Below are 55,959 nucleotides of genomic sequence, written 5' to 3' on the forward strand. Positions count from 1 at the left end.
CGAGTCATCCCGCCGGGACCCTCGAGACGCTAGGTCGCGGGCCTGCGTCCCTACCCGGAGACAAACATGAGGGCGTTTTGTACGGGTCGTCGGGTTAACCGGGGGTTCGTCTCGTAGGCGCTGCCACGGTGGCGGATGGCGACAACGCGCACGGTGAGGTCGTCACGGAGTTCGTAGATGATCCGGTAGACGCCGACGCGGTAGGACCGAAGCCCCGTGAGCCGTCCCCGGAGCTCGCGACCGACGTACGGGTCACGTTCGAGTTCACCGAGCGCACCCAGGACAGCGTCTGCTCGCAGGAGGTCGAGCGCGGCCAGGGCCTCCCGCGCCGTGCGGGTGAGGAAGACCCGCGCCACTACGAGCGGGTGCGGGCGGCGTGCTCGGCGCGGACCTCGTCGAACGGGACGAGCTCGCCGGCCGCCGGAGCGGGCCTTCCCGCAAGGTCCGCGCTCGGGTGAATCCCCCGCCAGCGAACCGGGCCACCACATCCGGCGTGAGTTGTCCTGCGCGGTCGGACCCGCGAAAGCCCTCAACCGAGGAGGTCGTCCAGGAAGGGGTTGCGGAAGCGGTGGTCGGGGTCGAAGCGCTCAGCGAGTCCGGTGAAGTCGTCGAGGCGGTCGTAGCGCGACGCATACACGTCGCGGTCGGCATGTGAGACCTTGCCCCAGTGAGGCACCGGGTCGAACGGAGCCAAGGCGTCCTCGACCCGTTCGACAGCCCGGTCGACGACCGGCTGGTCCAGGGTCCAGGTGAAGTGCAGCCCGAGGACGTCACGTTCGTGCATCGGGCTGAGCCACAGGTCGTCGGCGGCAATCGTGCGGATTTCGCTGACCTGCAACGCCTCGTCGAGGTCCGGGCCAGCTTCCCAGACCGCCTCGAGGGCATCGGCGGCGTCACGTCGGTCGACGAACCACTCCGACTGGATCTCCTTGCCCGCGCTCGGTGTGTGACCCAGACGGAAATGCGGCAACCGCTCGTGCCACGGACCGGGGCAGCCGAGTTGCTGCGTGACGGACTCGGTCGACATGCCGAGGATCGGGTGACGCGGCCGGGTCGCGCGGGCGGCACCGAACAGCTCGGTCGGGTCGTCGGCAGGGTCACGCATGTCCTTGTGCAGCACGGTCTCGATCACGTCGTCCTGCCAGCGGGTGAAACAGCTCACGCTGTCGGCACCGGCCAAGATCTCGGCGAGGTTGGCGGCAAGTGCGGACCGGGAGAGGTTCACGTAGGCGCGCTGATGTACCGGCTGTGCCGGCACCAGGTCCAGCGTGAGGGCCGTGACGACCCCGAGTGCACCGAGGTGCACGACACAACCCGGGAAGATGTCGGGATCGTTGGCCCGGCTGACGGTCACCAGCTCGCCGGTCCCGTCCACGAACTCCATCGCCGACACGGCAGCGGCAAGGTTGCGATGACGCACCCCGGACCCGTGGGTAGCCGTGGCACAGGCGCCAGCAACGCTGATGTGCGGCAACGAGGCCAAGTTCGGCAGGGCGAGCCCGTGGTCATGAAGCACGGGCGCGATGTGGCCATAGGTCGACCCCCCCGACACCCGGGCGGTCGCCGAAACGTCGTCAACCTCTACGAACTGCTCCATCGCTTCCAGCGTCACCTGGACCGCCGAGGTGTCCGCCAGGCCGTTGAAGCTGTGACGAGTCCCCAATGGACGCAGCCTCGGTGTGGTGGCGACCACCTCCTGCAACGCTTCGAGCCCGGTCGGCAACCGCACCTCCCGCACCCCATAGGTGAGATTGCCACCCCAGTTCGTCCCCCGCTGGCTCACGCATCGACCCTTCAGGGCGGGAAATCGGCGTCCAACGCCAGACTGACGCGTCACCCTAGCTAGGCAGGTCCGCCGCGGCCGCCCGCAACGTCGTGTCGGCCACCGGCTGCTGCGCAACCGGTGGGGAACCGCATGTCGCGCGACAACGTCGCCGCTGCGGTGGCGCGCCCCGCTCGCGAGGCAGGCATCACCTGGAGGATGATCCCACACACGCTGGCGCATGCCGCGATCACCGCCGCGTTGAACGCCGGCGCGCACTGTGACGTGCAGGACCTCGCACGCCATACCGACCCCAAGACGGCCGCAATCGCCACAGCCTCGACCGGCACGCCACGCACGCCATCGCCCAGTACATCGCCAGCCAGGAGTAGAAAGGCCGGGCGTTGTCACCCGGTTGCTGCGTGGATCGCGTGTCGGCCTGGGATCGGGTCGGCGGTGGCTGCGGCTGGGTGGCGTTGACCTGCTCGCTGTGCGGCCGCCCCGGCGGTGATGACGAGCAGGATGCCGTCGAACCGGTCGCCGATGCGCTGGGTGAGCAGGATGTAGGCGGCCCAACCGACCGCGGCCACGGCGGCGTAGCCGACCCCGGCCGGGTCGATGCACCCTGCCAGGGCTGGGTGAGCAGCACGACGCCGATCAGAGCGAGCGCCGGCCAGCGAAGCGCTCGGATCTCGTGGCTGCGGAGAGCGGCGACGGTGAGGGGGCCGAGGAACTCGACGGCCACGGCGGTGCCGAGCGGGATACGGACGATGGATGCGAGGAACGCGATGGTGACGATCCCGGTGCTGATGCCGAGGCCGATCAGGACGGGCACGTCAGCGCGTCGGACTGGCGCAGCGGCGGTCGGGCCGGGGTCGAGGGCGCCGGCGGCAGCGCGCGGGTCGACCTGCGCCCGAGCGACGCGCTCGAGCTCGCTCTCGCCGCCGGGTCACCGATTCGCGCGTCCGCCCGCGCTCGCGGAGGGCTGAATCAGAGCAGGCTCATGCCACCAGGCTCGAGGACTTCCCCGACGACGCTGCGTCCATCGCGGTGGACATCCGGCGACAGTGGGAAGTCCAGCTGGAGCACGCCGCGGAGCCCGAGGGTGGGGTGAGCGCAGACGAGTCACGTCAAGCCGGAACTCGCGAGGGCCGGTATCGCAGGGCGACCGCCCCCAACCGGAACTCACGGCGATCTACGAGCTCGAGCTGGATGCGCTCGCGCAGACCGGCGAGCAACGTCGGCCCGTGTCCGGCAAGGACCGGCTGCACAAGGAACTCGTACTCGTCGATCAGTCCCAGATCTGCCAGCGCCAGGGGGAGCGTCACGCCACCCAGGAACAAGCGCTCACCTGGTTCGTGCTTGAGCCGCTGAACCGCTTGTTCCAAGTCGCCTCGCACCAGCTCGGCATTCCAATCGACCCCGCTCAGTGTGCTCGACACGACGTACTTCTTCGCCCGGTCGATGGTCTCGGCGAACGGGACCTCCCACGCTTCCATCCAGTCAGGCCACGTGCCCGTGGCCGGCTGCCGCCACGCTGACTCCATCATCTCGTAGGTCACCCGGCCGAACAGCAGGGCATCGGCTCGTTCCATCTCCGCGGCCCAGTAGCGCATCGACTCCTCGTCCGGGGGGAGCCCTGCCTCGTGATGGCAGCAGCCGTCGAGCGTGACGTTGATCGAGTATCGAAGTGCTCTCATCCCGTTGCTCTCCATTGATGCGCGCGGCGCGTTCACCGGACCGGATACAGACGACTGCCGGCGCCGGGTTTCATCGGCGGCCGAGGGCACCTGCGCACACCGCCGCAGACCTGGCGATTCCAGCCGTTGTCTTCAGTCGCGACACCATCGCCTCAGTGCGGCTGCGGCTCGCTGAACAAGACGTCCGGCATCGGCTCATCCATCTGTTCGATGCACACGTCGTCCGCCCAGCCCGAGCGGTCGCCTCCGAGCTGCTCGAGGTACACGCACACGGCGCTCTCGAGGTCGAGCCGCACGAGGTGCGCGTCCGCGAACTCGAAGGAGGGCTCCTGCGCGCGAACCGCGGGTCCGCCCTCCTCGGCGAGTCGACGCTCGCTGACCTCAGACAGCAGCAGCGCACAGCACGAGCAGCGCGGCGCGTACGCCGAGGTGGGACGGATGATTGCCTCCCACGCCTCCCGTCCGTGATGCTCGACGGACCGCAGGTGCTCGAGCGTCGCGCCCGGGCGGCCGCCGTCGCCGTCGGCGAGCTCGACCGGATCGAGCATCGCCACCCACGCGTAGTCCTGAAACATGGGATCGTCGTAGTCGAGGTCCCCGTCAGACGGACGCCGGCGAACCAGCCCGTCCGGCCGCAAAGCCGGTGCCACCGAGGATGCCGGACGCAGCGGCAGCTCGCGCCCTCCGTCGGGCGTGAAGAGCGCGACGGTCCGCGGTACAGACCCGATCTCGGTGTGCAGGAGGTGGCCCTCGAGGTCCTCGACCCGCAGCGCGTCGGGGCGGCGCAGCCACGCCCGCACGTCTGCGCCGAACTGGTCGCGCCCGTGCCGGCGCGTGCGCACGAACTGCAAGCTGGACCAGCGCCACGGTGAAGAGCGCGCCAGTGCCCGGAAGCGTTCCTCGGTGACCCCCATCGACGACAACCGTAGCCATGGCCATCCCGCCGAGCCGGCAGACTCAGCAACCTCGGGCCACCGGGCGTTCTGTAGCGCTCTCACTGATGCGGAGATCGGTTCCGGACGTCAGGCCTGACTCGGTGTGGCACGTCCGGCGGGCACGGCGTGGTCAGCTTGCGCGAGGGAGCTGCGGGGCCAGGTCCAGGCGGAGCGCAGGATGGCGGCCAGGAGCAGCACCTCGAGTCCGATGGAGAGCCCGTAGAAGAAGGTCCAGGACTCACCGACCGCGTTGAACATCGAGAAGGGGATGTATAGCGATGCCACGACGAGGTTGATCACCCGGTTCGCACGCGCAGGCAGGATCACGGAGAGGAAGATCATCAGGCTCGGGACCGCCACCGCCGCGAGAAAGGCGGTGAGAAGGGCCTGGCTGATCTCGAACTCCCAGACGACACCGGCCAGGATGTCGTCGATGACCCCTGGCTTGTACAGGTGGAAGTAGTCCACGTAGATGTACAGGAACATGAAGCTGGTCCAAGCTGCCGCGAGCTGCGCCTGCACCGGCATCCGCGTGTCCTCGTAGGTGATCTCAGCGTTCACTCGCCTCGTCATGGTCTGCTCTTTCGTTCTCTGGCGGGCCCGGCCCACAGCCGATCTGACTGGGTGGGAGCGAGCCGGGTGGAGGGCGTTGCGCCGCCACGGCACTCGTACACCGTACGTCGTACGCTGTACTATACGCGTACGCTGTACGGTTCGTCAGTGCCAAGCGCGAAGATGAGGAGCCCGTGGCCACGGACGAACCCGAACAGCGGCCTGCAGCTGCCGCTTCGTTGAGCAAGCAGCGGGTGGTGACCGAAGCCATCAGGCTCGCCGACACCGGAGGCGTCGGCCAGCTCAGCATGCGCCGCCTCGCTGGCGAGCTCGACGCAGGTGCGATGTCGCTCTACCACTACGTCGCCAACAAAGAAGAGCTGCTCGACGCCATGATCGACCTCGTGTTCGACGAGATCGACCTGCCCGCGGGCGATGGTGACTGGAAGGCCGAGATGCGGCAGCGAGCGGTCTCAGCCCGCCAGGTCCTCGGACGCCACCCGTGGGCGATCAGCCTCATGGAATCTCGAACCAACCCGGGGCCAGCCAACCTGCGCCACCGTGAGGCCGTCACCGCCTGCCTGCGCAAGGCCGGGTTCTCCGTGGAGATGGCGATCCACGCCAACTGGGTGCTCGACAGCTACGTCTACGGGTTCGTCCTCCAGGAAGCCAGCCTGCCCTTCGAGACGGCCGAAGAGCTCGCAGACATGATCGAGGACACGTTCGTCCCACAACTCCCCCCCGACCAGTACCCGTACCTGAACGAGGCAGCCGCGACCCTCGCCGCCGCGGGATACGACCCCGCCGACGAGTTCACGTTCGGACTCGACTTCATCCTCGACGGCTTCGCGCGCCTCGAAGGGCAGGCGCGAGACTGACGACGAGCCCGACGCCAGGTTCGAGCCCCCGCGCCCGTCCGCAGCGTCGTGATGCCTCGACGCGGTGGGGTTGCCAGGGCGGGGCCAGCCACGGGTCTGCGGCACCACCGCGCCGACACATCGCTGGTGGTCGACCTCAGAGCCGCCCGGGACCGTCCGCAACGAGGTGATGCCTCGACGCGGGGGTGTTGCCAGGGCGGGGCCCGCCACGGGTCTGCCGCACCACCGCGCCGACGCATCGCTGGTGGTCGATCTGCCAGCCGCCCGCGCGGGTCTGCGGCGTGGTGATGCCTCGACGCGGTGGTGCTGTCAAGGCGGGGCCTACCCCGGGACGGCCGCACCACCGCGCGGAGCAGGTCCCATCGCCGCACCGCGGGTTCCGCCAACCGGGGGCGCAGACGTCGACGCCAGCACCTCGGTGAGTGCCCGCTGGGTGTCGACCGACGGCCGGGCACCCAGTTCCTCGTCCAGCAGGACCCGGAGCCGGTGGAAGACCCGCACGGCCTCGGCCAGGTCCCCGCGTGCCGCCTCCGCCCGGATCAGGTGCCGGTACCCCGTCTCGCGGAACGGCGCCAGGTCGATGAGGCTGCGCGCGGCCTCCGCGGCGAGGTGGTGATCGCCGCAGGCGAGGTTGACCTCGGCGAGGATGTCCAGCGCGCGCACGGCCCGGTGTTCGAGCACGTCGCGGAGGGTGGCGATCCAGGGCAGGTCCTCGCCCGCCAGCAACGGACGTCGCGTGATGGACGCCCCCACCGTGGCGTCGCCCCACGCGGCGGCGAGGTCGCCACGACGGCGGGCTCCCTCGGCACGGTCGACGGCGTTCGCGGACTCCTCGAGGTCCACCCATGCCGAGCCGAGCAGCGCCTGGTAGCACCCACCGCTGCGGGTGAGGCGACCTGCGCCGGCGTACTCGAGGTTGGCGCGCAGCTTGCTGACGAGGGCACGCAACGAGGCCTGCCAGCTCGGCGGGAGGTCGTCACCCCACAGCGCCGCCGCCAACTCGTCGACCGACACCGGGCGATGGCGGTTGGCGACGAGGTAGACCAGCGCGAGGCGACCCTGGCGACCGGGTAGGTCCGCCTCGTCGAGACGTCGGCGCCCCTCGACCGTGACGCGCGCCGTCAGGTGGAAGCGCACGCTGGGGGACGCCAACTTCACGCCAACACCACGCCAACCTCGCTCGTGCAGGGTGCAAGGATTGTGACACGACGGAGGAATCGATGAGCGAGACTGCGAAGGTCATTCAGTGCCCGTGCGGGGCGACGTTGCACGGCGCGGACGACGACGAGGTCGTCACCGCGGCACAGACCCACGCCCGGGACACCCACGACCAGGAACTGAGCCGGGACCAGGCCCTGTCGATGGCCCGCCCGGCCGACTGAGCAACGTGGCGTCGGCTTCGGCCAGCTCGAGAAGGTCGGCGACCCCGACCGTCACGGCAGGCGGGTGCCGAGGCGGTCGCGCGAGAGTGCCCGCGCGGCCGCCCGGAGGAGTGCCGCGGCGATGGCCAGGGCGACCATCCCGGCGATGATCAGCAGCCACGCCGACAGCAGCAGGGCGCCGCTGGCCTGGCTGACGAGCATCAGCACCACCGGGATGACGACCACCCCGCCGATCTGGAACGCCTCCTGGGTCGTCTTGGACCGGGCCGAGACCAGCGACACGGCCGCCATCGCAGCGGCCGCGAAGGTCGGTCCCACCCACAACGCCATCAGCGTGAACTCGGTGGTCGGCAGCACCAGGCGTCCGACCTGCGTGCCGACCGAGAGGTTCGCGACCGTCGCGTACAGCACGGCGCCGCCGATGCCCAGGATCGCGGCGGGGATCCAGGCCGCGAACAGCTTGGCCACGGCCAGGTCGCGGTCGCTCAGCGGGGTGAGCAGCAGCCCCTCGAGGGTGCCGCGCTCCTTCTCTCCGGCGATGCCGTCGGCGGCGATGACGGCGGCGAACATCACCGGCACCAGCAGCACGAGCGGCGCGAGGAGCCAGGTCACCACGACCTCGGCGACCATGAGCCCCGGATCGGACGAGAGCCCGGCCACGGCGCGGTCCGGAAGTGCGGCCAGCAGGGCGTCGAGGTCGCCGGCGCCGGCGAAGTCCACGAAGCGTGGGACGACGCCGGCCAGGGCGGGCAGCACGATCAGCAGCAGTGCCGGAACGACGATCGACGGGATGACGACCGACTTGCTGCCCCACACCAGCCGGAGGTCCCGGCGGACCACGGCGGCGATGCCACGCCGGTTCATGCGTGTCCTCCCGGGTCGGCGTCGCGTTCGTGCAGTGCGAGGTAGACCTCCTCGAGCGTGGGGTCGAGCCGCCGCACCTCGTAGACGGCCAGTTCGGCCGACGACAGCGCCCAGACGAGTCCGGGGATCTCGTCGCGCGGCACCCCCCGCGCCCGGACCCGACCGGCGGCGTCCACCTCGACGTCGCGGACCGCGGCGAGGCGTGACAGGCGTCGGCGGACGGTCTCGACCTGGTCGGGGGCGACCTCGAGCAGTAACCCACCGGTGCCGTGCTCAGCGGCCAACTCCGCCGGGCTGCCGTCGACGACGATCCGCCCCTGCTCGAGGACGACGACCCGGTCGCACAGCAACTCCGCCTCGGCGAGGTCGTGCGTGGCAACCACCACGGTGCGCCCGTCCTCGGCCGCCAGTGACGCCAGTTCGCGTCGGACCTGGCGCGCCGCGATCGGGTCGAGCGCGGAGGTCGGCTCGTCCAGCAGCAGCACGTCCGGATCGGGCAGCAGCACCCGGGCGAGCGACAGGCGTTGTCGCATGCCGGTGGAGAAGTCCTCGACCTTGTCGGCACCGCGACCGGACAGTCCGAACCGGGCGAGCGAGCTGTCGATGCGCTCGTCGAGGCCGTCGTGGCTGACACCGAACACCTCGGCGGCGAAGCGCAGGTTCTGGGTCGCCGTCATGCGTCGGTCCACCACCGGATCGGCGGGCAGCACCCCCAACCGCCGGCGCACGGCGGGACCGTCGACGGTCGGGTCCAGGCCCCCGACGAGCACCCGGCCCTGGTCCGCGGACAGCAGCCCGGCGAGCAGACGTACCGTCGTGGTCTTGCCGGCCCCGTTGTGGCCGAGCAGACCGACGACCTCGCCCTTCCCGATGCTCAGGTGCAGCCCGTCGATGGCGGTGACCTCACCGAACCGACGCGTGACGCCACGGAGCTCGAGCTCGAGCTCGGGGTCGCGGGTCACGGGCATGGGGTGTCTGATCCGGTCGAGGGGCGAGCGGACTCTACCGGCGGGCGTTCCCGCGACAGCCCGCACGGCGCGCATGCCCCGCCGCCGCCCGGGTGCCGGTGGGGCGCCCCGGTAGGCTGCCTCGGATCGCCCATTGCCGTCGTTGCGAGCGCCCGATGTCCTCCTCCCTCGTCCTTCCCGGCGACGACACCGACCTGCGCGAGGTCACGGCCTCCGAGTCGGCACTGCGCCGCTTCCTGCACGGGCTGCCGGGCGTCGACCAGGTGGGCGTCGAGAAGCGGGTCGCACAGCTCGGGACGCGCTCGATCAAGAAGGACACCAAGACCTTCGCGCTGGACCTGGCCATCCGTGCCGTCGACCTCACCACCCTCGAGGGTGCCGACACGCCCGGCAAGGTGCGTTCGCTGTGCGCCAAGGCCCGCCAGCCCGACCCCGCCGACCCCGACTGCCCCCCGGTCGCCGCGGTCTGCGTCTATCCCGACCTGGTCGGCACCGCCGTCGAGGCGCTGCGGGGCACCGGCATCCACGTCGCCTCGGTGGCGACGGCCTTCCCGTCGGGACGCTCCAGCCTCGACATCAAGCTGCGGGACGTCGCCGACGCCGTCGAGGCCGGCGCCGACGAGATCGACATGGTCATCGACCGGGGCGCGTTCCTCGCTGGCAACTACGGCTTGGTGCTCGAGGAGATCGTCGCCGTCAAGGAGGCGTGCGGGGAGGCCCACCTCAAGGTGATCCTGGAGACCGGCGAGCTCGCCACCTACGACAACGTGCGCCGCGCGTCGTGGCTCGCGCTCGCCGGCGGCGGCGACTTCATCAAGACCTCGACGGGCAAGGTCTCTCCCGCGTCGACGCTGCCCGTGACGCTGGTCATGCTGCAGGCGGTGCGCGACTTCCAGTCGATCAGCGGCGAGTACCGCGGCGTGAAGTCCGCCGGCGGCATCCGCACGGCGAAGGACGCGCTGAAGTACCTCGTGCTGGTCAACGAGACCGCCGGCCCGGAGTGGTTGCACCCCGACCGGTTCCGCTTCGGCGCGTCGAGCCTGCTCAACGACCTGCTCATGCAGCGCAACAAGCAGCGCACCGGCAACTACTGGACCGCGGACCGCGTCACCATCGACTAAGCGTCCGCGCGAGCGAGTCGGGTCGTGACGTCGGTCGTCCACGTGCGTCTCGGGTCACCCCCGCGCGTTCCAGGGGGCGGCCTTGGCGACACCGACGGTCTGGCAGCCGTCGCCCTGGAAGAACTCGGCGTAGGCATCGCAGGAGCCGTCGAGTCGGAGCTCCAGGCTCGTGACGTCCGCGAACTGGAACACCGTCCCGAACAGCATCCGGTGCCAGACCAGGCTGTTGTGGGCCGAGTTCAGGCCGTCGACCCCGTCGGCGAAGCTCACGTCGACCACCGCCCGTCCGGTATCGTCCACCGCTGCCGAACGCAATCGAACGCCGCGACCGTCCACCGGTGAGTGATACCCCCGCTCGGCCTGCTCCGGCGTCGGCGCCTCCTCGAGCAGGACCTCGAGTGCGGCCGTGAGGTCGTCGACGAGGTCGCCCGTCAGCGCGACCTGGGCGGACAGTCGATGCACGTCCTGTGGCTCGTCCCAGTCGGTGCACGGCAGGTAGACGAACGAGGTCTTCCACAAGGATTCACCGCCGGGCGCGGCGTTGACCAGCGACTGGTCCTCGGTGTAGCAGGCCGCGAATTCCTGACGGGCGTCGGCGCCTGCGGCCGGGGCGAGGAAGGCACGCCCGGTGACGAGGCCGCCGTCCCGGTGTTCGAGGAGCGACCACGTCCCGCTTCCCACGTCGAGCACCACCGGCGGCAGCCACGCCCCATCGGCCCGTCGGTTCACCAGCACGTGGTCACCCCGGACGGAGAGGTCCCCGGCCTGCGGAAGCAGCTCTTCCATCGCGCCGTCGGCCAGGCCGAGCGCGATCGGGACCTCCAGCTCGTCGACGACCTCGGCGACCGCCGGATCGATGATCAACAACCGGACCGATGGCGTCTCGCCGAAGACCGGACCGCGCTCGACGAGCGCCACGGCCTGACCGGTGGACTCGACGAAGCCGACACCGCGGGGATACTCGCCGTTGAGTTCACCACCCTCGAACACCACGACGGGGGCTCCGTCCGGTGGATCGATGACGATGTTGTGCATCGCTTCGACGTACTGGGCGTAGATGGCCGTCTCCAGGACAGCCGCGTGCGAGACGCCCATCTCCCAGGCGCCGACGCCCTCGCGGACGACCTCCGCGTCACCACCATCGAAAGGCACCGCCAGCAGGTCTGCGGTGGTGTCCTGGAACCCGCTGCCCGAGCGCTCGGTGACCAACGGCCGCACGAGGCCCAGATCCCAGCCGACGAGTTGGATCTCACCAGGCCCCTCGGCGGCGGCCAAGGTCGTCGTCTCACCGCCGGCATCGCGGTGCAGGACCGGTGCCGCATCCATGCTCTCGGAGTCCGGCTGCCACGCAACGCCCCCATCGCCATCAGGCACCAGCCCGGCGGCGTTCGGCACGCCGGCTTCGAGTTCGAACTCCTCCAGGCTGCCGTCAGCGGCGAGTCGGGTGACGGCAGACGTGCCGCTGTCGGCCTCGATCACCAGCACGTCGGCCGCCATGCCGCTCGGCTCCACCCAACCCGACGCGTCGGCGGCCTCGGGCGGTTCGCCGCGCTCCCCCGGCGGCGGCTCGGCCGACTCCGTCGAATCCACCGATGGCGTGGGCGCGGGGTCCGGGCTCTCGGCCACCGGTGGTGGCGGGTCGATGATCAGGCCGCTCGGGCCATCGCCGGCGAGCACCATGCCCGCCACGACCGCAGCGACGGCGAGAGGTGCCCCGACGGTCGCGACCCGGGCCGCCGACCGACGACGACGTCCGCGCCGCACGATGGTGTCGATGGGCGCGGGCCCGTCGGCGCCGCACGCCGCCCGGTCGAGCAGGTCGGAGATGTCAGGCATGGTGCGAGCCCTCCTCGATCGCCGTGACGTCGCCCAGTCGCCGGCGCAGGTTCTCGATCGCCTTGAACGTGGCCGACTTCACCGCGTTGTCGCTGATCCCGACGGTGTCGGCGGTCTCCGCCACGGAGTCGCCGAGGAAGTAGCGGTGGATGAGCACCTGGCGCTGGCGGTCCGGGAGTTCGAGGACCGCGTCGCGGACGGCCATGGCCTCCGCCTGCTCCGCCGACTGCGTCGCTGTCGGCGCGGCGCCGTGCCGGGCATACGCGCGCCGTTCGGCCCCCTTGCGGCGGAAGCCGGAGCGCGCCAGGTTGAACGCGACGGTTCGCACCCAGGCGCCGGGACGCTGCATCTGCGACACCTTGTTCCAGCGCTGGTAGGCACGGGCGAAGGCGTCCTGCGCCAGTTCCTCGGCGACCTCGCGTCCCCCGCAGTACAGCGACAGCGCGCGTACGAGCGCCGCGTACTCGCGGTCGACGAAGTCGCGGAACTCGCCCTCGTCCGTTGCCAACCCTGCCCCTTCCCGGTCTCGTCACCACCACCGACGCACGGGCCGCCCCAGGGGTTACCCCGGCCCCGCAAGCGACGGTCGGCGCCCGCACCACGAGCGGTTCGATTCCCACGGCGACACTATGCTTGACCGGCTCGCCTCCCGTGCGGGCGCGCCGCTGCAAACCCACCGAAGGACCGCGTCGTGGCCAGTGCCACCGTTCCCGACCTGATCACCCCGACCTGGGAGTACGCGCCCGCGCCCGAGGCGCGCGACCTCGCCACGATCCGGGCGTCCTACGGACTGTTCGTGGGTGGCGAGTTCGTCGATCCCGTCGACGGCGGCAGCTTCGCGACCATCTCGCCCGCCACCGAAGAGCACCTCGCCGAGGTCGCCCTGGCCACCTCGGCCGACGTCGACCGGGCCGTGGCCGCCGCCCGCAAGGCGTTCGGCACGTGGTCGAAACTGCCCGGCGCCGAGCGCGGGAAGTACCTGTTCCGCATCGCCCGGCTGCTGCAGGAACGCGCCCGCGAGTTCGCCGTGCTGGAGACGATCGACAACGGCAAGCCGATCCGCGAGACCCGCGACGTCGACGTCCCGACGGCAGCCGCCCACTTCTTCTACCACGCCGGATGGGCCGACAAGCTCGACTGGGCCGGCCTCGGTTCCGACCCCGCCCCGGTCGGCGTCTGCGGCCAGGTCATCCCGTGGAACTTCCCGCTGCTGATGCTGGCCTGGAAGATCGCGCCGGCGCTCGCGTGCGGCAACACGGTCGTCCTCAAGCCGGCCGAGACGACCCCGCTGACGGCGTTGCTGTTCGCCGAGGTGTGCCAACAGGCCGACCTGCCGCCCGGCGTGGTCAACATCGTCACGGGTGCCGGCGAGACCGGCGCGGCGCTGGTGGCACACGAAGGCGTCGACAAGATCGCCTTCACCGGCTCGACGGGGGTCGGCAAGGCGATCCAGCGGCAGCTGGCCGGGACGGGAAAACGCCTCACCCTGGAACTCGGCGGCAAGGCAGCCAACATCGTCTTCGACGACGCCCCGATCGACCAGGCCGTCGAGGGCATCGTCGACGGCATCTTCTTCAACCAGGGGCACGTCTGCTGCGCCGGGTCGCGCCTGCTGGTGCAGGAATCGGTGCACGACCTGGTGATCGACAAGCTGCAACGCCGCCTTGGCACCCTGCGCCTGGGCGACCCGCTGGACAAGAACACCGACATCGGCGCGGTCAATTCGCGCGAGCAGCTCGAGCGCATCACCACGCTCGTCGACGCTGGCGAAGCCGAGGGCGGCCAGCGCTGGTCCCCCGCCTGCGAGCTGCCGGACCGCGGATTCTGGTTCGCACCAACGGTGTTCACCGAGGTGTCGCAGTCGTCGCGGATCGCGCAGGAGGAGATCTTCGGGCCGGTGCTGTCCGTCCTGACCTTCCGCACCGCCGAGGAGGCCGTCGCCAAGGCCAACAACACCCCCTACGGCCTGTCGGCGGGTGTGTGGAGCGAGAAGGGCTCGCGGATCCTGTGGATGGCCGACCAGCTGCGCGCCGGCGTGGTGTGGGCCAACACGTTCAACCGCTTCGACCCGACGAGCCCGTTCGGTGGCTACAAGGAGTCGGGCTTCGGCCGCGAGGGCGGCATGCACGGACTGGCTGCCTACCTCGAGCACGAGCTGTGACCCGGCCAGACACCGCGACCGACTCCCGGCACGACGCACGAAAGCAGGCCCGATGAGCCGCCTCGACGTCCGCAAGACCTACAAGCTCTACGTCGGTGGCGCGTTCCCGCGCTCGGAGTCGGGCCGCGTCTACGAGGTCACCGACGCCAAGGGGCGCTTCCTGGCCAACGCCGCCCGGGCCTCGCGCAAGGACGTCCGCGACGCGGTCGTCGCCGCACGAAAGGCACAGCCGGGCTGGGCCGCCGCCACGGCCTACAACCGCGGCCAGGTGCTGTACCGCGTCGCCGAGATCCTCGAGGGGCGCCGCGACCAGTTCACCGCCGAGGTCGCCGACGCCGAGGGCATCAGCGAGCGAAAGGCCGCCGCACAGGTCGACGCAGCCATCGACCGCTGGGTCTGGTACGCCGGGTGGTCGGACAAGTTCCAGGCGGTGCACGGCACGGCCAACCCGGTGGCCGGCCCCTACTTCGACATCTCCGTTCCCGAGCCGACCGGCGTCGTGGCCGCCATCGCGCCGCAACAGTCGTCGCTGCTGGGATTCGCCTCGGTCGTGGCGCCCATCGTCGTCAGCGGCAACACGGTCGTCGTCGTCGCCAGTGCGTCACGACCGCTGCCGGCCGTCACGCTGGCCGAGGTCCTGGCGACGTCAGACGTCCCCGGTGGCGTCATCAACATCCTGACCGGGCATCCCGACGAGCTGGCCCCGGTCCTGGCGGGTCACCTCGACGTCAACGCGCTCGATCTCAGTGGCATGGCCGGCCGCGACACCGCAGAACTGCAGGCCGCGGCCGCCGAGAACGTCAAGCGGGTCCTGAAGGTGCCGACCACGGAACCCGACTGGACCCGGACGCCGGCCGGTCCACGCCGCATCGTCGCGTTCTGCGAGACCAAGACCGTCTGGCACCCCAAGGGACGCTGACGCCGAAAGCCCCTACGAGAACACCCGACGTCGACGTCCACACCGCAGGATCGGGTCAGGACGGCGAAGGTTCGGCGGTCGGTTCCCCGGTCCTGGCCCGTGCCCAGCGTCGGATGCGCTCACCCAGGGCGTCGGACGGCAGCAGCAGCGCGGCATCGTGACGGTCGCGCGTCACGATGCGTGCGACGTCGGCGACCAGCAGCGTCGTGTCGGGCCGCTCGAGCACCTCGATCGTGTCGCCGGCCTGCATCGGTCCCTCGACGAGGACGCGCAGGTAGGCCCCCGGCCGTCCGGCGGCGAGAAAACGCGGCACCAGGTCCGGCACGTCCCAGAACGCCGCGAACGTGCGGCACGGGAGGCGAGGTCCGGTGACCTGCACGGTGCAGGCACCGACCCGCCACACCTCGCCGATCCGTGCGCGGGACACCTCGAGGCCGCTCGTGCGCAGGTTCTCGCCGAACGACCCGGCCGCGACGACCCGTCCGAGGTCGGCGCTCCAGGCGTCGGCGTCCTCCTGCGCATACACGTACAGGGCCTGGTCGGGACCGCCGTGGTGGCGCAGGTCGGCCTGCTCGTCGCCGGCGAGTCCGTCATCGCCGGCGACGACGGGACCCTCGACGGGACGCTTGTCGATCGCGGTCCGACCGACGGCACGGTCGCCGAAGGGGCGGCTGCGTCCGACGCAGATCGCCAGGACGGAGGGCGGCGTGCTCACGCCGGTCCCCGGTCACGGCGGACGGGCCGCGGCCCCTGGGCGCCGGGGTCGCGGTACAGCCGTGCTGCGGACGGCAGGCCACCGAGCCGCTTGTGGGTGCGGTGCCAACGCGGTTCGCCGGCGAACACGTCACCACCCGAGGTGGCCTGGGCGGGAACGGGCTCGCCGGGCCGGCCGGTGATCAGCAGCACGACGGACCCGAGGATGACTGCCCCCGCGACCAGCGTGCGACCGCTCACGAGTTCGCCCGCGAACGCCCAGCCGAGGAGCACCGCGACCACCGGGTTGACGTAGGCGTAGGTGCCCACCAGCGTCGTCGACGCATTGCGCAGCAGCCAGCTGTAGGCGGTGAACGCCACCAGGGAGCCCGCCGTGGTGAGATAGACCAGCGCCAGCACACCGCTGGTGTCGATCTGCGACCACACGATGCCGGCGACCTCACCGGAACCGACCGCGATCACGGTGAACAGCAGCGCGGCGCCGAGCATCTCCATCGAGGCGGCCACCAGGGGGCGTGCTGGCGCGTCCGCCAGGCGGCTGCGCATCGAACCGGCCGCCCACGCCAGCGTCGCGATCAGCACCAGCAGCATGGCGCCGAGCTGCCCGCCGCCGCGGGGATCGACGAGTGCGGCGACGCCGAGGAAGCCGACGAGCAGTCCGATCCACGCGCGCCGCGAGAGCTTCTCGCCGAGCATGCCGCGTCCAAGCAGGGCCATCCACAGCGGCACCGTGGCACACAGCAGGGCGGCGGTGCCCGAGGAGATACGCGTCTGTGCCAGCGACACCAGGCCCGTGCCACCGACCAGCAGCAGCGCACCGGACTGGATCGCGTGTCCCCACTGACGCAGGGTTACCCGGTCGCCACCACGATCGCCGCGACGCACGGCCCAGGCGAACAGCAGCGCCCCGGCGATCGCGAAACGGATCGCCATCATCGTGAACGGTGGAATGGTCTCGATCGCGACCTTGATCGCGAGGAAGGTCGAGCCCCAGATCACGTACACGCACAGCAGCGCCAGGGCGACCATCACGCTTCGGGGCGCCGGAGCACGCCGCTCGGGCGGCGGCGGGGGTGTCGGTCGCGGGGTCGCCTCGACCGGGACGACGCTCGGCAGGGCCCCGGCCCGCCGCAGGCGCGCGGCGACGGCGCGGTTGACCGTGCGCGTCATGGCCGCCCCACGGCGGCGATGGACGCCGGGGCACCCGTCACGGCGGACGTCGGCGAGGCCGACACGCGCGACACCGAGACCGGCGGCGTGAGACCCTCGGCGAGGCCGGGTGCCTCGACCGGCTGGCCGTACTGCGTGGACACCGGCACGACGCCGGCCCAGACGGGCAGGTCGAGGTCGGCCTCGTCGTCGCCGACACCGCCCGCCCGCACCTTTGCGACGGCATGGTCGAGCGGGAGCCGCAACACGGTGGTCGCGCGAAGCTCCTGGGGCGTGGGCCAACGCACCTCGGCCCAGCGTCCGGGGGTGACGTGCTCGGTCAGCGTCCGCAGCGCGGCCACCTTGTCGTCGGGATGCTCGATCGCCTGTGCGTCGCCGTGCACCACGACCGAGCGGTAGTTCGCGGAGTGGTGGAACGCCGAGCGGGCGAGGACCAGCCCGTCGAGGAGCATCACGGTCGCGCACACGGGCAGCCCGCGGGCTCCCGCGCGCATCGCCCGCGAGGCCGCGGACCCGTGCAGGATCAACGCGTCGCCGTCGCGCCCGTAGAGCGTCGGGACGACGACGGGGCGGTCACCGTGGAGGTAGCCGAGGTGGCACACCACGCCGGCGTCGAGGATGGCGTGGACGACCTCTCGTGACGTCGTTCCGCGTTCGGGCAGACGCCGCACACGCACGAGGTCGTCGTCGGGAGCAGGGGCGGACAACGGGGTGCCTCGATTCGGCGGACGCGGGTGGTGGCCCCCGCGACCGCACGGAAGATCTGTTACATTACAGTCATGAACACTGAGCCGGTACAGTATGCCATCGCGGGGAACAGCGCGGCAAGCATCGTCCGCTCGGTCGAGCGCGGCGTGTCGGTCGGGGCGTTGACCCCCGGGGAAGCCGTGCCGTCGGTCCGCGCGCTCGCCCGCGATCTGGGGATCTCCCCGACCACGGTCGCCACCGCGTACCGCGACCTGCGGCAGCGGGGGATCCTGGTCTCGCACGATCGTTCCAGGACCGTGGTCGGCCATCGTCCGGCGCTCGCAAGCAGACTCGCGCCCGAACTTCCCCTCGGCGTCCGTGACCTCGCGTCGGGCAACCCCGATCCCCAACTGCTCCCCGACCTCGGCCCGGCGTTGCAGGCGGTCGGCCCCGTCCACCGCCTCTACGGCGAGGAGCCGGGGGTCGAACAGCTCCTGTCGCTGGCGCGCGCAGCCTTCGCCGCGGACGGCGTGGCCGACGACCAGCTGGCGGTCGTGGGTGGCGGCCTCGACGGCATCGAGCGGGTCCTCGAGGTCCATCTGCGCATCGGCGACCGGATCGGGCTGGAGGATCCCGGGTACGCCGGCTCGCTGGACCTGGCACGGGCGCTCGGACTCGAACCGGTCGGCATCGAGGTCGACGACGAGGGTCCGCTGCCGGATGCCCTCGCCGAGGCGCTCGACCGCGGCATCGCGGCGCTGCTGCTCGTTCCGCGGGCACAGAACCCGTACGGCGCCGCACTCAGCGCCAGCCGGGCGGCCGAGCTGCGACCGCTGCTCGACGACCACCCGGACGTGCTGCTCATCGAGGACGACCATGCCGGCCCCGTCGCCGGCGCGGCCCTGATCACGCTGAGCGCCGGGCGCGAGCGGTGGGCGGTGGTGCGCTCCGCCGCCAAATCGCTCGGGCCCGACCTGCGGGTGGCCGTGCTGGCCGGCGACGAGGAGACGGTCGGACGGGTGCTCGGGCGCCAGCGGCTGGGCACCGGATGGGTGAGCCACCTGCTGCAGCACCTCACCGCCGAGGTGTGGCAGCGCGCGGACGCCGAGGGCACCCTCGCGTCAGCCACGGCCATCTACGCGCAGCGGCGTCAGGCCCTGCGCGACGCGCTCGCTCCGCACGACCTCGTCTGTCACGGCGCCAGCGGCCTCAACGTCTGGATCCCGGTGTCGGAGGAGGTCCCGGTCGTGCAGGGGCTGCTGGCGCGTGGTTGGGCCGTGCAGGCCGGCGAGCCGTACCGGCTCGCGGCCGACCCGGCGATCCGGGTCACGGTCGCATCACTGCACCCCGACGAGGCGGACCGGCTCGCCGGCGACCTCGCCGACGTCCTCGCCAACCGGCTCGGGACGCGTCGCGGGTGAGCGGACGCGCCCGACTACCCTGGGTGCCGTGAGCCATCCCGCCCCGAACCCGTCTGCCGACGTGCCGCGTGCACGGGTCGTGCTGCTGTCGGGCCCGTCCGGCTCGGGCAAGTCGTCGCTGGCGGCGCGGGTCGGCCTGCCGACGGTCTGCCTCGACGACTTCTACCGCGACGGCGACGACCCCGCGTTGCCGGTGGGCGAACTCGGCATCGTCGACTGGGACGACCCGGCGTCGTGGGACGCCGAGCGCGCCGTGGCGACGTTGAGGGAGCTGGCCGCCACGGGACGGGCGGAGCTGCCGGTCTACGACATCCCCAGCAACCGTGCCGTCCGCAGCCACACCGTCGAACTGGGTGACGCGCACCTGGTCGTCGCCGAGGGCATCTTCGCCGCCGAACTGGTGGAGCGGTGCCGCGAAGCCGGCATCCTCGCCGACGCCCTGTGCCTGACCCACCGTCCCGTCGTGACGTTCTGGCGCCGGCTGGTGCGTGACCTGCGGGAGGGCCGCAAGCCACCCTCGACCCTGCTGCGCCGCGGCCTGTACCTACTTCGGCAGGAGCCGCGCATCGTCGCCCGCCAGATCGCCCGCGGCGCCGTGCCGGTCACGGCCCACGACGCGACCCTGCGCCTGCAGCGGCTGCTGACCGCGCCTGTCGGGCACCCCCGACTCGACGAGGACGCGGCATGAGCGGGGTGCACGAGACCGCGACCGGGTTCGACGGCGTGGCCGCCGAGTACGAGTCCGCCCGCCCCGGCTACGAGGCCTCGATCGTGGGCAGGATGGTGGACCTGCTCGGCCTCCGAGCCGGCCGCCGCGTCGCCGACGTCGGCGCCGGAACCGGCAAGCTGACCCGGTCGCTGCTGACGACGGGCGCCGAGGTGGTCGCCGTCGAGCCCATGGCGGGGATGCGCGAACAACTGCGGCGCAGCATCCCGGCACCCGAACTCGACATCGTGGCCGGCACCGCCGAGGACCTGCCGTTCCCGGACGGCAGCCTCCACGCGGTCACGGCGGCGCAGGCGTTCCACTGGTTCGCCGGTCCCGAAGCGCTGGCCGAGTTCCATCGCGTGTTGCGACCCGACGGCCACCTGGGGGTCATCTTCAACCGCCGTGACCTGTCCACGCCGGTCCAGGGGGCGCTGGACGAACTGCTCCTGCCCCACCGTGGGGACACGCCGTCGTGGGCACGTCACGAATGGGTCGAGTGGCTCACCGAGAGTCCGCACTTCGCGGCGCCGGTCACCGACTCGGCACCGTGGGTGCAGCACCTCGACGCCGAAGGGCTCGTGGCGAGGATCGCTTCGGTGTCGTTCGTGGCCCGTCTCGACGATCGGACCCGTGCACGCGTCCTGGCTGCCGTGCGCGACCTCTACGACGGCAGCCGCAAGGATCCCGACGGCCGGGTGCCACTGCACTACACGACCGAGCTGTGGGTCCTGGCCCGGCGCGACGCCGACTCGTGAGCTTCGGTGCGGTTCCGGTCCCGGCGGACGACCTCCCCGACCTCGACCGCATCCGCGACGCGCTCGCCCGATACGTCCCGCGGGCCGCCGCCGAGCACGAAATCGTCGACACCTGGCAGGCGGCGACGGCACTGGTCGTGGCGCCGGGCGAGCACGGCCCGGAGCTGGTGCTGATCGAGCGGGTGCGACGTGGCGGGGACCCGTGGTCGGGCGACATGGCGTTGCCGGGCGGCAAGCGCGAGCCCGACGATCCCGATCTCGCGGCGACGGCGGTGCGCGAGACCCGCGAGGAGGTCGGGATCGCCCTGGGTCACCCGGTCGGCCGCCTCGACGACCACGAGGGACGCCGTCACGCGGGTCGCGTCGCCACCTACGCGTTCGTCCTCGACGAGCGACCGGCGATGACGCCCCATCCCGACGAGGTCGCCGACGCGCTGTGGGTGCCGCTCGCGGCCCTGCTGGATCCGGCGGCGGCGGTGCCCCACCACCTCCCCGGCTACGACGAGGTCTTCCCGGCCATCGATCTGGGTGGGCGGGTGGTGTGGGGCCTCACCCACCGCACCCTCGCGACCTTCCTCGCCGCGCTCGGCCTGCGTCTGCCGCCGTTGCCATGAGCGGGGCGCTCCGCGTCGTGACCGTCGCGGCCACCAGCGTCGCGGCGCTCTGGCTCGTGCTCGCGGCGGCGGCCTTCGTCTTCCAGCGCCAGCTGATCTATCTCCCCGATCGGAACGCCCCACCCGCCCCGCCTGGCGTCGAGGAGGTGACCCTGACCACGCAGGACGGACTGGCGCTGACCGCATGGTTCGTCGCCTCGCCGGAGCCTGCCGTGTCGACCGTGCTGGTGACCCCCGGCAACGCCGGCAGCCGGTCGTTGCGCCTCCCCCTCGCGCACGGCCTCGCCGAACGGGGCCACGCCGTGCTGCTGCTCGACTACCGCGGATACGGCGGCAACCCGGGCCGCCCGGACGCGCAGGGCCTGCTGGCGGACGCCGCGGCCGCCCGTCGACATCTCCAGGGCCGCCCGGACGTTGCGCCGGACCGCATCGTGCACCTCGGCGAGTCCATCGGCACCGGCGTCGCCGCCGCCCTCACGGCGCAGGAGCCGCCCGCCGCCCTGGTGCTGCGGTCACCGTTCCCCTCGCTGGCCGAGGTCGCCGCGCGGCACTATCCCTTCCTGCCGGTACGGAGCCTGCTCCGCGAGCGCTTCCCGGTCACGGACGACCTGGCGGCGTGGGAGGGCCCGACGCTCGTCGTCGCGGGAACCGGTGACCGGATCGTCCCGCCAGGCCTCTCCGGTGCGGTCGCTGACGCGACCGGGGCCGAAGTGCTGTGGCTGGAGGGCGTCGACCACAACGACCGCGAGTTGCTGGACGGCGCGACCTACCTCGACGGGGTGGACGCCTTCATCCGCACCGCACTCGACGGCGCCCCGACGACCGCACCGTGATCCCGCTCCTCGTGCAGCACGGCCGTTGACCGACAGCCGCGCCGCTACCCGCAGCGACGCGGCCCGTCAGTCCCACTTCTCCCACGTTCCCCAGTCCTCGTCGTCCTCACGGCGCCGACGGTCCTGCTCGTCGAGGTCGAAGGGGCCCTCGTTGAGCCGGTCGGCGTGCGCCTGGGCGGCCGCACGGTCCGGGAAGCTGGCCACGGCCTTGCCGCCCCGCGTGTCCACGACCTCGTAGGTCTGCGCCCGCGGGTCGAAACGCTTGGGGTTGATCTGCTGGACCTCGAAGCGGGCCACGTCGTCCTCCTCGTCGCCCGACCCTCACCCGGGGCCGGCGTCTGGCGCGGTCGGTGCGGTCGGACGGTCGATCGCCCCGCCGAAGCGTCGGTCCCGTCGTTGGTAGTCACGGACGGCCCGGCGCAACGCATACCGGTCGAAGTCGGGCCACAGCAGGTCGGTGAACACCAACTCGGCGTACGCGGCCTGCCACAGCAGGTAGTTGGACAGCCGCTGCTCCCCGGATGTGCGGATGAGCAGGTCGACGTCGGGCATCTCGGCGTCGTAGAGCCGCTCGGCGATCGCGCGCTCGTCGACCTTGCGGACCCGGCCGGCGCCGGCGTCGTCGACCAACCGCTGCGCCGCGTCGATCAACTCGGTCCGTCCGCCGTAGTTGAAGGCGATGCGCAGGGTCATACGACGATTGGCCGCCGTGAGCGACTCGGTGTCCTCGATGAGACGCACCAGCCGCTTCGGAACGGGACGGTTGCGTCTGCCGATGAAGCGAACCCGGACCCGACGGTCGTGCAGCTCGTCCGCCCGACGGACCAGCAGCGACTCGTTGAATCCCATCAGGAACCGCACCTCGTCGGGCGGCCGCTTCCAGTTCTCGGTCGAGAACGCGTAGACGGTCAGGTCGCGCACGCCCAGTTCGAGTGCGCCCTCGACGGTGTCGAACAGGGCCCGCTCCCCGGCCTCGTGCCCCTCGTTGCGCCGGCGTCCCTGCCGGTTCGCCCAACGTCCGTTGCCGTCCATGATGATGGCGACGTGACCGGGGATGCGGTCGGGCGCGAGGTCGAGCTCCTCGAGGTCCACGCGTCTCCTGAGCTGTCGGGCGCGGACCGGGCAGCCTACTGCCGGGGCACCAGCTCGTAGCTGCGCAGCCGCCGGTCGAGATGGTGTTCGACGAAGGCGCGGACATAGGAGGCCGCCGTGCGCTGGGCGTCGGGCCGGTCGCGTGCGAGCGCGGGCAGCGCGGCCCACTCCCCCGGCGCCCCCAGCAGTCGCACGGCCTCGATGACGTCCTGGTCGACCGCGCGGGTCCCCGTCGGCGCACACGCGGCGCACAGCGTGCCGCCGGCCTTCACGCTGAGGAAGGCGTGCCGACCCGGGGTGCGGCAGACCGCACACGCCTCGGTGAACGCGTGGAATCCGACGATGGAGGCCAGCCGGAGCAGGAACGCGTCGACGAACACGGCCGGCTCGGGAGGCGCCGCGTCGAGCGCCTGTAGTCCGGCACGCAGCAGCAGGAACAGGGCATTGTCGCGCTCGCCCTCCTGCGCGACGAGGTCGGCGAGCTCGGTCATGGTCGAGGCGCAGGCCGAGAGGGCGAAGTCCTCGCGGACACGGGCATGGGGGGCGATGAGCTCGGCCTGGTTCACCACGTCGAGGTTGCGGCCTTCGTAGAGCTGCAGATCGACGTGGCTGAAGGCCTCGAGCCGGCCACCGAACCGCGACCCCGGCCGGCGCACGCCCTTGGCGACCGCACGGACCTTGCCGCGGCCCTGCGTGCACAGGTGCACGATGCGGTCGGTCTCGCCGAGCTTGTAGCTGCGCAGGACGATGCCCTGGTCGCGGTAGGTGGCCACGTCAGCAACCGGGGTCGGCGGCGTCACACGGCCCGTCGGACGCCGCGCCATCGAGGTCGCGCGAGAACATCACGACGTCGGCGAACTCGCGGTAGCCGGCCCGCCGCCAGAACTGCCGTCCTGCGCCGTTGCCGTCGAAGACCAGCAGGCTGACCCGCCGGCAACCACGGGCATGCAGCCGGTCCTCGACCTCCTTCACCAGCGCTTGGGCGACCCCACGACGGCGTGCCGAGGGATCCACCGCCAGCCGGCTGATCGAACCGCGCCGGCCGTCCCAGGCGCCGATGACGACACCGAGGAGCCGGCCGTCGTCGTCGCGCGCGCCGACCACCAGCCCGGCGTCGTGGCGACGGACCCGGTCCAGCTCGGCCGCGGGCACGGGGCCCAGGTGCTCGGTGCGGGCCCACAGCGCCAGGGCGTCGTCGACCTGGCCGTCGGTGAGGGTGTCGATCAGCATGCCGACCGTTGTACCCGACGACGGGGACCGGACGACGCTTCGGCCACGGGTCAGAGCAGTGGCCAGGGAAACGGACGCTCCCCGTGCGGTTGGGGGAACGCCTCGAGGTCGCCCAGACGACGGAGGCGGTCGGCCAGCACCGCCACCTCCGGTGCGCTGAGCAGCCCGACCAGCCGCGGCAGCAGTCGCTCCTCGAGTTGCTCCGCCAACGCGGCCACCGCGGCGGTGAGGGCTGCGGGGACCGGCTCGCCGGCGAAGTGCCACCCGACGGTACGCAGCTTGAACTCGGTGGACAGCGAGACCCCGTGGTCGACCAGGCGGACCCTGGGTGCCACCGCGTCCGGCGGCGTGGGACTGGTTGGCTGCTCGAGCAGCACGTGTCCGCCCTTGCGGTCGGCGTTGTCGATGACGAGGTCGAACACGACCATCGTCATCAGCTGCCCGATCACGGCCGGTTCACCGTGCTCGAGCAACCAGAAGTAGTGCTGCTGCGGGTCGTGCGGGACGAACCGCTGGAGGCTGCCGATCCCGAACGGGCCGTCCTCGCGGCGGACGGTCGTCGGGACCAGGTCCCAGCCGAGCGCGTCGGAGATCTCGAAGGCGGCCACCTCGCGCGCATGGAGGGTCCCCGTCGGGAAGTCCCAGAGGGGCCGCTCGCCGCGTTGCGGCTTGTACACCGCCAGGTCGTCGGGGGCGAGGTCCTCGACGGCCGGCTCCCGCCCGAGGTCGGCGGCGATGGTCGCCAGATCGCGCGGGTCGCGGTCCCGCAGACGGACCAGGAGCGTGGCATTGGAGGCGTCGGCGAACTGCCCCACGGGCTCGAGCGGCGCCTCGAGCAGCCGGCGCCGCACCTCGTCGACAGGCGCGGGCGACTCGCACGCGGGGGCGTCGCCGTGGGGGTCCACGTCAGCGGGCGAGGCGCCCGTGACCGTTGGTCGACGGGCAGACGTGGGTGCCGTCGGCGGCCATCGGTCGGCCACACAGCTGACAACGGGGCCGGCCCTGCCCGACCAGTTCGTCGGCGTGGGCGGCCAACCGGCGCGCCTGGTCCTGGTTGCACCAGATGCGGACCTCGCGCGGTTCGGGCAGGTCGGTGAGCTCGGACTCGTCCTCGACGACCAGCAGCTCGGTGAACTCGAGGACGAAGGCGCCACCCTCGTCGTCGACGCCGACCCCCAGCTCACCTGCACGCCAGCGCGGATCGATCGGCTCGCGCAACGCCATGGCCGCCCGGTCCCAGTCCGTCGCCGGGCGGTCGTCGACGCGGGCGAGCAGTTGGGCGAGCAGGTCGCCGATGCCCGCGACCTGCTGCTTCTCGAGCACCAACGTCACGAGTTCCCGCTCGTCCTGCGCCTGCACGAAGAAGGTGCGGTTACCCGGTTCGCCGATGGTGCCGACGGTGACGTGATGCGGATCGGTGAGCTCGACGTCGATCACGGCCGACCCCCCTGCAGCGGACCAGCGGTGAGGTTGCAGGCGGCGACCACCGGTGCGTGCCCGTCCGCGAGGTGCAGCACGCTGGCGGACGCGGGTGAGACGACCAGCCGCTGGAAGGCGTCCAGCGGCATGCCGAGGAAGTGCGCGAGCAGGGCCTTGATCACGTCGGCGTGGCTGACGGCGACGACGGTCTCGTCGGCATGGTCGGCCGCCAGCGACTCGACGGCCTCGACGGCCCGCGCCTGCATCGCACGGATCGACTCGCCACCCGGGAAGGTCACGCGGGACGGGGTGTGCTGGATGACCGGCCACAGCTTGCGACGGCGCAACTGCCCGAGCGGCTTGTCCGTCCAGTCGCCGTAGTCGACCTCGCCGAGGTCGCGACGGGTGCGCACCCGGAGCCCGTGGGGACGTGCCACGAGCTTGGCGGTCTCCTGCGTGCGTTCGAGCGGCGAGGCGTACACGGCCGCGACGGGCAGCTCCGCGAGCAGCGCCGCCGTACGTTCCGCCTGGCCGACCCCGGCCGCGTCGAGGTGGACGCCGGGCGTCCAGCCGCCGAGGCGCTTCCCCGTCGCGGCGGTGGTGGCGTGCCGGACCAGGACGATCGTTGCCACGTGGTCTCCTCGGTGGTCACGTGGCAGCCGACGCTACTCGACCGGCCGGCGACGTCGGTGGGCCGGCCCGGTCGGGCGTCCGGCGGCGGGGGAAATCGATCGGCTGCAGGATGCAGAACACGTTGCCGCCGACCGGGGCGGTCAGCCGCCGCGCGGGCGGCGCGGTTCGGTGGCCGCACCGACGTGCGACTCGAGCCAGTCCGCGATCGGTCGGGCCGCACGCCACAGTCCGGTGATCCGGTCGTAGGCCGCGGCGGTGTGCATCCACGGCTCGATCGGCCACGCCCGGAGTCCCGCGAGACGCGTGTGCCGCAGCAAGGCGATGTTGGGGTGGTCGGCCGGATAGCCGCGCGGCGCACGCTTGAGCGCGCTGCCGGTCACCTCGATGCCCGCCGCCGTGACGCGGTCGACGATCCGGGCGAGCTCGCCGCCCCGACGGGCATCGGCGACGGCCTGACGGAACCGGTCGAGCTGGTCGCGCGACAGCTCCCAGTACCCGCAGCCGGCCCGCAGGCCGGTCGCGTTGAGCTCGGCGTAACAGCTCGCGCGGCCGGTGCCGTCGCGGAACGAGATGACGGCACCGCAGTGGGTCTTGTACGGCCGCTTGTCGTTGGAGAAGCGGACGTCACGGTTGGGGCGGAAGACCTTGCCGCTCCCCCAGCCGTCGTCGTCCGCTCGCGCGAGCAGCGACTCCATGGGGATCCGCACGGCGCGCTCGTAGACGTCGCGGTTGTCGTCGAACCAGGAGCGGTCGTTGTGGTCGTCGTCGGACAGCGCGGCATAGAAGGCGAACGCCTCGGGCGGGAACCCGGCGAAGGGCGCCAGTGAGGTCGCCATCGTCAGTACGCGCGGGCGAACACGACGCGTTTGCCGTAGGCCGACGCCTTGCCGCAACGGATGCAGGCCCCGATCTCGTCGTCCCCGTCCACCGGGATGCAGCGGGGGGTCGCCGCCGTCTGCGCCTTGATGTCGTCCTCGCAGGACTCCTCGCCGCAGTGCAGGGCATAGCCGAAGCCGACGGCGACCTGGGCCGAGAAGGCATCCCAGTCGTCCACGACAGCGCTGCGCTCGTCGCGGAAGCGCCGGGCACGTTGGAGGAGCTGGTCGTGGTAGGCGTCGAGCCGCTTGGGCACCGCGGCGACGAACTCGTCGAAGCCGAGCGCGTCCTTCACGGGACGGCCCTTCTCGTCCACCTCGCCGATGCGCTGGGCCATCAGCACCTGTCCCGCCTCGAGATCGCGGGGGCCGAGCTCGACGCGTAGCGGCACGCCCTTGAGCTCCCAGTCGTTGAACTTGAAGCCCGGTGAGGCGTCGCGATCGTCGACGTGTGCCCGGACGCCCGCGGCCGTGAGCGCGGCGGCGAGTTCGCGCGCCTTGGCGAGGGGGGCAGCGGCCTGGTCGCCGCGGCCGATGGGGACCAGAACGACCTGGATGGGGGCGAGCCGCGGCGGCAGGACCAGGCCCTGGTCGTCGCCGTGGGCGAGGATGACCGCGCCGATCATGCGCGTGGACATCCCCCACGAGGTCGTGTGGGCGTGCTGCAGGTCGTTGTTCTCGTCCTGGAACGTGATGTCGAACGCGGTCGCGAAGTTGGTGCCGAGGTAGTGCGAGGTGCCCGACTGCAGCGCCTTGCCGTCGACCATCATGCCTTCGATGGAGTAGGTGTTGACGGCGCCGGCGAAACGCTCGCCCGGGGTCTTCTCGCCCTTGACGACCGGGATGGCGGCGACGTTGTTGGCGAACTCGGCGTAGACGTCGAACATGCGCAGGGTCTCTTCACGCGCCTCGGCCTCGGTGGCGTGCGCGGTGTGCCCTTCCTGCCACAGGAACTCGGTCGTGCGCAGGAAGATGCGCGGACGCAGTTCCCAGCGGACGACGTTGGCCCACTGGTTGATCAGGATCGGCAGGTCGCGGTAGCTCGAGACCCACTTCGCGTACATCTCGCCGATGATGGTCTCGGAGGTCGGCCGCACGACCAGCGGCTCCTCGAGTTCCTTGCCGCCGGCGTGGGTGACGACGGCCAGCTCGGGCGAGAACCCCTCGACGTGCTCGGCCTCGCGTTCGAGGTAGGACATCGGGATGAACAGCGGGAACGAGGCGTTGACGTGCCCCGTGTCCTTGAACCGCTGGTCGAGTTGGGCCTGCAACAGCTCCCACACCCGGTAGCCGTACGGGCGGATGACCATCGAGCCCTTGGCCGGGCCACGGTCGGCCAGTTCGGCCTTGAAGACCAACTCGTTGTACCAGGCGGACACGTCCTCGCTCAGCGGGGTCACGCCGAGGTCGCTCTTCCTTGCAGCCATGGTTCGCACGCTCTTCGGTCGACCGGATCCTGCGGGGGGCCGAGGCTAGCGCCGTGCCGGCGCGGACCCCGACGGCTGCCGGCACGGCGCCGCGGGCGCGACGCCAGCGGGCGCGGCCGTCGTGGCCGCGCCCGCGCGTTCGCGTGTCACCCGGATGTCAGGCGTCCTCTTCGGCTTCGTCCTCGTCGGTGGCGACGTCGGCGTCACCGGGCTCGGACTGGGCGCCGCCCTCCTCGACGGGGCCGCCCTCGGGGGCCACGGCCCACCAGGTGCCGTTGAGGCCCTGACCGCGGACGTCCCCCTGGTCGGCGTCGGAGATGAAGTGGTACAGCGGGGCGCCGTCGTAGGTCACCTGGGTGCCGGTGCCGTCCCCACGGTCGGTGGTGCCGAGCAGCGACTCGTCGAGGTCACCGGAGACGGTCGGCTGGCCGTCGACGAGCAGCGGCTGCCACACCTGGGCGCAGTCGTTGAGGCAGTTGCTGGTGCCGTCCTCGTCGTTGGTCGACAGGTACAGCGTGCGGCCCTCGCCGTCGACGAGGTGGTCGCCGATGTCGGACGACGCGACGCCCAGTTCGACCGCACCGGCGCCGTCGGCGCCTTCGTCGGCCGTGGCGCCCTCGGCGCCCTCGTCGGTCGCGTCGTCGTCGGTCGCGTCGTCGTCTGCCGTGTCGGCGTCTGCCGTGTCGGCGTCGGCCTCGGTGTCGAGGTCGGTGTCGTCGGTGCCGGTCTCGGTCTCGGTGTCCTCGATGCCGGGATCCTGGGCGTCGTCGCCGGCGTCGCACGCCGCGAGGGCGAGGGCCGCGACCGCGGCAACGGGAAGGAAGCGGGAACGCAGCTTCACGGGCTCTCCTGGAGGGAAGGGTTGCTGGGGGAACCGCCAGGGTCCCCGGCCTCGCGCACCGACCCGCACACACCCCCGTACGACAGGACGCCGTACGAATCCGCCGCACGTTCGATAGACGTCGTACGTGACGACGGGAAGCGCCCCCCCGCTGGGGACCGCCGTCAGCCCACCTGCACGCCGCCCCAGAAGGCGATGTGGTCCCGGATGTGGGACGCCTTGGGCTTGGGATCGCGATAGGTCCAGGCCGCGGTGGAATTGGTCTGCCCGTCGACGACGACGTCGTAGTAGGACGCCGTTCCCTTCCAGGGACAGAACGTGGTCCGATCCACGGGTCGCAGCAGGGAGAAGTCGACGCTGTCCGGCGGGAAGTAGTGATTGCCCTCGACCATCACCGTGTCGGCGCTGTGCGCCAGCACCACGCCGTTCCAGGTGGCGCTCGGCATGCACCGCTCCTCTTCGCTCGTCGCCAGCGGCAGCGAGACTACGCCGGGCCCCCGTGGCGGACCCGCCCGATCAGCCGAGGCCCGCCCGGCTCAGCCGAGGCGCGCCCGGATCTCCTCGACGAACTCGGGGTAGCGACCGGCGGCCGCCGCCAGGACGACCGGGCCGGCCTCGGGCAGGTCGTTGCGTTCGAGCAGGAAGCGCACCATCTCGGTGGCCACCTGCACGGGCGGTACGCCGTGCAGACCGAGCCCGCGCCGGCTGTGGTGCGCCAGGGTCGCCTCGATCCGGCGTCCTCCACCGAGCAGCACCTGGAACTGCTCGGGTCCGGTCTGCAGCACCACCGGCTCGTCCACCCCGTCCCCCGTCCTGCTCAGTAGCCCAGGCGACCGAGCTGTTTCGGATCGCGCTGCCACTCCTTGGCCACGGTGACGTGCGTGGTCAGGTAGACCTTGGCTCCGAGCAGGACCTCGAGTTCCCTGCGGGCCGCCGTCGCCGCGGCCTTGAGGTTGGCGCCGCGCTTGCCGATGACGATCCCCTTCTGGCTGTCCCGCTCGACGTGGATCACCGCGTCGACCTCCAGCAGGTCCTCGCGCTCGTCGGAGGGACGGATCTCGTCGACGGTCACGGCGACCGAGTGCGGCAGCTCGTGCTTGAGGTCCGCGATCAGCTTCTCGCGCAGGATCTCGGCGGCCAGCTGGGCCTCGGGCTGGTCGGAGACGTAGCCGGCTCCGAACAGGCGGGGGCCCTCGTGCAGGTGGGACACGAGGACGTCGAGCAGCCGGTCGACGTTCTCGCCGGTCTCGGCCGACACGGGCACCATGTCGGCGAACTCGCGGTCCGGACCGAGCAGCCGCTGCAGGCGCTCGAGCTGCGGCAACAGGCTCGCCTTGTCCCGGACCAGGTCGACCTTGTTGGCCACCGCGACCACGGGTGTGCTGACGCCGGCCAGTTCACTGGCCAGGAACTCGTCGCCCTTGCCGATGCCGTCTGCGACGTCCACCAGGAAGCACACCGCGTCGACACCGGCCCAGGTGTCGCGGACCAGTTCGTTGAGACGGCGGGTCAACAGGGTGTGCGGCTTGGCGAGGCCCGGCGTGTCGAGGAAGACGAGTTGGGCGTCGGCGCGGGTGACGACCCCACGGATCGCGTTGCGGGTGGTCCCGGGGACTTGGGTGACGATCGCGACCTTCTCCCCCACCATCTGGTTGAGCAGCGTCGACTTGCCGACGTTGGGACGCCCGACCAGCGCGAGCAGCCCGGAGCGGTGCCCCTCGGGCAACGGCTCGTCGGCACCGGCGAGGATGGCCTGCAGGTCGAGCTCGCGGCCGCTCACGACTGGCCCTGGGACAGCCGCTGCGGCCCGAAGCCGTGTGGGAGCAGCTCGGTGATCAGTGTGACCAGCGGACGGCCGGCGTCGCCCGAGGAGTACACGGTCGCCTGGGGGCCGAACTCGAAGATGGTCTGGCGGCAGGCGCCGCAGGGCGTGCAGGGATCGTCGCCGTCGCCCACGACGGCGACCGCGACGATCGGGCGGCGCACGCCGGCGCTGAGCATCGTCGCGATGGCGCTCTGCTCGGCGCAGGTCGTCATGCGGTACGACGCGTTCTCGACGTTGACGCCCTCGAAGACCTGTCCGTCGTCGGTGACGATCACGGCCCCGACCCGGAAGTGCGAGTAAGGCGCGTAGGCCCGTGCGCGTACGGCCCGGGCGCGACGCAGCAGGTCGGCCTCGTCGTAGGTGGCGCCCCGGGGGCGGGGGTCGGACTTCATGCGAGCGCACTCCTGGCGTCGGCTCGGACACACCTGGGACGCGTCCGGGCGGGGTCCCAGACTACGGCGTCAGGTCACCGGCGGACTCGGCCGCTTCCTCGTCGGCACCGACGCGGCTCACCAGCACCTTGCCGACCCGCCGACCCTGGACCCGCTCCACCGTGATGCACAGGCCCTCGAGCTCGAGCCGCTCGCCCTCGACGGGGACGCGCCCGAGCGTGCCGAACACCAGGCCGCCCACGGTGTCCCACCCTTCCTCGGGCAGGTCCGCGTCGAGCAGCTCGTTGAGGTCGTCGACCCCCAGCCGTGCATCGATCCGCATGACGTCGTCGTCGAGCAGTTCGACCAGCGGCTCCTCGTGGTCGTGCTCGTCCACGATCTCGCCGACGATCTCCTCGAGGATGTCCTCGATGGTGACCAGTCCGACCGTCTCGCCGTACTCGTCGACGACGATGGCGAGGTGGACGGTCGCCTCCTGCAGTTCGCGCAGGAGTTCGTCGCAACGTTTCGTCTCGGGGACGAAGGTCGGTCGGCGTACCAGGTCGCCCCACCGCTCACGTCGTCGTTCGGTGGCGACCCGCCGCAACAGGTCCTTCGCGTAGACGACCCCGACGATCGTGTCGGCGTCCTCGGGATCGTGGACCGGCACCCGTGAGTAGCCGCCCTCGAGCACGACCCGCACGATCTCGGTGAGCGGGGCGTTCTCGGGCACGGTCACCATGTCCGGCCGCGGCACCATGATCTCGCGCACGATGGTGTCGGCAAGCTCGAAGATCGACCGGATCATCGCCCGCTCCTCGGGCTCGAGCTCCTCGTCCTGCTCCTCCTCGTCGGCATCGAGTTGGCGCAACTCGTCGTCGGTGGCGTAGGGCCCCGACACCTCATGACGTCGCGGTACCACCGCGCGGCCAAGCGAGACGGCGGCGCGGGCGACGGGATCCAGTACGCGCACGAGTGCCGAGGCCGGCCCGGACAGGCGCAGGCCCGTGGACTCGAGGTGGCGCAGGACGATGGTCCTGGGCGCGACCTCACCGAGCACGAGCACCACGACCACGGCCACGACCAGCGCCACCCCTGCACCCGTGCCGTTGGCGACCTGCCAGCCCGCGAGGACGGCGCAGGCGCCGAGGAGCATGCGGACCGCGACCCCCAGGACGAGCAGCACGTTGAGGCTCGTGACGCGGTGCTCGGTCAGCCACAGCAGCTTGCGCGCGCCGCGGCGGTCCTCTTCCGCCAGGCGCAGGGCGCGGACCACGTTGAGCCGGTCGATCACCGTCTCGAGCGCGGCGAGGAGCGCGGTCAACAGCAGGAGCACGGCGCCGGCGACCAGCAGCGGCGGCAGCGGAACGTTCACCCCTCGGCCGCGTACGAGGCCAGCAGGTCGTCGGTGAGGCCGAACATGGCGCGTTCCTCGTCCGGGTCGGCGTGGTCCATGCCGAGCAGGTGCAGGATGCCGTGCACCGTCAGCAGCCGGATCTCCTCGGCGGGTGTGCGCCCGAGACCGGCGGCCTGGGCGTGCGCGACCGCTGGACACACGACGACGTCCCCGAGCACGGCCGGCGCGTCCGGCGGCGCCTCGCCGGGCGCGTCGATCGGGAACGCGAGCACGTCGGTGGTGCCGTCCTTGCCCATGTGCTGGGCGTTGAGGCCCGCGATGGTGGTCTCGTCCACCAGCAGCAGTGCCAGCTCCATGTCCTCGGGCACCCGCTGCGCCCGAAGCACGTGACGGGCCAACGCCACGAGGTCGTCGGCGTCGACGTCGAGGTCCTGCTCGTCGGCGAGGAAGACGGCCACGTCAGTCCTCGCGCCGGTTGGCGTCGCGATCGCGCTTCCGGGCCTCCTCGGCCTCCTCCTGGGCCTGGTCCCACTCGGCGTACGCCTCGACGATGCGCTGCACGATGTGATGGCGGACCACGTCACCCGCACGCAGGTGGGCGAACGAGACCCCTTCGATGCCGTCGAGGATCTCGCCGACGATGCGCAGACCCGAACGCTTTCCCGACGGCAGGTCGACCTGGCTGACGTCGCCGGTGACCACGGCCTTGGAGTTGAACCCGATGCGGGTCAGGAACATCTTCATCTGTTCAGCGGTGGTGTTCTGGGCCTCGTCGAGCACGATGAAGGCGTCGTTGAGCGTGTTGTGGGTGAGGATGAGGTCCTCGGTCACGTACAACGAGTCGCTCGCGGCCACCCGGATGCAGACGGCGTCCTCGACGCCGTCCGGTTCGATCGCTTCGATGAAGCGTGCCGGTGCGACGCCACGGGCGGCCGTGTACGCGGCGCGCTTGCCGGCGTCGCGGAACGGCTCGACGCCTGCGGGCAGGCGGATCTCGAGGATCGTCGCCTCGCCGCCGGGCCGTGGGTGCGCGACGCCGCCCAGCGAACCGACCAGGAACCGCACGTCGTCGGCCAACGGCGCCGTGTCGGCCGTGTACCGGATCCGGCACGAGCGCCCGCACCGCTCCACCCGGCCACCGTCGCCGTCGAGCAGACCCTGCAGCGTGGCGAGCCGCACGTCGGCGGCGTTGAAACGGTAGACCTCCGCCACGGACCCCGTGGCGACCGCGTGTCGCACCTCGTCGGGCAGCCGCGGAGCGCCCCCGCCGACCGCCGCCGGCTCCGGGGCCGACATCGCCGCCTGCCCGCCGACGAGGAGGCCGAACGCGTAGGGGTCCATCGGGACGTCCCGTCTCGCGAACTCGACGGGCGCACGCAGCAGCGGCAGTGCGTCACGGTGGCGACCGCGGCCGAGCCGGTCGACGAGTTCGCGGGTCTCGAGCACGCGGGGTGCCCGGTCACGCCACCGGTCGGTGCGCGTGGCGACCGCCCACAGGTGATCGGCCGTGCACCGGGTCGACGCGCCGTCGCGGGTGGTGAGCCGGAAGATGTCCTGCTCACCCTGCGGGAAGGTCCCAAGCACCGTCGTCGGCCGCCCGTTCGAGCCGACCACTTCGTCACCGACGTCGAGGTCACCGATCGGACGCCACCCACGCGGCGTCAGCACCCGTTCGCTGACCGGCTGGGCGCGACCACGCATGTAGGCCAGGGGGGCCACCTCGATGGTGCCGCGGTCGACGTGGTTGATCAGTTCCTCGGCCTCCATCATGTCGTGGAGGGCATCCCACAGCGGCTTGAGGTAGGGGTCGATCTTCTCGTGGAGCGTGCCGGGCAGGAACCCGAGCCGCTCCCCCGCCTCGACCGCCGGACGGGTCAGGATGAGGCGGTTGACCTGCTTGGCGCGTAGCGCCTGGACCGCCGCGCCCATCGCGAGGTAGGTCTTGCCCGTCCCCGCGGGCCCGATGCCGAAGGTGACCGTGCTGGCCTTGATGGCATCGAGGTAGCGCTTCTGGCCCAGCGTCTTGGGGCGGATCGTGCGACCGCGATGGGTGATCAGGGCCTCGGACAGCACGTCGGAGGGGCGCTCGCCCTCGTCCGCGCGGATCATCCGGATGGTCTGACGGACCAGCGCCTTGTCGAGCAGCTGGCCGCGACCGAGCAGCAGCACGAGTTCCTCGAACATGCGCGAGACCCGGGCCGTCTCCGTGGGGTCGCTGGCGTGGATCGTGATCTCGTTGCCGCGGACATGGATCTCGGCACTGAACGCGTTCTCGATCAGCTTGAGCAGTTCGTCGTTGGTCCCGAGCAGCGAGACCATGGCGTGCTCACCGGGGACGAGCACCTTGACGCTGTCCGCTGGCACGGCGGCCGTGCGGTGGTCGCCGAGCGGCGACGGTGTGCTGCTCACGAAGGGTCTTTGGCTCCTGGATCGACGTCGCCGGACATGCGGGTGGCGGTCGGCGCAGCCTACCCCTCAGCGCACGAGCCCGGCGGCGGCCAGCCGGGCCCGCAGGGCCACTGCGGTGGTGTCCATCACGGCCGCGAGGGTCTCGATGTCGGCGGCACGGACGCTGAGGACCTGGCCGTTGTAGTCACCGCGGCGCGCCTTGATGGCGTCGGCGTAGCGGACCAGGAGCTCCTCGGCCTCGCGCTGGTGCTCGAGGGCGACCAGATCGAGCATCACGGCGTCCGCGTCGAAGTCGGCGGCGTTCGCCAGACGCCGCTCGGCGGCCCGCGGCTCCGGGAGCAGCTCGGCCACGGGAACCCGGAAGAACTGCGCCATCGCGTGCAGGCGGGTGATCGACACCGCCCGCTCGCCCCGCTCGTAGGCGCCGAGGACGCTCGCCTTGAGATCGCCGCCGCTGCGGGCCTCGACGTCGTGCAGGGACAGGTCCTGCTGCTGCCGGACGCTACGCAGTCGCTCGCCCAACGCCACCGCGTAGGGCTCGTCGAGCGTCACCGCACCCTCGACTGCGCCGGACATCGTCATCCATCCCACCGTCACCACGTCACCACGGAACGCTAGCAAGCACGACGACCGAAAAACGGGGCATATGCCCCCTATTCCGGCGGGGACGCGTTGGAACTAGGTCGCGGCGTCCCAACGGCCGGTGAGGGCGTTGAGCAGCGCCAGGCCGGCGGCAGCGGCGTGTTCGGTCCGCAGCACCGCGGGGCCGAGACCGACCGGCTGTGCTCCGCCGGCGACCAGCTCGTCGACCTCCTCGTCGGTCCAGCCTCCCTCGGGCCCGATCGCCAGGACGATCTCGGCGACATCGGCGAGCCGGACGGCGGTGCGGTGCAGCGGCGCCCCGCCCGGATGCGCCACCAGGATCTCCGCCCGCCGCGCCACGATCGCCGACGTGCCGACCACCGGTTCCACCCGGGGCCGGTAGGGACGACGCGACTGTTCGGCGGCGGAACGCGCGACCGCCTGCCAGCGCGCGAGCACCTTGTCGGCCTTGCCCTCGAGCTTGGCGACGCTGCGCGCTGCGCCGACCGGAACGACGGCGTCGCAGCCGAGCTCGGTGGTCATGCGCACCACCTCGTCGAACTTGCGCCCTCGCGCCAGCGCCTGCGCGACGACCAGCCGCGGACGCGGCGGCGGCTCGGTGACGGCCGCACCGACCAGCCGTGCCCCCGATTCCTCGAGCCGGGCCGGTGCATGCGACCCGGCACCGTCCGCGAGATGGCACCGCGCACCGGGGCCGAGACGCAGCACGGTGCGAAGATGTCGGTGCGCCTCGACGTCGAGCGCGACCTCGTCGCCCTCGCCACGACCGGCGAGCACGACGTCGACGTGGACGTAGGGCACCAGGCTCATCGGCGTCGCGTTCTCAGCGGAACGCCTCGCGCAGACGCGTGAAGAGGCCACGGCCGTCCGCGGCCAACGGCTCGCCGCGCAGCTCGGCGAGCCGCGCCAGCAGCTCGCGCTGTTCGCCGTCGAGGTCGGTCGGCACCTCGACGCGTACGACGAGGCGCAGGTCGCCACGCCGGCCACTGGCGGAGCTCGGCAAGCCCGCTCGGCGGACGAAGAGTTCCTGACCCGTCTGCGTGCCGGCGGGGACGGTGACCTCGGCCACGCTGCCGTCGACGGTCGGCACGGTCACGGTGCCACCGAGCGCCGCCTGGGTGACGGGAACGTTGATCTCGGCCACGAGGTCACGACCGTCACGCTCGAACCACTCGTGCCGCCGCAGCCGCACCTCGACGTAGAGGTCACCGGGGGGCGCGCCCTGCCGTCCGGCCTCGCCGGCCCCGCTGACGCGCAACCGGTCCCCCTCCTCGACACCGGCCGGGACGTCGACGCCGAGGGTCCGTCGCTGGGTGCGCCGTCCCTCGCCCCCACAGCCGGTGCAGGGGTCGCCCACCTGGCGTCCGCTGCCCTCGCAGGCCGAGCACGGTGCCGCGGTGGCCAGCTGCCCGAACGCGGTGCGAACGACACGCTGGACCTGACCGGCGCCGCCGCAGGTCCCGCACGCCGACGGCGGACGTCCCGACGCCGAACCCGATCCTCCGCACTGGTCGCAGGCGGAGGCCACCTCCACCTCGACCTCACGGCGGACGCCGGTGACGACGTCCTCGAGGGTCAGCTCGACGCCCACCAGCACGTCGCGTCCCGGCGTGGTGCGCTGGCGCCCGCCGCCCGAGGGCTGGCCCCCGAACGCGGAGCCGAAGAACGCGTCGATGACGTCGCCGATCCCGCCGAAGCCGCCCTGTCCGAAGCCGAATGGGTCCTGGCCCGCGCCGCGCCCCTGCGGGGTGCCGTCGTCACCGAACCGGTCGTAACGGGCGCGCTTCTGGGGTTCGGAGAGCACCTGGTAGGCGTGGGTGATCTGCTTGAAGGTCTCTTCGTCGCCGCCGGCGTCCGGGTGGTGCTGACGTGCCTGGCGGCGGTAGGCGCGTTTGATGTCCTCGGGCGACGCATCACGCGGCACCCCGAGCAGTTCGTAGAGGTCGGGCACGGCTCTGTCGACTCGTCTCGGAGAAGAAGCGGAAAAAGGGTGGCTGCGGCGCCCGAGGGCACCGCGGGCGTCACTGCGACAGGTCGGTCAGGGACGCCTGGAGCTGGTCCGCGACGGCGCGGACGGTGGCCAGCACGCTCGCATAGTCCATACGCGTCGGGCCGAGCACGCCCAGGGATCCAGCCGTCACGAGGCGGTAGCGCTGCGCCACCAGCGACGTCGAACGCAGGTCCTCGACCTCGTTCTCGCCGCCGATCCGGACGGTCGGCTGGTCGTTCTCGGTGCTCTGGTGCAACAACCGTGCCAGCGTGGCACGTTCCTCGAGCAGTTGGAGGACCCGCGACAGCTGGTCGCGTTCGAACGCCTCCTCGCCGGCGAGCGAGGCCTGGCCGCCGACGAAGACGTGGTGCACGGTGTCGTCGGCGAGATCGTCCGCGGTGGCATCGGCGAGCGCCCGCATGACCTCGCGCAGGTCGGGAGGCGCGTCCTCGCTGATGGCGGCGAGCACGGCGTGTACGTCAGCGAGGCGGCGGCCGCGGACCTGCTCGCCCAGCACGGCGCGGACACGGTCGAGGTCGGCCTCGGTCGTCCCGGGCGGCACCTCGACCGAGCGCTTCTCGACCCGGCCGGTGTCCCCGACCAGCAGCAACAGGGCCGAGCTCGGACCGAGGCCGACCAGCTCGACCAACTTGAGACGCGACGCGTCGAGGGCGGGTGCGATCACGAGCGACACCAGCCGGGTGAGCTGCGAGAGCACCGACGTGGTGCGCGCGAGCAGCTCCTCGACGTCACGCGCCGAGCCGAGCAGTTCACCGATCAGCTCACGTCGCTGGTCGTCGAGGTCCGAACGGTCCGCGAGGTCGTCGACGAACCGGCGGTACCCGCGGTCGGTGGGCACGCGGCCCGCCGAGGTGTGGGGTTGGCGGATGTAGCCGAGCTCCTCGAGCGCGGCCATCTCGTTGCGCACCGTCGCAGCGGACACCGACAGGTGCGCCGCCTCGACGACCCGCTTGGAGCCGACGGGCTCCCCGCTGGAGACGTACTCGGTGACGATGGCGCGCAGGATCGCGAGCTTGCGCTCGTCCAGGGGCGGTGCCGTGTCCGGCGCCGCGTCGGCCTCGGCGCGTCCGGGCACCTGGACCTGGATCCGCAGCGGTTCGACGTGTTGATCACGCATCGGTCCACCTCCTCGGGTCCGTCGGCCGCGTCAGACCTCGAGGGTAGCCCGCTGGCAGTCGCCGACCGAGGGTGCCAGACCCGGGATCGCGGTCGACCGCTCCCCCGCTCGGGCCACCACGCCCACCGGACGAGCGTTGGGGGTCGATCCGCGTGCGAGCGGCGGGCGTGACCTAGGGTTCGAGGAGAACGCACGAGGAGATCCAGCGTGTCCCACGACTACGCCGCCAGCGGCAACCCCCCGCCGGCGATCCCGCCGCAGGAGCGCGATCCTCGGCCGACGGGTGAGGTCGTCAAGTCCCTGACGGCGAACGCGCAGGAACTGCTGCGCAAGGAGATCGAGCTCGCCAAGCTCGAGATCTCCGAGATCCTCGTGGCTCGGGTCACCGCGGTCGCGATGTTCGCCGGCGCCGGCGTGGTGGGGCTGTTCATCCTCGGCTTCGTCGGCGTGACGGGGGCGAAGGCGCTCGATCTGGTCCTGCCCGAGTGGGCCGCCTGGCTGATCGTCACCGCCGTCTACATCCTGATCGCGGCGATCCTGGCCATGATCGGCAAGCGCAAGTTGACGAAGCCGTCGAGTTCGCCGGATCGCACCAAGGCGTCCGTGGAGGAAACCGTGGCGTGGGCGAAGAAGCGGGTGCAGCCATGAGTGCCGGAGACGCCGCACAGCGCGTGAAGCAGCAGGTGAAGGAGGGCGTCGCCAAGGCCCAGCACGAGTTCGAGGCCGCCAAGTCCGAGGCGAAGCGCGTGAACGAGCGGGCCAAGCTGCCGCCGGCCGAGGACGCCGACCAGGCCGCACAGCAGGTCCGCGACCTGCGCGCCCGCATGGACCGCGACATCGCCACGCTCGAGGCCCGGATCCCGCCACGCGACACGGTGCTCGGCCAGGCGCGGGCCGTCGGCGGCGCCGTGGTCGGTGGGCTGGCGCTGCTCGGCACCGTGGCCACCCTGCGGCAGCAGCGCAAGGAGAAGAAGGCGTTCGAGGAGGAGGCCGACAAGGTCGCCCGCGCCATCGCCCGGCACCTGCCCGCCGCGGTCGCCGAGGTGTCCCCACCGATTCGGCCGCGGGTGATCGAGGTCGACGACGGGGGCGGCCACACCGGACGCACACTCGCCATCCTCGCGTTGCTCGCCTCGGCCGCGTTCGCCATCTGGACGCAGGTGCGCGACCGCGACGGGGAAGCCGACATCTGGGGCCCGCCGCCCGCGCCGACGGCTCCGGTCGAACCTCCCGCGCCCGGGGTGCCGCCGTCGCCCGAGGTGACCTCGCCGATGCCGTCGACGGCACCGACCTCGAACACCGACGACCTCTTCGGCAACCGGCCACCCGCACCGTGACCCCGGAGGGACCCGTCCCGGTCGTCGCCGACGACCGTCACCGGCGTCACGACCCGCCGTTCGAGCTCAATGCCGGCCAGCCTGTCGCACCGGTCTGGGAGCGGCCCGCACGGCTGGATGCGATCCGGACCGCGCTCGCCGAAGCCGGCCACCCCGTCGTCGCACCGCGCGCCTTCGACGACGCCCCGCTGCTCGAGGTCCACGACCCGGACCTGGTCGCGTTCCTGCACAAGGGGTACGCCGCGTGGCGGGAGGCCGGTGGTCCCGAGGTGATGATCGCCGACACCTTCCGCCACCCCCGCATGGGCGGTGGCGGACGTCGATCCGCCTCGCCGTACGCGCAGCTCGGATGGTGGTGCTTCGACACCGCAACACCGCTGGTCGCCGGCTCCTACGACGCCGCCCGCGCAGCCGTGGACATCGCCCTCAGCGCGGCGGCGATGGTCGCCGAGGGCGCGCCGGCGGTGTACGGGCTGACCCGCCCGCCGGGGCACCATGCCGGCGCCGACTACTTCGGCGGGTTCTGCGTGTTCAACCACGCGGCCGTCGCGGCCAGGTGGCTGACCCGGGGCGGCCGGGTCACCGTTCTCGATCTCGACGTCCACCACGGCAACGGCACGCAGGACATCTTCTGGCGCGACCCGTCGGTCCAGTACGTGTCACTGCACGGCGATCCCGACCACCTGTATCCGTTCTTCACCGGCTTCGCCGAGGAGGTCGGCGAGGGGTCGGGACGGGGAACCACACACAACCTCCCGCTGGGCGAGGGCACCGGTGACGACGCCTACCTCGACGCGCTCGACGTCGCGCTCGAGGCGATCACCGCGTTCGAACCGACGACGCTGGTGGTCTCGCTCGGACTCGACACCACGGCCGAGGACCCGATCGGGTCCCTGGCGCTGACCGCCGCGGCCTATCCCCGCATCGGCGCGGCGCTGGCGGCGCTCGGCCTGCCCACCGTCGTGCTGCAGGAGGGCGGCTACGCCATCGACCGGCTCGGCCCCAGCGCCGCTGCACTGCTGGCGCCACTCGGCGGCTGAGCCGTGCGACGGTGCTGGCTGCTGGTGCACAGCCCCATCGTGGGGCCCGACACCTGGGAGCCGGTCGCGGCGCTGCTGCGCGCCGCAGGTGACGAGGTCGTGGTCCCGGCCCTGCGCATGGGCGACCAGCCGCCGTTCGCGGTTCGGCACGTCGAGGACGCGACGTCGTGCCCGCTGCCCGCCCGCTGCCGACCGGTCGTGGTCGCGCACAGCGGCGCGGGCGGGCTGGTCGCCGCCATCGGCCGGAGGCTGCGTGCGCAGGACGCCCCGGCGGCCGCCTACGTCCTGGCCGACGCCGGCGTCCCTGCCGTGGCGCCGACGAGCCGGTTGCAGCAACTGCGCGAGGAGGTACCGGCGTTGGCCGCGCAGCTCGAGCAGATCTTCGCCTCCGGCGGCCGGTTTCCGGACTGGGCCGACGCGCAGCTGGCGCCGCTGGTGCCCGACCCCGGGCGGCGGGCGCGGCTGATCCAGGGTCTGCAACCGGCACCGGCCGGGTACTGGACGGAGCCCCTGCCGCTCACGCCCGACTGGCCCGACGCGCCGGGTGCAGTCGTCCTCTTCAGTGGCAGCTACGAACCGACCGCCCGGTTCGCAGAGGACCGCGGCTGGCCGTTGCGTCGCCTGGCCGACGACAACCACTTCCTGCCGCTCGTCGACCCCGCGGTCGTCGCCGCGACGCTGACGGAGTTGGCGGACCACCTCCTCGCCTGACCACGTGCCGTCGAACGACACCACACGAGCGGGGAACGGTTCAGCGGACGACACGCCTGGTCACGACGCCGGGCAGCATCCCGCTGTCGAGCAGGCGGTCGACCAGCGGCGCGAGCGCCGCCTCCAACGGGGCCGTCATCGCGGCGCCCAACGCCAGCCACGGCGGCGTGGCCAGCGCGTCCGTGCGCCGCTCGATCTGAGCGTGCAGGTCGCGGCCGTGTTCGGTGGGCCGGCCATCCCCGTCGAGCAGGCCACGGTCGGCCAACCGTCGCACCGCGGCGTCCCACTCCGGATCGGTCCAGCCGCGTCGCGGTGAGAGGATGTGTCGCAACTTCTCGCCGTCCCCCCGGGGCAGCAGGTGCGACTCGATGCCGTCGATGGCGGCGGTGACCAGGCATGCGACGTGGCCGTCGCCGCGTGACTCGCGGACCCGGGTCGCGGCCTCCCACAGCACAAGATGCGGCTCGTCGGGCCAGGGCACGGTGGCGCGCGCGGCCGCCATGGGCCGACCGGCCGTCGGATGCAGTTCGGCGACCTGGCGCGCCAGCTCGGCAGCCCGACGGACCTCGGTCTCCAGGCCGTCGCAGAACGGCGCGAGCGTCCGCCCGACGGCGTCGCGCGTGGCGTGCACGACCTCGTCCGGCCGCGCCCAGTCCCATGCGGCCGGCAGCACCTCAGCGAGCGCCCGGGGCGAGAAACCGTAGAAGGCGGCCGCGGCCAACTCGGGTCCGACGGCGCCCGAGGGCCCGATCCGCGCCGCGGCGTACGACATCAGCCCGGGTTCGAGACCGACCCGCGCCTGGGCGTCGGCGACGATCGGCGAGAAGTACACGACGGCGTGCACGACCTCGAGTCGTGCCCAGGCGCGGTGGGCGGCGGCCGCCTGGTCGTCGGTGATTCCCAGAGCCGTCGTCACGTCGTCCATCTCCCACTCCCGGATCGAACCTGGCCGGCACGCTAGCCGTACCCTCCGCCCGTCCCCCGGCCAGCCAGGACCCCCGTGAGCCGTCCCACCCGCACCGAGGCGTTGCGGCTGTTGCAGCTGCAGGCGACGGCCGACGGTGACGCCATCAAGCGGGCGTACCGCCGGCTCGCCAGGGAGCACCACCCCGACCGTGGTGGCGACACCGCGACCTTCCACCGGTTGCAGCAGGCCTACGAGCGCCTGGTCGACGACGGCGACGACATCCCGGCCATCGTTCCCGGCCGCCCGTCCCGTCCGCACGCCGGCTACCGCGACCCGACCCGAGCGGACCTGGGCAGCATCGACTGGCGGGCCGAGCCCGGCACGGGCGAGCGGCGCCTCGACCGGAACGAGGTCGCCGTCTGGCTCGTCGGCGACCACACCGGGCCGGTCCGGCCCCTGCACGCGACCAGCCGGGCTCCGGGGTCGCGGGCCAACGGCCTGGCACGGATGCTCGCCAGCGATCTCACGGCGCATCTGCGTATCGCCGGCGGCCTGGACGACCGGGGACGCGAGGTCGTGGTCGTCGAGGTCCGCGGTTCCACCCGCAAGGCACGCAAGGCGTTGGACGGCGCCCGGCTGGCCGGCGTGTGGCAGCGGACGCGCACCTCGAGTTCCACGGGGCTGCGCAGCGAGCTCGAACCCAGCGAGGATCGGCGAGCGACGGCGGTGCGGTCGGTGGAGCGCCTCGAAGCGCTGCTGGACGCGCTCGCGTGGCCGCTGGAGGCGTGGACGCGGACGGCGGGCGGCGCCTGACGCGCCGGCGCGGCTCTCAGGCGAGCAGTCGGCCGACGTCGAAGGCCATCACGACCGCGAGCAGGACGAGCACGATCACGGCGAACACGGTGTAGCCCCACCGGCCGCTCCAGTCGGCCTGCCACACCCGGCGGAGGCTCACGATCGCCATCACGCCGGCGACAGCGGACAGCAGCAACGACAGCGGTGTCGCCAGGATGCCGATGCCGCTGATGATGGGCGCCATGGCGGGGATGACGGCGTAGGTGATCACACACCGGACGGCCGAGATGACCAGCGAGCCCTTCATCGGCATGAGCGCCCGCGGTTCGGCGTTGTCCACCCGCAGCACGGCACGCGCGACCCGCTCGGCCGTCGACCGACGCTGGGGGGATTCGACCTGGGTGGTCACGCGGGCTCCTGTCGGACCGTCACCTCGCCGACGGCCGGCGCCGAGGATATGGCCTGGGCGGCCGCGCCGAGGACACCAGCCCAGTCACCGAGAGCGGCGGTGACGATGCGCGGCGCCCGCGAGGTCAAGCCGTCCAGTGCCCGTGTCACGGCGTCGAGCACCTCCAGCCGCGAGCCGATGCCACCGCCGAGCACCAGCAGTGCAGGATCGAGCACGGCGACCAGAGCCATCGCGCCGATGGCGACGTCGGCGGCCCATCGGTCGAGCGTCTCCGACGCGAGCGGGTCGCCGTCACGGACGGCGTCGCACAACACTTCGGCCCCGTCCCACGCCCCCACGGTCGCGGCCCGTGCACGCAGCCCTGCGGTGCCGACGGCCGCCTCGAACCAGGCACCGTCACGGCCGGCCGCGGGACCCGGCAGGGGCAGATCGGCGATCTCACCGGCCGCCCCCGAGACGCCACGGAGCAGCCGGCCTCCGCTGACGATTCCCGCGCCCGCTCCGGTGCCCAGCGACAACAGCACGACGTCGTCGACGCCGCGCGCGGCGCCCTGCCACCGCTCGCCCACGAGGGCGAGCGCGACGTCGTTGTCCACGACGACCGGCCGGCCCAGCGCTTGCGCGAGCTCCGCCGCGACGTCGCGACCGGCCAGCCCCGGGATGTTGGGTGCCAGGGCGGCACGTCCCGACGTGGGCGTCACCGCCGCCGGGATGCCGACCCCGATCCCGGCGATGCCCGGCCATCGGTCACCGGCGACCGCCTCGACCAGTTGGGCGATCTGCGCCAGGGCGGCGTCCGCACTCGTGGCGTCGGTCGCGGCCTTCGTGCGGGCGAGCAGCCTGCCGTCGTGGGCGACCAGGCCGACGCGCACGCTGGTGCCGCCGAGGTCGACCCCGACGACGGCGACCTCAGCGTGACGGGACACTGCGCGGGTCCCAGGTCCCCTGCGCCACGCGGGGCACGAAGTCGGTCACGTCCGCCTTCGTGAGGTCCACGGTCTCGCCCAGCTCGGCCGACAGGTACGACGCCATCAGGAGTTCGGTCACCACGAGGCCGTCCCTGACGCTCTCGCGGGGCAGCTCGCCCCGCCTGAACGCCTGCACCATGTGCCGGTTCTCGTCGGTGTAGCCGTACGTGAGCGCCTCGTCCTCGATCAACGGCATCAGGCCCTGTTCGGCGTTCTGCTTCTCGACGAGATCCTCCCCCTCTTCGCCCTGCAGGGCGCGCGAGAGGAAGATCTTCGCCGGGGTGTCGAGGGTGTTGAGCGCCATCGAGTACTCCGGGCCGAGCATCTCGAACGACAGCCGCAGACCGGCGCCCACGAAGCTCCACGAGGTGCTCGCCTCGGCGATCACCAGGTCCCCGTCGCCGTTCTCGAAGGTGACCGTCGCGCGGGCGTAGTCCTCAGCCGGGTGGCGGCGGTAGTCGACCTCGCCGGGATAGCGCTGCGCCAACTCGTCGGCATAACGCGGGCGGCTCCACTTGAGCCCGGCGATGCTGGCGCTGACGGCGATCGGCTTGAGCCAGTCCGCCTTCGGCGTCCCCGGCGGGCTCAGCAGGTGGCGACCCGCCTCGATCGAGTGGCACATCATGTCGGACAGCACCCCGCCGCCCTGGTGCCGGCCGTCCCAGAACCAGCCGCGGTGCGGGCCGGAGTGCTCCTCGGCGCTGCGGGCCAGGTAGGGCGCACCGGCGACCGAGGCGCCGCGGGCCCAGACGATCTCCTGGGCCCGGGTGAGACCGGGCGCGAACACCTGGTTCTCGAGGTAGCCGCCGAGGATGCCTGCCCCCTCGAGGGCGTCGACCACCCGCTTGGCCTCGGCGTAGGTGCGCGCGAGCGGCTTCTCGATCGCCATGCCGATCAACTCGGCCCGGCCGGCCGCGACCTCCTCGCAGATCGCCTCGACCATCTCGACACGCACGTGGTTGGGTGCGGTCATCCAGATCGCCTGCACGCGCGGGTCGCGGACGAGTTCCCGCACGTCGTCGGTCGTGGTGGGATCACCGACGTCGAGTGCACGGCAGCGGTCCGCCAGTGCCCGTGCCGTGTCGGCGTTGCGGCTCTGGATCGCGACGATGTCCGCGCCGCGGACCCCGACCCAGCTCTGGACGTGGAAGTTGCCGATGAATCCGCTGCCGACGATGCCGACACCCAAGTTCGTCACGATGGACCTCCGAGGAGACGTTGGCGGCGCAGGGGCTCGCCGGATGCTGTCACGAGCGCAGCCGGCGTTGCCGGCCGTAGAGCGAGAGCAGGACGATCAGAATGACGCCGTTGACGACCTGTCGACCCGCGGGCTCCATGCGCAGGGCGGTCAGCAGGCTGTTGAGCGTCTGCAGGACGACCGCGCCGATCGCGGTGCCCGCGTAGCCGCCGACACCGCCGGCCAGGGTGGTGCCGCCGATCACCACGGCCGCGATGCTCGGGAGCATGTAGCCGTCGGCGAGGCTGATGGACACCGTGCCGCTGTAGCCCAGCAGCATGATGCCGCCCACGGCGGCGAACAGGCTCGACGTCGTGTAGACGGCGACGAGGTTGGGACGCACGTTCACCGCGGAGAAGTACGCGGCGTCGCGGTTGGCGCCCAGGGCGTAGATCCGCCGCCCGAAGGTCGTGCGCCGCAGGAGCACGACGACCAGCACGCCGACGGCGAGCCACAGCCACACCGAGCCACGGATCCCACCGAACGTGCGCGCGTTGACGATCCCCGCCAGTCCGGGTGCCGCGCGACCCTCCGGTTGTCCCCCCGAGTACAGCCGGATGACGCCTTCGACGACGCCGATCATGCCGAGGGTCATCACCAGCGGCGGGATCCGCAGGTAGGCGACGCCGATGCCGTTGAGCATGCCGATCACGGCGCACGCCACCAGCGCGGCCACGATGCCGAACCACAACCGCTCGTCGCTGCCGCCGGTGACCTGGGCGACCACGATCGCAGCGAGGGTGGCCACCTTGCCGACCGACAGGTCGATGCCCTCCCCGCCGGCGAGGATCACGATGGTCTGGCCAGCCGCGATGACGCCGAGGAACGCCGCGACGCGCAGGGTGTTCATCACCGACCCGTACGAGGCGAAGCCGGGGGCGACGAGTTGGCCGACGACGAACAACAGCACGGCGACGCCGGCGGCGAGCACGACCGGTTGGCGCAGGATGCGCAGCAGTGGCTGCCCACGCTGGGCGCCGCCGTCACGGTCGCTGGTGTCTGGCGGGCGCAGGTCGGTGCTCATCGGCCCCTCCTCCGCTCGGACCACAACCCGGCCAGCGCGAGTGCACCGATCACGAGCAGACCGTCGATCAACTGGCGCGCGTTCGTCGGCGGGCGCAGGGAGACGACGATGGTGTTGAGCAACTGCAGGACGAGGACCCCGACCAGCGAGCCGCCCGCCCCGCCCGCTCCCCCGGAGAGCCGCGTGCCACCGATGACCAGCGCCGCGACCGAGGCGAGGGTGAGGCCCCCACCGGCCAGCGCGTCACCCGAGCCGCTGTTGGCCAGGGTCGCGAACGCCGCCAGGCCGGCGAAGAGCCCACCGAGGACGTACGTCGCGACCTGCGTGCGCACCACCTCGACCCCGCTGGCGTAGGCGGCCTGCTCGTCGCCGCCGACGGCGTAGATGTGGCGCATCAGCCGGGTGCGCTTGAGCACGATCCAGAGGAGCGCGAGCGCGAGGATCAACAGGGCGGCGTTGGGAACGCCGAGCACGTCGCCGCGATAGCCGCGCACGACGCCTTCGGGCATCCGCGGAGCCGCGACGCCGGACGCCGCGGACGGCGGGAGGACATACAGGGCCAGGCCCGCCCAGACGAAGCTGGTGGCGAAGGTGGCGATGATGGGTTGGAGCCGCACCACCGCCACCAGGATCCCGTTGACGAGCCCGCACGCGGCGCCGACGGCGAGACCGGCGAGCAGGGCGCCGGGGAGCCCGATCGGCTCGACGAGCGAGACCGTGACGACGCTGGACAGCCCGACGACCGTGCCGATGGACAGGTCGATGCCACGACCGAGGACGATGATGGTCTGTCCGACGGCGACCGCAGCCAACGGCACGGCGCTCGCGAACACCGACCGCAGGTTGAACGCGGTGAGGAAGTTGGGGCTGACCACGAGGTTCACGCCCAGCGTGATCGCCAGCAGCACGAACGCGGTCGCCGTGGGCAGGCGGCCCTGCAGCAACCACTCGACGCCTCGCGCCGGAAGCGCTCGGTGCGGCGGCTCGCTGCGGGTCGTCGGGGTCGCGGACGGCTCGCTCATCGGCGCTCCTGCCCGTCCGAGGTCATCGCTGCCGGAGCCACGTGCAGCGAGGCCGTCACCAGGCGGTCCCGGGTGAGCTCCTCTCGCGGCAGCTCGGCGACCACCCGGCCCTCGAACAGCACCAGCACCCGGTCACTGAGCCCGAGCAGTTCCTCGTCGTCGCTCGAGTTGAGCAGCACGCTGACCCCCTGCGTCGTCAGGGTCGCGATGACTTCGTAGAGCTCCTGCTTCGCGCCGACGTCGATGCCCTTGGTCGGGTCGTCGAGCAGCACGACCCTCGGCTGATCGACGAGCCACTTGCCGACGACGACCTTCTGCTGGTTCCCGCCCGAGAGGGTCGCGACGGGATCGTCGAGGGATCCGATCTTGATACGCAGGCGTTCGACCGCGCCCGCGGCCGCCGCGCGCTCGCGTCGCGGCGAGAGCAGACCACGACCCAGCGCTCGGGTGCGGGCGGTCGGCAGGGTGAGGTTCTCCGCGATCGACCGCACGCTGAACAGGCCCTCGCGGCCGCGGTTGCCCGGGACGAATGCGATGCCGGCTCGGACGGCTTGCGCCGGTCGATGGAGACGCAGCGGGTCGCCGTCGAGGCGGATGTGCCCGCCGCGGTGGCGGACGGCGCCGAAGAGAGCGGCGAGGAGCTCCGACTGTCCCTGGCCCTGCAGGCCCCCCAGGCCGAGCACCTCGCCGGCGTGCAGTTCGAGGGAGACGCCGTGCAGTCCGGCCGTCTGCAGCTCGTCGACGGCCAGCACGACCGGTCGCGCGCCGACCTCACGGGTCGTCGGACCGTCGGTCCCCGCGCGGTCCCTGACCTGCTCGACCGCGCCCTGGGCGCTGCCCACCATGAGCTCGACCAGCTGCGCGTCGGTGGTCGTGGCCAGCTCGACGCTGCCGGCGGTCACGCCGTTGCGCAGCACCGTGGCACGGTCGCAGATCTCGAAGATCTCGCCCATGCGGTGCGAGGTGAACACGACCAGGACCCCGTCGTCGCGCAGTTCCCGCACCACCTCGAACAGGACGTCGACCTGGGCCCGGTACAGCGACGCCGTCGCCTCGTCGAGGATGAGCACGCGCGGCCCTCGGGCCAGTGCCTTGGCGATCTCGACGATCTGCTGCTCGCCGGGCGAGAGCACCCGGACGGGACGGTCCAGCGGCAGGCGTCCGTCGACGAACGCGTCGCGAAAGCGGTCGAGCACCCCCAGCGCCCGCTGACGCACCGCCCGCGGGCGCAGGAAACCGGCCCGGGTCGCTTCGGCGCCGAGCGCGACGTTGGCCGCGACGGTGAGATCGGGGACCAGGCTCAGCTCCTGGTAGACCGCCACGATGCCGTGGGCGTACGCCTCCTGGGGGCCGGCGATCCGCAGCGGTTCGCCGTCGAGGGAGATGGTGGCGCGGTCGGGGGCCACGACACCGGTGAGGACCTTGTTGAGCGTGCTCTTCCCGGAACCGTTCGCGCCCAGCAGCGCATGCACCTCGCCGCGGTCGGCGGCGAGCTCGGCACCACGCAGCGCGAGCACACCGCCGTAGCGTTTGTGCACGTCGCGCAGTTCGAGGAAGGACACCGGGCCACCTGCTCGTGGTGGTCCGTGGGGGCCGCGTTGGACACCGCGGCCCCCACGGGGGGTTGGGACGGGATGGCGGATGGACGCCGCCGGGCCTACTGGAAGTAGGTCGCGACCTCGTCGTCGGACAGCATGACGTCGACGGAGTAGCCGTCCGGCTGGTCCTCGACCTCGGCGAGCCACTCCTCGAGTTCGGCGTTGGTGACGCTGTCGGGCATCGGCAGCAGGATGGTGTTGCCGTCGGTCAGCTGGCTCTCGTCGAGCTGGCCGCCCTGCAGCTCCCGCATGGCGATGCGCAACGCGGTCACGCCGACGCCGGGCGGGTTCACGACGCCGATGGTGTCGACGTCGTGTTCCTGCCAGAGGCGCATGTAGCCGGCACGCGCCTCACCGGTGGTGACCAGGTCGAGGCGGTCCGCGTCGACGAGCGCCCGCAGGACACCCTCGGCCACACCGTCCTGCGCCCAGACGCCGTCGATGTCGTCGCCGTACTGCGCGAGCAGGTCGGCCATCACGGTCGCCCCTTCGCTCTGGCTCCAGTTCGCGTTGGCCTGGGTCACGATCTCGACCCCGGCCTCCTCGAGCACCTCGGTCGCACCGCTCCAGCGCGCCTCGTTGGCCGGGTGGCCGGCGATGCCGTTGACCCCGACGACCCGACCGCCCTCGCCGACCTGCTCCGCGAGCCAGCGCGCCGAGATCTTGGCCCACTCGTTCTGGTCGATGACGACGTTGGTGACACTCTCGGCCGTGACGGCCTGGTCGATCGCGTAGATCCTGACCCCGGCCTCGGCCGCCTCGTCGAAGGCGGCATTGAGGGCATCCGGCGAGTTCGGGTTGATGATGATGGCGTCGACGCCCGCGTTGACCAGGTTGCGGATCTGCTGGATCTGCCCGTCGACGTCCACGTCGGCGGACTCGATGATCAACTCGTCGACGAGGCCCTGCTCCTCGTACTCCTCGAACGCGGCCTCGATGTTGGCCAGCATCTGGGTCCGCCACTCCGATCCGGTGAATCCGTTGGAGACGCCGATCGTGAACGGGCCGGCGTCGCCGCCTTCACCGGCGTCGCCGTCCGTCGTCCCCGGATCCTCGGTGTCGTCTCCGGCGGTCGGTTCGCCGTCCGTCTGGTCGCCACCGCCCCCGCAGCCCGTCAGCACGAGCGCGAACAGGGCCGCGAGCGCGACCACTCCCTTCCTCTTCGAACGCGTGAAGCGCATCCGTTCCCTCCCTGTGATGTCCCGCCGCCCGGGGGCGGCCTGCCGGGCGGATGCCCGAACGCTTGGTCGGCGGCCGCAGCCGCACGGGTCAGTTCGCGGCGCGGTCCGCCGCGGCCGTGGTCACGAGTTCGTCCACCGTGGCGGGCGCGAGCAGGTGTTCGACCACCATCGCGCTGGCGCCACGGATGCCGGCGCCGTCGCCGAGCTGCGAGTGCACGACCCGCAGGTGGCGCGTGGCCAGGGGCAGCGAGCGCTGGTAGACGACCTCGCGGATGCCGGCGAGCAGCGGCTCGTGGGCGTTCGCGACGTCGCCACCGATGACGATGACCGCCGGGTTGAAGAAGTTCACCGCGGCCGCCAGCACGTGGCCCAAGGTCCGGCCCGCGTCGCGGACCATCCGGATGGCGTCGCGGTCGCCGGCGGCGACCAGCTCGACGACGGCGCGTGCGTTTCGCGTGTCGTGGCCGGCGGCGCGCAATCGGTCGGCCAATGCCTGCCCACCCGCGATCGCCTCGACGCAGGCGACGTTGCCGCAACGGCAGACCGCGTCCTCGTAGCCCGGTACCTGCACGTGCCCGAGGTCGCCGGCGGCTCCCTGCGCACCGCGGTGGATGCGCCCCGACGCGACGATCCCGCAGCCGATACCCGTCCCGACCTTGATGAACAGCAGGTCGTCGACCGAGCGGCGGAACGAGGTCCAGTACTCACCGAGGGCCATGATGTTGACGTCGTTGTCCACCAGCACCGGCGCACCGGGGAACCGCTCCGCGAAGTGCTCGGGGATGGGATAGGCGTCCCAGCCCGGCATGATCGGCGGCGAGACCGGACGTCCGGAGTCGTGTTCCACCGGCCCGGGCACGCCGATCCCCACACCGCGGACCTCGTCGGCGGAGCGTCCGATCGAGGACAACAGGTCGGCGAAGTGCGCGCCGAGCCAGTCGAGCACCGCGCCCGGGCCGGCGGCGATGTCGACGTCCTCGGCCACCTCAGCCAGGACGGCGCCGGCGAGGTCGGTGACCCCGACCCGCGCGTGGGTCGCCCCGAGGTCTCCCACCAGGACCAGCCCTGCGTCGGGCCGGAAGCGCAGGCGGGTGGCGGGCCGCCCACCCGTCGAAGCCGTGGCCCCGTCCTCGATGACCAGGCCGGTGGCGAGCAGCGCATCGACGCGCTGGGCGACCGTGCTGCGCGCCAGACCGGTAATGGCTGCGAGCTGGGGACGTGTCGAGGCTGAACCGGCGCGCAACAGCGTCAGCAGGTGGCCCGGCGAACCCGCCTGCACCCCGTCCGGCAACGCGACCACTTCTCCCATGCGCACAGACAATCACGTCGATCTTGTGCCTGTCAACAAAACAAAGTTCGACAGGCCGACGGACGATGTTCGTGCCGGACCGGCCTCCGTCCGTCCCGGCGCGGCCGTCCGCTGATCGCCTGCGGCGTCTACCGTGGTGGCGAACGAGGACGACCCTCCCCGCCGAGAAGGAGCGCCCGTGGGACTCAACATCCAGGACCTCGCCATCTCGAGCCCCGAGTTCGACCACCTGGGCCGACTCGCGGACCGACACGCCAACGACGGGGGCAACGAACAGCCGGCGTTGCGCATCGACGGTGTGCCCGAGGGCACGGTCGAGCTCGCCGTGATCTGCCACGACCCCGACGCGCCGCTGCCCGACGGCTTCACGCACTGGGTGCTGTACGGCATCCCCGCCGACACCGGCGAGCTGGCGCCGGGAGCCGACGACCGGTTCCGGCCCGGGACCAACGACTTCGGCGCCCCGGGGTACGGCGGCCCGCAGCCCCCGGCGGGCCACGGGCCGCACCACTACTACTTCTGGGTGTACGCGCTCTCGCGCCGCGTCGATGGTGCGCCGAGCCGTCGTGAATTCCTCGACGCCTACGGCGATGCGATCATCGAACAGAACCGGGTCGTCGGCGTCTACGAGAACTAGCGCAGTGAGGCTGCCGTGCACGTCGGCCGGGTGGTGGTCCGCTGCTATGCCACCCTGCTCGCACTGGCCGGCGAGCCCGAACAACAGGTCCCGATCGGCTCGACGCGCTCCGTCAAGGACGTCGTCGAGTCGATCGGCGTCCCCCACGTCGAGGTGGGACTGCTCGTCGTGGACGGCGTCGCCGTCGGCTTCGACCACCTGCTCCACGGTGGCGAACGAGTTGCCGTCTATCCCCCGTTCACCGCGTTGCCGCCCGCGGGTGGCCTCGACCTGTTCCCCGAACCGCCGGATCCACGCCGCTTCGTCCTCGACGTCCATCTCGGCACGCTCGCCCGCCGGCTGCGCTGGCTCGGCTTCGACACCTGGTGGTCCAACGACGCCGACGACGACGAGCTCGCCGTCGTTGCCGTGACGCAACGACGCATCCTCCTCAGCCGCGACCGCGGCCTGCTCATGCGCCGTGCCGTCGTCCACGGGTACTGCCCCCGGTCGGACGACCCGGAGCTGCAGTTGCTGGAGGTCGCCGAGCGTTACCGCCTCGCACCCCGGCTGGCTCCGGGCACGCGCTGCATCCGGTGCAACGGCGCCCTGGTCGAGGTGACCAAGGGCGCCGTCGCCGACCGACTCCCGCCACGCGTACGCGAGGGCCAGGACGAGTTCCGCCGTTGCGAGGACTGCGACCAGGTGTACTGGCCCGGCACCCACCACGACCCGCTGCAGCGCGTGACCTGCCGCGCCCAGGGCCGTCGGCCCACGGACGGGTTCCCACCCGCCCCCCGATAGCTGCCACACTGCGCCCCACCGAACTTCGCCCCGATCGAAGGCGCCCCCAGCCGTGCAGGTCCGTGCCCGCTTCCGTCCCCATCCGCGAGGCTTCGGCTTCCTGACCCTCGTCGCCGGCGATGGCGCGACGCCGATCGAGGTCACCGGCAACCAGGCCGACGGCACGCCGCGCACGGTGGACTCGGCGTTCGTCCCGCCTCCGGTCGCCTCGGCGTTCCTGGCCGACGACCTCGTCGATGCCACGATCACCTTCGACGAGAAGGGCGCGGGCGTCGAGACCATGACGCTCGTCGAGCGCGTGCGCCGGATGCTGGTCGGCCGGGTGCAGCAGGGACCCGGCCGGCTCGTGCTCGAGCCCGACCCGGCGATCGGCAGCGGCTGGGTCCGGCTCGACCCGGCCCTCGCCCAGCGGCTGCAGACCCAGGTCGGCCGCCAGGTCGTGCTCCTCGCCGTGGACGGCGAGGACGGCGCGCCACTCGGCAAGGCACTCGTCGCCGGCCCCCACGTCACCGGCTCACCGCAGGCCGTACGCGCCGCGGCGGTGGTCGTGGCGCTCGGACGCGCGGCACCGTCGTTGGTCCCCGGCGGGCCCGCCGCCGCGGGGCTGGACCCCGTGCAGGCCGCCGCCACCCACACCCGGGTCGTCGGACTGCTCGCCGGCGGCGGTCGCGGCGGCGCCGAAGGCCTCGCCGTCGACGGGCCGATCCCCGGAGCCGACCTGCCGGCGACCGACCGCACCGACGAGGCGTGCATCACCATCGACGACGCGGGCGCACGCGATCTCGACGATGCGATCTCGGCCACCTGGGCGGGCGGTGAGGCGCCGGTGGCCATCGCCGTCCACATCGCGGATGCGGCCGGCACGGTCGGTATCGATTCCCCCGCGGACCGGTACGCCCGCACGGTGGCGTCCAGCGCCTATCTCGCGTCGGGCGCCAACGCCCCGATGCTGGACCCGGCGTTGTCCGAGGAAGCGCTCTCGCTGCTTCCTGACGTCGACCGCCGCGTCGTCTCCATCCGATTCGAGGTGAACCCCGACGGCCGCCTCGGACAACCGTCGCTCGAGCTGGCGGTCATCCGCTCACGCGCGAAGTTGACCTACGCCGCCGCCGAGGCGTGGCTGCAGGGCGACCGCGAACCGGTCCACCAGATCGCCGGCGACCAGGCCGACGTTGTCGGGCCGGTGCTCACCGCGGTGATCGAGGCCGCACGCCGCCTCGGGGTCGAACGCGACACCCGCGCCACCTTCGAGGACCTGTTCGCACCCGCCGAGGTCACCCCGGCCGTCGTCGACGGCAAGCTCACCACGGTCGAGGCCGAACCCCACGCGGACGCCTACCGGCTCGTCGAACGGCTCATGGTCGCGGCCAACGAGGGCGTCGCCGGCTGGCTGGTGGACGGCGGAGTACCGGCGCTGTACCGGGCCCACGTCGGTGTCGACCCCGAACGGCGTGAACGCCTGCGCGCGGCCGCGGAGCTCGCCGGCGCCTCGGTCCCGGCGCTCGAGGACGGCACCGAGGACGCCGACGCGGTGGTCGCCCAGGTCCTGGCCGAGGTGGATCGCCTGGCAGCCGAGGGCCGCGAGGAGGAGCGCGACCTGCTGGTCGCGGCGGCCACCGGCGCGACGGCGCGCGCGACCTACGAGCCCGATCCCTCGTCGCACGTCGGTCTCGCCTCGGCCGCCTACTGCCACTTCACCTCCCCGATCCGTCGCTATGCCGACCTGACCGTCCACCGGCAGGTCCGCGCGCGACTGGCCGGCGAGACGCCCCCGCTCACCGTCGAGGACCTGCGGGGGCTGGCCGGCTGG

Annotated in this window: 62 protein-coding genes (1 of these 62 only partly in view); 18 read left to right on the plus strand and 44 right to left on the minus strand. The window is 72.2% G+C overall.

Features of this window, described 5'->3' with window-relative positions; genetic code table 11:
- Positions 1 to 50 precede the first annotated feature (50 nt).
- From ACERMF_RS16335 to ACERMF_RS16360, 6 genes are all read right to left on the minus strand, one after another.
- The gene (locus ACERMF_RS16335; protein WP_373670213.1) at positions 51 to 356 is read right to left on the minus strand and encodes a type II toxin-antitoxin system RelE/ParE family toxin; all 306 of its coding nucleotides are present in this window, start codon (positions 354 to 356) and stop codon (positions 51 to 53) included.
- Positions 357 to 529: 173 nt separating this feature from the next.
- Positions 530 to 1,783: an FAD-binding protein gene (locus tag ACERMF_RS16340; protein WP_373670214.1), complete on the minus strand. Its 1,254-nt coding sequence runs from the start codon at positions 1,781 to 1,783 to the stop codon at positions 530 to 532.
- Between the two features lie 386 nt (positions 1,784 to 2,169).
- Positions 2,170 to 2,352, minus strand: coding sequence for a hypothetical protein (locus ACERMF_RS16345; protein ID WP_373670215.1), 183 nt, complete (start codon positions 2,350 to 2,352; stop codon positions 2,170 to 2,172).
- A 540-nt stretch (positions 2,353 to 2,892) separates the two neighbouring features.
- Positions 2,893 to 3,462: a dihydrofolate reductase family protein gene (locus tag ACERMF_RS16350; protein WP_373670216.1), complete on the minus strand. Its 570-nt coding sequence runs from the start codon at positions 3,460 to 3,462 to the stop codon at positions 2,893 to 2,895.
- A gap of 152 nt (positions 3,463 to 3,614) precedes the next feature.
- On the minus strand, positions 3,615 to 4,376 hold the full coding sequence (locus ACERMF_RS16355; RefSeq protein WP_373670217.1) for a hypothetical protein: 762 nt from the start codon (positions 4,374 to 4,376) through the stop codon (positions 3,615 to 3,617).
- A gap of 108 nt (positions 4,377 to 4,484) precedes the next feature.
- Positions 4,485 to 4,970 (minus strand): DUF6326 family protein, encoded by a 486-nt coding sequence (locus tag ACERMF_RS16360; RefSeq protein WP_373670218.1) that lies wholly within the window; start codon positions 4,968 to 4,970, stop codon positions 4,485 to 4,487.
- 233 nt (positions 4,971 to 5,203) lie between these two features.
- On the opposite strand from ACERMF_RS16360, the gene ACERMF_RS16365 reads away from it, so the two are divergent.
- On the plus strand, positions 5,204 to 5,827 hold the full coding sequence (locus ACERMF_RS16365) for a TetR/AcrR family transcriptional regulator (protein WP_373670297.1): 624 nt from the start codon (positions 5,204 to 5,206) through the stop codon (positions 5,825 to 5,827).
- 321 nt (positions 5,828 to 6,148) lie between these two features.
- Here the strand turns inward: ACERMF_RS16365 and ACERMF_RS16370 are convergent, their stop codons facing one another.
- Positions 6,149 to 6,985: a BTAD domain-containing putative transcriptional regulator gene (locus tag ACERMF_RS16370; protein ID WP_373670219.1), complete on the minus strand. Its 837-nt coding sequence runs from the start codon at positions 6,983 to 6,985 to the stop codon at positions 6,149 to 6,151.
- A 62-nt stretch (positions 6,986 to 7,047) separates the two neighbouring features.
- Here ACERMF_RS16370 and ACERMF_RS16375 point away from each other — a divergent pair, with 62 nt between their 5' ends.
- Positions 7,048 to 7,209 carry a DUF1059 domain-containing protein gene (locus ACERMF_RS16375; protein ID WP_373670220.1) on the plus strand — a complete coding sequence of 54 codons (162 nt, stop codon included), beginning with the start codon at positions 7,048 to 7,050 and terminating at the stop codon, positions 7,207 to 7,209.
- Between the two features lie 51 nt (positions 7,210 to 7,260).
- On the opposite strand, the gene ACERMF_RS16380 is transcribed toward ACERMF_RS16375, so the two are convergent.
- Together ACERMF_RS16380 and ACERMF_RS16385 are read right to left on the minus strand one after the other, a co-directional pair.
- On the minus strand, positions 7,261 to 8,073 hold the full coding sequence (locus ACERMF_RS16380) for an ABC transporter permease subunit (RefSeq protein WP_373670221.1): 813 nt from the start codon (positions 8,071 to 8,073) through the stop codon (positions 7,261 to 7,263).
- A complete protein-coding gene (locus tag ACERMF_RS16385; RefSeq protein WP_373670222.1) occupies positions 8,070 to 9,041 on the minus strand; it encodes an ABC transporter ATP-binding protein in 972 nt (323 codons plus the stop codon). Before ACERMF_RS16385 ends, ACERMF_RS16380 begins: the two co-directional genes overlap by 4 nt.
- 155 nt (positions 9,042 to 9,196) lie before the next feature.
- On the opposite strand from ACERMF_RS16385, the gene deoC reads away from it, so the two are divergent.
- Positions 9,197 to 10,162 carry a deoxyribose-phosphate aldolase gene (gene deoC / locus ACERMF_RS16390; RefSeq protein ID WP_373670223.1) on the plus strand — a complete coding sequence of 322 codons (966 nt, stop codon included), beginning with the start codon at positions 9,197 to 9,199 and terminating at the stop codon, positions 10,160 to 10,162.
- 54 nt (positions 10,163 to 10,216) lie between these two features.
- Here the strand turns inward: deoC and ACERMF_RS16395 are convergent, their stop codons facing one another.
- Both ACERMF_RS16395 and ACERMF_RS16400 read right to left on the minus strand, forming a co-directional pair.
- On the minus strand, positions 10,217 to 11,998 hold the full coding sequence (locus ACERMF_RS16395; protein WP_373670224.1) for a GerMN domain-containing protein: 1,782 nt from the start codon (positions 11,996 to 11,998) through the stop codon (positions 10,217 to 10,219).
- Entirely contained in the window at positions 11,991 to 12,506 is a 516-nt protein-coding gene (locus tag ACERMF_RS16400) for a sigma-70 family RNA polymerase sigma factor (protein WP_373670225.1), read from the minus strand. Before ACERMF_RS16400 ends, ACERMF_RS16395 begins: the two co-directional genes overlap by 8 nt.
- A gap of 210 nt (positions 12,507 to 12,716) precedes the next feature.
- On the opposite strand from ACERMF_RS16400, the gene ACERMF_RS16405 reads away from it, so the two are divergent.
- Together ACERMF_RS16405 and ACERMF_RS16410 are read left to right on the plus strand one after the other, a co-directional pair.
- Positions 12,717 to 14,159, plus strand: a complete 1,443-nt coding sequence (locus ACERMF_RS16405; protein ID WP_373670298.1) for an aldehyde dehydrogenase family protein — start codon at positions 12,717 to 12,719, stop codon at positions 14,157 to 14,159.
- 52 nt (positions 14,160 to 14,211) lie between these two features.
- A complete protein-coding gene (locus tag ACERMF_RS16410; RefSeq protein ID WP_373670226.1) occupies positions 14,212 to 15,078 on the plus strand; it encodes an aldehyde dehydrogenase family protein in 867 nt (288 codons plus the stop codon).
- Between the two features lie 55 nt (positions 15,079 to 15,133).
- Here ACERMF_RS16410 and ACERMF_RS16415 read toward each other — a convergent pair whose 3' ends face one another.
- From ACERMF_RS16415 to ACERMF_RS16425, 3 genes are read right to left on the minus strand one after another with little or no spacing between them, the layout of a single operon-like run.
- Positions 15,134 to 15,793 (minus strand): MOSC domain-containing protein, encoded by a 660-nt coding sequence (locus tag ACERMF_RS16415; RefSeq protein WP_373670227.1) that lies wholly within the window; start codon positions 15,791 to 15,793, stop codon positions 15,134 to 15,136.
- A complete protein-coding gene (locus ACERMF_RS16420; RefSeq protein ID WP_373670228.1) occupies positions 15,790 to 16,962 on the minus strand; it encodes an EamA family transporter in 1,173 nt (390 codons plus the stop codon). The genes ACERMF_RS16415 and ACERMF_RS16420 overlap by 4 nt, the downstream gene beginning before the upstream one ends.
- On the minus strand, positions 16,959 to 17,669 hold the full coding sequence (locus tag ACERMF_RS16425; protein WP_373670229.1) for a pyridoxamine 5'-phosphate oxidase family protein: 711 nt from the start codon (positions 17,667 to 17,669) through the stop codon (positions 16,959 to 16,961). The genes ACERMF_RS16420 and ACERMF_RS16425 overlap by 4 nt, the downstream gene beginning before the upstream one ends.
- A 72-nt stretch (positions 17,670 to 17,741) precedes the next feature.
- Here ACERMF_RS16425 and ACERMF_RS16430 point away from each other — a divergent pair, with 72 nt between their 5' ends.
- The 5 genes from ACERMF_RS16430 to ACERMF_RS16450 are packed head-to-tail and all read left to right on the plus strand — an operon-like array spanning position 17,742 to position 21,981.
- A complete protein-coding gene (locus ACERMF_RS16430) occupies positions 17,742 to 19,070 on the plus strand; it encodes an aminotransferase class I/II-fold pyridoxal phosphate-dependent enzyme (protein ID WP_373670230.1) in 1,329 nt (442 codons plus the stop codon).
- A 28-nt stretch (positions 19,071 to 19,098) separates the two neighbouring features.
- Positions 19,099 to 19,758 carry an ATP-binding protein gene (locus ACERMF_RS16435; protein WP_373670231.1) on the plus strand — a complete coding sequence of 220 codons (660 nt, stop codon included), beginning with the start codon at positions 19,099 to 19,101 and terminating at the stop codon, positions 19,756 to 19,758.
- Positions 19,755 to 20,534 carry a class I SAM-dependent methyltransferase gene (locus ACERMF_RS16440; RefSeq protein WP_373670232.1) on the plus strand — a complete coding sequence of 260 codons (780 nt, stop codon included), beginning with the start codon at positions 19,755 to 19,757 and terminating at the stop codon, positions 20,532 to 20,534. The genes ACERMF_RS16435 and ACERMF_RS16440 overlap by 4 nt, the downstream gene beginning before the upstream one ends.
- Complete coding sequence (locus ACERMF_RS16445) at positions 20,531 to 21,148, plus strand: CoA pyrophosphatase (protein ID WP_373670233.1); 618 nt, start codon at positions 20,531 to 20,533, stop codon at positions 21,146 to 21,148. The genes ACERMF_RS16440 and ACERMF_RS16445 overlap by 4 nt, the downstream gene beginning before the upstream one ends.
- A complete protein-coding gene (locus ACERMF_RS16450) occupies positions 21,145 to 21,981 on the plus strand; it encodes an alpha/beta hydrolase (protein ID WP_373670234.1) in 837 nt (278 codons plus the stop codon). The genes ACERMF_RS16445 and ACERMF_RS16450 overlap by 4 nt, the downstream gene beginning before the upstream one ends.
- 66 nt (positions 21,982 to 22,047) lie before the next feature.
- Here the strand turns inward: ACERMF_RS16450 and ACERMF_RS16455 are convergent, their stop codons facing one another.
- The 21 genes from ACERMF_RS16455 to hrcA form a co-directional block, all read right to left on the minus strand.
- A complete protein-coding gene (locus tag ACERMF_RS16455) occupies positions 22,048 to 22,278 on the minus strand; it encodes a hypothetical protein (RefSeq protein ID WP_373670235.1) in 231 nt (76 codons plus the stop codon).
- Positions 22,279 to 22,302: 24 nt separating this feature from the next.
- Entirely contained in the window at positions 22,303 to 23,073 is a 771-nt protein-coding gene (uppS, locus tag ACERMF_RS16460) for a polyprenyl diphosphate synthase (RefSeq protein WP_373670236.1), read from the minus strand.
- 35 nt (positions 23,074 to 23,108) lie between these two features.
- Positions 23,109 to 23,846: a DNA repair protein RecO gene (gene recO, locus ACERMF_RS16465; protein WP_373670237.1), complete on the minus strand. Its 738-nt coding sequence runs from the start codon at positions 23,844 to 23,846 to the stop codon at positions 23,109 to 23,111.
- A gap of 1 nt (position 23,847) precedes the next feature.
- Positions 23,848 to 24,303, minus strand: coding sequence for a GNAT family N-acetyltransferase (locus ACERMF_RS16470; RefSeq protein ID WP_373670238.1), 456 nt, complete (start codon positions 24,301 to 24,303; stop codon positions 23,848 to 23,850).
- A 50-nt stretch (positions 24,304 to 24,353) separates the two neighbouring features.
- Positions 24,354 to 25,154 (minus strand): SCO1664 family protein, encoded by an 801-nt coding sequence (locus ACERMF_RS16475; RefSeq protein ID WP_373670239.1) that lies wholly within the window; start codon positions 25,152 to 25,154, stop codon positions 24,354 to 24,356.
- A 55-nt stretch (positions 25,155 to 25,209) separates the two neighbouring features.
- On the minus strand, positions 25,210 to 25,740 hold the full coding sequence (locus ACERMF_RS16480; protein WP_373670240.1) for a DUF3090 family protein: 531 nt from the start codon (positions 25,738 to 25,740) through the stop codon (positions 25,210 to 25,212).
- Positions 25,737 to 26,354, minus strand: a complete 618-nt coding sequence (locus ACERMF_RS16485; RefSeq protein ID WP_373670241.1) for an MSMEG_4193 family putative phosphomutase — start codon at positions 26,352 to 26,354, stop codon at positions 25,737 to 25,739. Before ACERMF_RS16485 ends, ACERMF_RS16480 begins: the two co-directional genes overlap by 4 nt.
- A gap of 141 nt (positions 26,355 to 26,495) precedes the next feature.
- On the minus strand, positions 26,496 to 27,191 hold the full coding sequence (locus ACERMF_RS16490; RefSeq protein WP_373670242.1) for a DUF2461 domain-containing protein: 696 nt from the start codon (positions 27,189 to 27,191) through the stop codon (positions 26,496 to 26,498).
- A 2-nt stretch (positions 27,192 to 27,193) separates the two neighbouring features.
- Entirely contained in the window at positions 27,194 to 28,657 is a 1,464-nt protein-coding gene (proS, locus tag ACERMF_RS16495; RefSeq protein ID WP_373670243.1) for a proline--tRNA ligase, read from the minus strand.
- A gap of 157 nt (positions 28,658 to 28,814) precedes the next feature.
- Positions 28,815 to 29,498, minus strand: coding sequence for a hypothetical protein (locus tag ACERMF_RS16500; RefSeq protein WP_373670244.1), 684 nt, complete (start codon positions 29,496 to 29,498; stop codon positions 28,815 to 28,817).
- 164 nt (positions 29,499 to 29,662) lie between these two features.
- The gene (locus ACERMF_RS16505) at positions 29,663 to 29,944 is read right to left on the minus strand and encodes a DUF427 domain-containing protein (protein WP_373670245.1); all 282 of its coding nucleotides are present in this window, start codon (positions 29,942 to 29,944) and stop codon (positions 29,663 to 29,665) included.
- Positions 29,945 to 30,034: 90 nt separating this feature from the next.
- On the minus strand, positions 30,035 to 30,298 hold the full coding sequence (locus tag ACERMF_RS16510) for a hypothetical protein (RefSeq protein WP_373670246.1): 264 nt from the start codon (positions 30,296 to 30,298) through the stop codon (positions 30,035 to 30,037).
- A 17-nt stretch (positions 30,299 to 30,315) separates the two neighbouring features.
- Positions 30,316 to 31,278 carry a GTPase Era gene (era, locus tag ACERMF_RS16515; RefSeq protein ID WP_373670247.1) on the minus strand — a complete coding sequence of 321 codons (963 nt, stop codon included), beginning with the start codon at positions 31,276 to 31,278 and terminating at the stop codon, positions 30,316 to 30,318.
- Positions 31,275 to 31,715, minus strand: coding sequence for a cytidine deaminase (gene cdd / locus ACERMF_RS16520; RefSeq protein WP_373670248.1), 441 nt, complete (start codon positions 31,713 to 31,715; stop codon positions 31,275 to 31,277). The genes era and cdd overlap by 4 nt, the downstream gene beginning before the upstream one ends.
- A 61-nt stretch (positions 31,716 to 31,776) precedes the next feature.
- Positions 31,777 to 33,069, minus strand: a complete 1,293-nt coding sequence (locus tag ACERMF_RS16525; RefSeq protein WP_373670249.1) for a hemolysin family protein — start codon at positions 33,067 to 33,069, stop codon at positions 31,777 to 31,779.
- Positions 33,066 to 33,509, minus strand: coding sequence for an rRNA maturation RNase YbeY (ybeY, locus tag ACERMF_RS16530; RefSeq protein WP_373670250.1), 444 nt, complete (start codon positions 33,507 to 33,509; stop codon positions 33,066 to 33,068). The genes ACERMF_RS16525 and ybeY overlap by 4 nt, the downstream gene beginning before the upstream one ends.
- A gap of 1 nt (position 33,510) precedes the next feature.
- Positions 33,511 to 35,460: a PhoH family protein gene (locus tag ACERMF_RS16535; protein ID WP_373670251.1), complete on the minus strand. Its 1,950-nt coding sequence runs from the start codon at positions 35,458 to 35,460 to the stop codon at positions 33,511 to 33,513.
- Positions 35,461 to 35,526: 66 nt separating this feature from the next.
- Positions 35,527 to 36,036, minus strand: coding sequence for a helix-turn-helix domain-containing protein (locus ACERMF_RS16540; protein WP_373670252.1), 510 nt, complete (start codon positions 36,034 to 36,036; stop codon positions 35,527 to 35,529).
- Between the two features lie 102 nt (positions 36,037 to 36,138).
- A complete protein-coding gene (locus tag ACERMF_RS16545) occupies positions 36,139 to 36,873 on the minus strand; it encodes a 16S rRNA (uracil(1498)-N(3))-methyltransferase (RefSeq protein WP_373670253.1) in 735 nt (244 codons plus the stop codon).
- Positions 36,874 to 36,886: 13 nt separating this feature from the next.
- Positions 36,887 to 38,014, minus strand: a complete 1,128-nt coding sequence (dnaJ, locus tag ACERMF_RS16550; protein WP_373670254.1) for a molecular chaperone DnaJ — start codon at positions 38,012 to 38,014, stop codon at positions 36,887 to 36,889.
- 70 nt (positions 38,015 to 38,084) lie between these two features.
- Positions 38,085 to 39,191, minus strand: coding sequence for a heat-inducible transcriptional repressor HrcA (hrcA, locus tag ACERMF_RS16555; protein WP_373670255.1), 1,107 nt, complete (start codon positions 39,189 to 39,191; stop codon positions 38,085 to 38,087).
- Positions 39,192 to 39,398: 207 nt separating this feature from the next.
- On the opposite strand from hrcA, the gene ACERMF_RS16560 reads away from it, so the two are divergent.
- From ACERMF_RS16560 to ACERMF_RS16575, 4 genes are read left to right on the plus strand one after another with little or no spacing between them, the layout of a single operon-like run.
- Positions 39,399 to 39,839, plus strand: coding sequence for a phage holin family protein (locus ACERMF_RS16560; RefSeq protein ID WP_373670256.1), 441 nt, complete (start codon positions 39,399 to 39,401; stop codon positions 39,837 to 39,839).
- A complete protein-coding gene (locus ACERMF_RS16565; protein ID WP_373670257.1) occupies positions 39,836 to 40,528 on the plus strand; it encodes a hypothetical protein in 693 nt (230 codons plus the stop codon). The genes ACERMF_RS16560 and ACERMF_RS16565 overlap by 4 nt, the downstream gene beginning before the upstream one ends.
- Positions 40,525 to 41,568 carry a histone deacetylase family protein gene (locus ACERMF_RS16570; protein ID WP_373670258.1) on the plus strand — a complete coding sequence of 348 codons (1,044 nt, stop codon included), beginning with the start codon at positions 40,525 to 40,527 and terminating at the stop codon, positions 41,566 to 41,568. The genes ACERMF_RS16565 and ACERMF_RS16570 overlap by 4 nt, the downstream gene beginning before the upstream one ends.
- A gap of 24 nt (positions 41,569 to 41,592) precedes the next feature.
- A complete protein-coding gene (locus ACERMF_RS16575; protein ID WP_373670259.1) occupies positions 41,593 to 42,279 on the plus strand; it encodes a hypothetical protein in 687 nt (228 codons plus the stop codon).
- A gap of 40 nt (positions 42,280 to 42,319) precedes the next feature.
- Here the strand turns inward: ACERMF_RS16575 and ACERMF_RS16580 are convergent, their stop codons facing one another.
- Entirely contained in the window at positions 42,320 to 43,204 is an 885-nt protein-coding gene (locus tag ACERMF_RS16580; protein ID WP_373670260.1) for a hypothetical protein, read from the minus strand.
- A 75-nt stretch (positions 43,205 to 43,279) separates the two neighbouring features.
- Here ACERMF_RS16580 and ACERMF_RS16585 point away from each other — a divergent pair, with 75 nt between their 5' ends.
- Positions 43,280 to 43,999, plus strand: coding sequence for a J domain-containing protein (locus tag ACERMF_RS16585; protein WP_373670261.1), 720 nt, complete (start codon positions 43,280 to 43,282; stop codon positions 43,997 to 43,999).
- Between the two features lie 16 nt (positions 44,000 to 44,015).
- Here the strand turns inward: ACERMF_RS16585 and ACERMF_RS16590 are convergent, their stop codons facing one another.
- From ACERMF_RS16590 to ACERMF_RS16625, 8 genes are all read right to left on the minus strand, one after another.
- Positions 44,016 to 44,390: a hypothetical protein gene (locus tag ACERMF_RS16590; RefSeq protein ID WP_373670262.1), complete on the minus strand. Its 375-nt coding sequence runs from the start codon at positions 44,388 to 44,390 to the stop codon at positions 44,016 to 44,018.
- Entirely contained in the window at positions 44,387 to 45,316 is a 930-nt protein-coding gene (locus tag ACERMF_RS16595) for an ROK family protein (RefSeq protein WP_373670263.1), read from the minus strand. Before ACERMF_RS16595 ends, ACERMF_RS16590 begins: the two co-directional genes overlap by 4 nt.
- The gene (locus ACERMF_RS16600) at positions 45,300 to 46,559 is read right to left on the minus strand and encodes a Gfo/Idh/MocA family protein (protein WP_373670299.1); all 1,260 of its coding nucleotides are present in this window, start codon (positions 46,557 to 46,559) and stop codon (positions 45,300 to 45,302) included. The genes ACERMF_RS16595 and ACERMF_RS16600 overlap by 17 nt, the downstream gene beginning before the upstream one ends.
- Positions 46,560 to 46,605: 46 nt before the next feature.
- Complete coding sequence (locus tag ACERMF_RS16605; RefSeq protein ID WP_373670264.1) at positions 46,606 to 47,619, minus strand: ABC transporter permease; 1,014 nt, start codon at positions 47,617 to 47,619, stop codon at positions 46,606 to 46,608.
- A complete protein-coding gene (locus ACERMF_RS16610; protein ID WP_373670265.1) occupies positions 47,616 to 48,641 on the minus strand; it encodes an ABC transporter permease in 1,026 nt (341 codons plus the stop codon). The genes ACERMF_RS16605 and ACERMF_RS16610 overlap by 4 nt, the downstream gene beginning before the upstream one ends.
- Positions 48,638 to 50,203, minus strand: a complete 1,566-nt coding sequence (locus ACERMF_RS16615) for a sugar ABC transporter ATP-binding protein (RefSeq protein WP_373670266.1) — start codon at positions 50,201 to 50,203, stop codon at positions 48,638 to 48,640. The genes ACERMF_RS16610 and ACERMF_RS16615 overlap by 4 nt, the downstream gene beginning before the upstream one ends.
- Before the next feature lie 95 nt (positions 50,204 to 50,298).
- Positions 50,299 to 51,390 (minus strand): substrate-binding domain-containing protein, encoded by a 1,092-nt coding sequence (locus ACERMF_RS16620; RefSeq protein ID WP_373670267.1) that lies wholly within the window; start codon positions 51,388 to 51,390, stop codon positions 50,299 to 50,301.
- A 118-nt stretch (positions 51,391 to 51,508) separates the two neighbouring features.
- Entirely contained in the window at positions 51,509 to 52,729 is a 1,221-nt protein-coding gene (locus tag ACERMF_RS16625) for an ROK family protein (protein WP_373670268.1), read from the minus strand.
- 178 nt (positions 52,730 to 52,907) lie between these two features.
- Here ACERMF_RS16625 and ACERMF_RS16630 point away from each other — a divergent pair, with 178 nt between their 5' ends.
- The 3 genes in view from ACERMF_RS16630 to ACERMF_RS16640 are tightly spaced (at most 52 nt apart) and all read left to right on the plus strand, a layout consistent with a single transcriptional unit that may run on beyond the window.
- Complete coding sequence (locus ACERMF_RS16630; protein WP_373670269.1) at positions 52,908 to 53,366, plus strand: YbhB/YbcL family Raf kinase inhibitor-like protein; 459 nt, start codon at positions 52,908 to 52,910, stop codon at positions 53,364 to 53,366.
- Between the two features lie 15 nt (positions 53,367 to 53,381).
- A complete protein-coding gene (locus ACERMF_RS16635) occupies positions 53,382 to 54,149 on the plus strand; it encodes a Mut7-C RNAse domain-containing protein (RefSeq protein ID WP_373670270.1) in 768 nt (255 codons plus the stop codon).
- A gap of 52 nt (positions 54,150 to 54,201) precedes the next feature.
- Positions 54,202 to 55,959, plus strand: partial view of an RNB domain-containing ribonuclease gene (locus tag ACERMF_RS16640; protein ID WP_373670271.1) — the 5' portion only. The gene runs 336 nt beyond the window's last position; 1,758 of the gene's 2,094 nt are visible here — the first part of the coding sequence; its start codon is at positions 54,202 to 54,204; its stop codon lies beyond the right edge, outside the window.

It is taken from the genome of Egicoccus sp. AB-alg6-2 (assembly GCF_041821025.1).
Taxonomy (GTDB): Bacteria; Actinomycetota; Nitriliruptoria; order Nitriliruptorales; family Nitriliruptoraceae; genus Egicoccus.

Excerpts from the sequence above, each read along its gene's own strand:
- ACERMF_RS16490 (WP_373670242.1), bottom strand. The coding sequence starts at position 27,191 with ATGGCGACCTCACTGGCGCCCTTCGCCGGGTTCCCGCCCGAGGCGTTC.
- ACERMF_RS16605 (WP_373670264.1), bottom strand. The coding sequence starts at position 47,619 with ATGAGCACCGACCTGCGCCCGCCAGACACCAGCGACCGTGACGGCGGC.
- ACERMF_RS16410 (WP_373670226.1), top strand. The coding sequence starts at position 14,212 with ATGAGCCGCCTCGACGTCCGCAAGACCTACAAGCTCTACGTCGGTGGC.
- ACERMF_RS16355 (WP_373670217.1), bottom strand. The coding sequence starts at position 4,376 with ATGGGGGTCACCGAGGAACGCTTCCGGGCACTGGCGCGCTCTTCACCG.
- hrcA (WP_373670255.1), bottom strand. The coding sequence starts at position 39,191 with ATGCGTGATCAACACGTCGAACCGCTGCGGATCCAGGTCCAGGTGCCC.
- proS (WP_373670243.1), bottom strand. The coding sequence starts at position 28,657 with ATGGCTGCAAGGAAGAGCGACCTCGGCGTGACCCCGCTGAGCGAGGAC.
- ACERMF_RS16540 (WP_373670252.1), bottom strand. The coding sequence starts at position 36,036 with ATGTCCGGCGCAGTCGAGGGTGCGGTGACGCTCGACGAGCCCTACGCG.
- ACERMF_RS16565 (WP_373670257.1), top strand. The coding sequence starts at position 39,836 with ATGAGTGCCGGAGACGCCGCACAGCGCGTGAAGCAGCAGGTGAAGGAG.
- ACERMF_RS16420 (WP_373670228.1), bottom strand. The coding sequence starts at position 16,962 with ATGACGCGCACGGTCAACCGCGCCGTCGCCGCGCGCCTGCGGCGGGCC.
- cdd (WP_373670248.1), bottom strand. The coding sequence starts at position 31,715 with ATGAAGTCCGACCCCCGCCCCCGGGGCGCCACCTACGACGAGGCCGAC.
- ACERMF_RS16385 (WP_373670222.1), bottom strand. The coding sequence starts at position 9,041 with ATGCCCGTGACCCGCGACCCCGAGCTCGAGCTCGAGCTCCGTGGCGTC.
- ACERMF_RS16350 (WP_373670216.1), bottom strand. The coding sequence starts at position 3,462 with ATGAGAGCACTTCGATACTCGATCAACGTCACGCTCGACGGCTGCTGC.
- ACERMF_RS16375 (WP_373670220.1), top strand. The coding sequence starts at position 7,048 with ATGAGCGAGACTGCGAAGGTCATTCAGTGCCCGTGCGGGGCGACGTTG.
- ACERMF_RS16505 (WP_373670245.1), bottom strand. The coding sequence starts at position 29,944 with ATGCCGAGCGCCACCTGGAACGGCGTGGTGCTGGCGCACAGCGCCGAC.
- ACERMF_RS16380 (WP_373670221.1), bottom strand. The coding sequence starts at position 8,073 with ATGAACCGGCGTGGCATCGCCGCCGTGGTCCGCCGGGACCTCCGGCTG.
- ACERMF_RS16440 (WP_373670232.1), top strand. The coding sequence starts at position 19,755 with ATGAGCGGGGTGCACGAGACCGCGACCGGGTTCGACGGCGTGGCCGCC.
- ACERMF_RS16430 (WP_373670230.1), top strand. The coding sequence starts at position 17,742 with ATGAACACTGAGCCGGTACAGTATGCCATCGCGGGGAACAGCGCGGCA.
- ACERMF_RS16395 (WP_373670224.1), bottom strand. The coding sequence starts at position 11,998 with ATGCCTGACATCTCCGACCTGCTCGACCGGGCGGCGTGCGGCGCCGAC.
- ACERMF_RS16580 (WP_373670260.1), bottom strand. The coding sequence starts at position 43,204 with ATGGACGACGTGACGACGGCTCTGGGAATCACCGACGACCAGGCGGCC.
- ACERMF_RS16610 (WP_373670265.1), bottom strand. The coding sequence starts at position 48,641 with ATGAGCGAGCCGTCCGCGACCCCGACGACCCGCAGCGAGCCGCCGCAC.
- ACERMF_RS16625 (WP_373670268.1), bottom strand. The coding sequence starts at position 52,729 with ATGGGAGAAGTGGTCGCGTTGCCGGACGGGGTGCAGGCGGGTTCGCCG.
- deoC (WP_373670223.1), top strand. The coding sequence starts at position 9,197 with ATGTCCTCCTCCCTCGTCCTTCCCGGCGACGACACCGACCTGCGCGAG.
- ACERMF_RS16470 (WP_373670238.1), bottom strand. The coding sequence starts at position 24,303 with ATGCTGATCGACACCCTCACCGACGGCCAGGTCGACGACGCCCTGGCG.
- ACERMF_RS16545 (WP_373670253.1), bottom strand. The coding sequence starts at position 36,873 with ATGAGCCTGGTGCCCTACGTCCACGTCGACGTCGTGCTCGCCGGTCGT.
- ACERMF_RS16450 (WP_373670234.1), top strand. The coding sequence starts at position 21,145 with ATGAGCGGGGCGCTCCGCGTCGTGACCGTCGCGGCCACCAGCGTCGCG.
- ACERMF_RS16360 (WP_373670218.1), bottom strand. The coding sequence starts at position 4,970 with ATGACGAGGCGAGTGAACGCTGAGATCACCTACGAGGACACGCGGATG.